This window comes from Geodermatophilus sp. CPCC 206100 (assembly GCF_048569675.1).
Taxonomy (GTDB): domain Bacteria; phylum Actinomycetota; class Actinomycetes; order Mycobacteriales; family Geodermatophilaceae; genus Geodermatophilus.
The window spans coordinates 1-56,951 of sequence record NZ_JAQISV010000016.1; the positions used below are offsets into that span (position 1 = coordinate 1).

Here is a 56,951-nt window from a genome sequence, read left to right on the forward strand (position 1 = left end):
CCCCGTGAAGTCCGCGGCGCGGACCCCCCGCCGGCGGCCGAGGTCGGCGGCCGCGCCCGCGTCCCCCGCCGGCTGGGCGGCCAGCTCGGCCGCGCGCTGCCGCGCCGCGCCGCGCCGGCGCAGCTCGGGTGGGTCGACGTCCCGGACGTCGGCACCCAGCACCCGGCGGGCCCCGGGGTCGCGCAGCAGCAGCCGGTCGCCGACCCGCAGCGGCAGCGGCGCGGCCAGCCGCAGCCGCACCGCCGTCCCCTCCAGGGGGCGCAGCCGGGCGCTGACCGCGGCGGAGCCGATGTGCACGACGACCTCGGCCGGGAGCCGGTCCTCCGGCTCCCGGCCGAGCGTGACGTCGACGTCGGTGGCGGTGCGGAAGGCGCCGGGGGTGAGCAGGGCGTCGCCCCGGGCGAGGTCCTCGACGGCGACGCCGCGCAGGTTCAGCGCCACCCGGGCGGTGGCCTCCGCCCGCTCCACCGGCCGGCCCAGCGACTGCACGCCGCGCACCACGACCTCGCGGTCCCCGAGGCGCAGCCGGTTCCCGGGGGTGACGGCGCCGGCGGCGAGCGTGCCGGTGACCACGGTCCCGGCGCCCGTGATGGGGAAGGCGCGGTCGATCCAGAGGCGGACCGGGGCGTCGCGGTCGGGGGCGGGCAGGCCGGCCAGCAGGGCGTCGAGCGCCGCGGCCACCTCGGGCACGCCGGCGCCGGTGGCGGCGCTGACCGCCACCGCGGGCACCTCCCCCATCGACGTCGCGGCCAGCCGGTGGCGGGCGTCGGCCAGCACGGGGGCGGGGTCGGCGAGGTCGGCCTTGGTCACCGCAAGTAGCCCCGAGCGCACCCCGAGGGCGTCCAGGACGGCGACGTGCTCGGCGGTCTGCGCCGACCACCCGTCGTCCGCGGCGACCACCACGAGCGCGGCGGGCACCGAGCCGACGCCGGCCAGCATGTTGCCGATGAAACGCTCGTGACCGGGGACGTCGACGACGGCGAGCCGGCGTCCCGAGGGCAGGGTCGTCCAGGCGAAGCCGAGGTCGATGGTGAGCCCGCGGCGGCGCTCCTCCTCCCACCGGTCGGGCTCCATGCCGGTGAGGGCGCGCACGAGGGTCGACTTGCCGTGGTCGACGTGCCCGGCGGTGGCGATGACGTCCATGGCGCTCACGCCACCTCCCCCGCGACGGCCAGCACCGCGGCGGCCAGCGCGTCGTCCGCGGCGGCGGGCAGGCTGCGGAGGTCCAGCAGCGTGCGGTCGCCGGCGACGTACCCCACGACGGGCGGGCTGCCGGCACGCAGCGCCTCGGCGTACCCGGCGGGCAGGGCGACGGCGGCGCTGGGCAGCGGGTGCTCGGGTGCTCCTCCCCCGCCCACCCGGGCCTCGGAGTCGACGGCTTCGGCGTCGATCCCGCCGGCGGTCAGCCGGGCGGCCAGCGCCTCGGCCCGCCGGCGCAGGACCGCCGCGTCGGCGGCGAGCATCTGCTGCACCGGCGGCAGCGGGCCGCGCAGCGTCGCCTCCAGCGCGGCCAGGGTGGTCTTGTCGACCCGCAGCGCCCGGTAGAGGGGGTGGCGGCGCAGCCGCTGCACGAGGGCGGCCCGGCCGAGGACCAGCCCCGCCTGGGGTCCGCCGAGCAGCTTGTCGCCGCTGGCCAGCACGAGGTCGGCGCCGTCGGCGAGGGTGGTCTGCAGGTCCGGCTCCTCGGGGAGGACCGGGTGCGGCCGCAGCAGCCCGGACCCGACGTCGGCCACGAGCGGCACGCCGCGGCCGGCCAACGCACCCGCCAGCTCGGCCACCGGCACCGCCCGGGTGAAGCCGCGGACCACGAAGTTGGACGGGTGCACCTTGAGCACCGCCCCGGTGCTGTCGCCGACGGCCGCCAGGTAGTCGTCGAGGGTCACGCGGTTGGTCGTCCCCACCTCGCGGAGCCGCGCGCCGGTGGCCGCGAGCAGCTCGGGGATGCGGAAGCCGTCGCCGATCTCGACCAGCTCGCCGCGGGCCAGGACGAGCTCCCCGCCGAGGGCGGTCGCCACCAGGGCGAGCGCCGCGGCGCAGTTGTTGACCACGATCGCCGCCTCGGCCGCGGGGACGGCAGCGAGCAGGGCCGAGATCGCGGCCTCCCCGCGGGGCCCGCGGCGGCCGGTGGACAGGTCGAGCTCGACGTCGGTGGTGCCGCTGGCGGCCGTGACCGCCTCGACGGCGGCCGGCGACAGCGGAGCGCGCCCCAGGTTGGTGTGCACCAGCACGCCGGTGGCGTTGAGCACCGGCCGCAGGCTGCCGGGAGTCGGGGGGAGGCCGGCCAGGACGGCAGCCACCGCCGCGCCGGGTGCCACCGCGCCCGCGCGGACCTGCTGCTGGACCTCCTGGACGGCGGCCTTCACCAGCTCGCGGCCCAGCCTCTCGGCCGCGGCGGCGAGGGCGGGCTCGGCGAGCAGCGTGTCGGTGCGCGGCACCTGCCGCCGCGGGTCGGCGCTCATCGACTGCGGAGCGTATGCGCCGGGCGGGCCGATCGACCGGGCAGTACGGACGTGTGGCGGAGGCGGACGGGAATCGAACCCGCCTGACCGAGATGCTCGGCCACGTCGGCTTTAGAGGCCGCGGGGGCCACCAGGCGCCCTGACGCCTCCGCCGGGCACCCTACGTCCCGGGAATGTCGGTGCCCAGTGCCACCCTCGCAGTGTGAGCCGCACCGACCCCCGCAGCGCCGCTCCCCTGCCGCCGGTCACCCTGACGCCGGAGGAGGCAGCGGCGGTCGCCGTCGCCCTCGCCGCGCAGCCGGAGGGCCCCTACGCCGACGCCGGCCGGGGCGCCCTGGAGAAGGTCCTGGACGCCCTCGAGCCCGATCCACGCCGGCGCGCCCAGCTGCTGGCCGCGAGCCTGTGGGTCAGCGCCGAGGCCGGCTCCGCCGAGCGGGTCCGCGCGGCGCTGGAGCGCGCGGTCGAGTCGCGCCGCGTCGTGGTGCTCCGCTACCGCGACGGCACGGGCCGGGCGTCGCGGCGCGAGGTGGAGCCCCAGCTGCTGACCCGCACCGCCGACCACTGGTTCCTCGTCGCCTGGTGCCGGGAGCGGCAGGCGCCGCGGTGGTTCCGGGCCGACCGCATCGAGGGTCTGGACCTCACCGGCGAGACCGCGCCGGGGCGCGACCCGGGCGACGTGGGGGTCCCCCCGTCGCCCGGTCACCCCGCGGGGCGGGCGCTGCGCCGTCCGCCGGCTGCCGATCCGGTTCCCGCCGCCCGGCCCGGCCGGGAGCGTCCGCGGCTCGTCGTCCTCCCGGGCGGCCGGCCCTAGCGGCCACCTGCCTCACTCCCCGGCGCAGATCTCGGCCATCTCCGCGAGGTAGTCGGCCAGCGGTTCCAGCCCCGCGGCGGCCCGCCGCTCGTCGACCGCGGCCTCGTCGGCGATCGGGGTCGCCGGCGCCGGGCCGCCGGGACCGCACCCGACCTGGGTGCCGTAGAGCTGCGGCCGGCCGGCCCCGACCGCGACCCGGTCCTCCAGGTAGGCGAGGTTGCCCGGCGACGCCTGGCCGGCGGCGACGACCGGACGGAGCAGCTCCAGCGCCCGCCGCTGGAGCGCGGGGTCCTGGTCGGAGTGCTGGGCGATGAGCCACGCCGCGTCCTCGCCGTCCTCCCCGACGAGGTCGAACGTCGGCCAGCCGTGCTCGTCGAGGATCGCGGCCAGCCGGGTGGTGCGCGGGTCGTCGCCCTCCAGGTCGGCGCCGCCGGTGCGGCCGCTCTGGTCGCGCTCGGCCATCGCGAGGAGCTCGTCGTGCAGGGCCTGGTCGAACAGCGGCGAGCGCGGCGGCCCGCTCGCGGGAGGAGCCGGCGTCGGGCTCGCGGTCGCGGCGGGCGCCGCGGCGTCCGGCGACGAGCAGGCGGCCAGCAGCACCAGCAGGACGGCGAGCAGCGACCTGGACATCGACGGGCTCCTCCCGGGGGCGCCCATGCTGGCGGCCGGCCGGCCGGACGTCGAGAGGGCCGCGACCTGCGGCGGGACTACGGTCGGGCCGTGACCACCGCACCCACCCGCATCCGGCTCACCCAGTACGCCCACGGCGGGGGCTGTGCCTGCAAGATCCCGCCCGGCGAGCTCGAGCAGGTGGTCGCGGGGCTGACGGCCACCGGCCCGCGCGACCCGGCCGCCGAGCTGGTGGTCGGGCTGGACGACGGCGACGACGCGGCCGTGGTGCGCATCGCCGGCGGGCAGGGCCTGGTGCTCACCACGGACTTCTTCACCCCGGTGGTGGACGACGCGCACACCTTCGGCCGGATCGCCGCGGCCAACGCCCTCTCCGACGTCTACGCGATGGGCGGCACCCCGGTCGTCGCGGTGAACCTGCTCGGCTGGCCGCGGGACGTGCTGCCGGCCGAGCTCGCCGCCGAGGTGTTGCGCGGCGGCCTGGAGGTGGCCCAGGAGGCCGGCTGCCACGTCGGCGGCGGGCACTCGATCGACGACCCCGAGCCGAAGTACGGGATGGCGGTGACCGGCGTCGTCGACGTCGACCGGATGATCACCAACTCCGCCGCCGTCGCCGGGACGCCGCTGTCGCTGACCAAGCCGCTGGGCGTCGGGGTGCTCAACAGCCGGATGAAGGCGACCGGCGAGGTGTCGGAGGAGGCGGTGGCCTCGATGACCGCGCTCAACCGGGACGCCGGCCGGGCCGCCGTCGGCGCCGGCATCCGCGCCGGGACCGACGTCACCGGTTTCGGCCTGCTGGGGCACCTCTACAAGATGGCGCGGGCCAGCGGGGTCACCGCGGTCGTCGACGCCGCCGCCGTCCCCTACCTCGCCGGTGCGCGGGAGGCGCTGGCCGCCGGGTACGTCTCGGGCGGCACGCGGCGCAACCTGGACTGGGTGCGCCCGCACGCGGACCTGTCGGCGGTCCCGGAGGACGAGGCGCTGCTGCTGGCCGACGCGCAGACCTCCGGCGGGCTCCTGCTCGGCGGCGAGGTGCCCGGCGCCCCGGTGATCGGCGAGTTCGTGCCGCGCGGGGAGTTCACGGTCGTCGTCCGGTAGCGATCACGCCGGACGTGACCGGCGTCGCAGGTGGGGGGCGGCTCCGTTAGCGTCCGGGGCATGCTCGCTGCCTTCGTCTCGACGCCTGCTCCGAAGGACCCGCTCTCCGTGCTCGAGATCGGCGAACGCCCCGAGCCGGAGGTCCCGGACGGCTGGACGACGGTGCAGGTGAAGGCGGCCTCCCTCAACCACCACGACCTGTTCAGCCTGCGCGGGGTGGGCCTGCCGCAGGAGCGGATGCCGATGATCCTGGGCACCGACGCCGCGGGCCTGGACGAGGACGGCAACGAGGTCGTCGTGCACGGCGTCGTCGTCAGCCCCGGCTGGACCGGCGACGAGACGCTGGACCCCAAGCGGACGCTGTTCTCCGAGCTCCACCAGGGCACGATGGCCGAGCGGGTCGCCGTCCCCCGGCGGAACCTGGTGCCCAAGCCGACCGAGCTGTCCTTCGCCGAAGCCGCCTGCCTGCCGACCGCCTGGCTGACCGCCTACCGGATGCTGTTCGTCAAGTCCGGGCTGCGGCCGGGCGCGACCGTGCTCGTGCAGGGCGCCAGCGGCGGCGTCGCCACCGCGCTGGTGTCGCTGGGCCGGGCGGCCGGCTTCCGCATGTGGGTCACCGGGCGCAGCGAGGAGAAGCGGCAGGCCGCCCTCGCCCTCGGCGCGGACCAGGCCTTCGAGACCGGGGCGCGGCTACCCGAGCGGGTGGACGGCGTCATGGAGACCGTCGGCGAGGCGACCTGGAGCCACAGCGTGAAGTCGCTGCGTCCGGGCGGCGTCATCGTCATCTCCGGCGCCACGACCGGGTTCAACCCCGGCGCCGAGCTGAACCGGGTGTTCTTCACGCAGCTGTCGGTCGTCGGGTCGACGATGGGCACCCGCGCGGAGCTGGAGTCGCTGGTGCAGTTGTGCCGGGTCACCGGCGTCCGCCCGGTGATCGACGTCGAGCTCCCGCTGACCAAGGCCGGCGAGGGCTTCGAGCGCATGGAGCAGGGCAGGACCGCCGGAAAGATCGTCTTCACGCTGTGACCCCCGTCGAGCGGGTGGTCGCCGCGCTCCGCGCCGCCGAGGTACCGGCGGAGGTGCGGCGCTTCGAGGTGCCGGTGCCGACCGCGGCCGCCGCGGCGGAGGCGCTCGGCTGCGCGGTCGGGGCCATCGCCAACAGCCTGGTGTTCGACGCCGACGGCGACCCCCTGCTCGTGCTCGCCAGCGGCGGGCACCGCGTGGACACCGGCGAGGTCGCGGCACTGGTCGGCGCGTCCCGGGTCCGCCGGGCGAGCCGGGAGTTCGTCGCCGCGGCGACCGGCCAGGAGGTCGGCGGGGTCGCCCCCACCGGCCACCCGGCCCCGCTGCGGACCGTCGTCGACGTCGACCTCGCCGTCCACCCGCTGGTGTGGGCCGGCGGCGGTGACCACTTCACGATGTTCTCCGTGACCTATCCCGACCTGGTGCGGCTGACCGGCGGCGTCGAGGCCACCGTCGCTTGAGCGGCACCGAGAGAGGAGCCGAGGTGATCGCCCGCACGTGGCGGGGCTGGGTCCGCACCGAGGACCGTGACGCCTACGTCGACTACATCCAGCAGACCGGCATCGCGCACTACCGGTCCACCCCCGGCAACGTGGCCGCCCACATGCTCACCCGCGACCTCGGCGACGGGCGCACCGAGGTGGTCACCCTCAGCTTCTGGACGTCGCTGGACGCGGTGCGCGGGTTCGCCGGCGACGACGTCGAGGTCGCCCGCTTCTACCCCGAGGACGACCGCTACCTCCTCGACCGGGAGGTCACCGTCACCCACTTCGAGGTCCACGAAGAGGGCTGAGCCACCCCTGTCCGTCAAACTGGGTTGACATCGCCGGTCGGGTCAACTTATGTTGACCGCATGGCGGACCCAGCACAGGTGGCCTCCGCTGCCAGCAGCCGGGACCCGTCGGTCGGCCTCACCGCCGTCCGCGCGCTCCGCACCCTGGTCGAGCGGCTCGAGGGCCTGCAGGTGGACAACGCCCGCGAGCAGGGGTGGACGTGGGAGCAGATCGCCCAGCTCCTCGGCGTCACCCGGCAAGCGGTGCACAAGAAGTACGCGCGCGGCCGCGGGCCGCTCCGGCGGAAGGACTGACCATGTTCGAACGGTTCACACCCCGCGCCCGCGAGGTCGTCGTCGGCGCCCAGACCGAGGCCCGCGAGCTGCGGCACGGTCGGATCGGCACCGAGCACCTGCTGCTGGCGCTGACCCGGCCGTCGGACACGCCCACGGCGCGGGTCCTGGCCCGGCACGGGCTCACGCACGCCGTCGTCGTCGAGGCCGTGCGGACACTGACCGGCGCCGAGGACCTCGACGCCGCCGCGCTCACCACGCTCGGCATCGACCTCGACGCCGTCCGGGAGGCGGTGGAGGCGTCCTTCGGTCCCGGGGCCCTGGACGCCCCCGAGCGCCGGGCCCGCGGGGACGCCGGCCACATCCCGTTCAGCCCGCGGGCGAAGAAGGTGCTCGAGCTGGCGCTGCGCGAGGCGATCGCGCTCAAGTCGCGGTCGATCACCGAGGTGCACCTCGCGCTCGGGCTGCTGCGGGAGGGTCAGGGGCTGGCGATGAAGGTGCTGCACGACCGCGGGATCGACGCGGTCGACCTGCGCAGCGATCTGGTCACCACCCTCGGCGACTGACGAGCGGGCGGCCCGGGCGTTGCCGGACGCCCGGACCGCGGGGACGCCGGGCCGCCCGCGGCGGTCAGACGCCCGCGGCGGTGCGCGCGGCGATCCTCGCGGCGATCTTGTCGCGGGTCCGCAGTGGCAGGTGCGCCACCGCGGGGGCGATCTCGGGCAGGCGGTGCTTCTCGGTGGTGTAGGCCCGGAACACCTGGCCGACGGTGATCCCGTGGTCGGGGCGGTGCACGACCTCGACGGGGTCGCCGGCGCCGACGTCCCCGGTCTCGAGCACCCGCAGGTAGGCCCCGCTGGCGCCGCGGGCGGTGAACCGCTTGACCAGCCGGGGCACGCCCCAGAACCGCTCGAAGTTGGCGCACGGGATGCGGCAGTCGGTCACCTCGAGCAGCGTGGTCCCGACCCGCCAGCGCTCGCCGAGCACGGCGCCGGTCAGGTCCAGGCCCGTCGTCCGCAGGTTCTCGCCGAACCGGCCGGCAGGGAGCTCCCGGCCGAGCTCGGCGGACCACCAGTCGGCGTCCTCCTGGGCGTAGGCGTACACCGCCTGGCCCTCGCCGCCGTGGTAGCGGCGGTTGACCTGGACGTCGCCGTCGAGGCCGAGCCGGCCGACGGCGACCCGGCCGGTCACCGGCCGCTTGTCGATGCCGCTGCGGTTGGGCCGGCGGTCGGGCAGGGGCAGCAGGTCGGAGCCGGAGACGCAGACCGCCTCGACGCGGCCGCTCACTTCTTGGAGGCGGTGGACTCGTTGGTGGACAGCGCGGCGACGAAGGCCTCCTGGGGGACCTCGACCCGGCCCACCATCTTCATCCGCTTCTTGCCCTCCTTCTGCTTCTCCAGCAGCTTCCGCTTGCGGGTGATGTCACCGCCGTAGCACTTGGCGAGGACGTCCTTGCGGATGGCGCGGACGGTCTCCCGGGCGATGACCCGCGACCCGACGGCGGCCTGGATGGGCACCTCGAACTGCTGCCGCGGGATGAGCTCGCGCAGCTTGCCGGCCATCATCACGCCGTAGCTGTAGGCCTTGTCCTTGTGCACGATCGCGCTGAACGCGTCGACCGCCTCGCCCTGCAGCAGGATGTCCACCTTCACCAGCGAGGACTCCTGCTCGCCGGCCTCGGAATAGTCGAGAGAGGCGTAGCCGCGGGTGCGCGACTTCAGCGCGTCGAAGAAGTCGAAGATGATCTCGCCGAGCGGCAGCGTGTAGCGGAGCTCCACCCGGGACTCGCTCAGGTAGTCCATGCCGCCGAGCTGGCCGCGCCGGCTCTGGCACAGTTCCATGATCGCGCCGGTGTAGTCGCTGGGCGCGATGACCGTGGCGCTGACGACCGGCTCGAAGACCTTGTCGATCTTGCCCTCGGGCCAGTCGCTGGGGTTGGTGACGGTGATCTCCGAGCCGTCCTCCATGACCACCCGGTAGACGACGTTCGGCGCGGTGGAGATGAGGCTGATGCCGGCCTCGCGCTCCAGCCGCTCGCGGACGATCTCCAGGTGCAGCAGGCCGAGGAAGCCGACGCGGAAACCGAAGCCGAGCGCGGCGGAGGTCTCCGGCTCGTAGACCAGCGCGGCGTCGTTGAGCAGCAGCTTGTCCAGCGCCTCGCGCAGCAGCGGGTACTCGCTGCCGTCGATCGGGTAGAGGCCGGAGTAGACCATCGGCTTGGGGTCGCGGTAGCCGCCGATCGACTCGGTGGCCGGCTTGTGCAGCAGGGTCACGGTGTCGCCGACCCGGGACTGGCGGACGTCCTTCACCCCGGTGATGAAGTAGCCGACCTCGCCGACGCCGAGGCTCTCGACCGGCTTGGGCTCCGGGGAGATGACGCCGATCTCGAGCAGCTCGTGGGTCGCGCCGGTCGACATCATCTTGATCCGGTCGCGGGCGGCGATCCGGCCGTCGACGACGCGCACGTAGGTGATCACGCCGCGGTAGATGTCGTAGACGCTGTCGAAGATCATCGCCCGGGCCGGACCCTCGGCGCGCCCGGTCGGCGCCGGGATCTGGGTGACGATCTGGTCGAGCAGCTCGGGCACGCCCTCGCCGGTCTTGCCGCTGACCCGCAGGACGGTGTCGGCGTCGCAGCCGATGATGTGCGCGATCTCCGCGGCGTACTTCTCCGGCTGCGCGGCCGGGAGGTCGATCTTGTTGAGCACCGGGATGATCGTGAGGTCGTTCTCCATGGCCAGGTAGAGGTTGGCCAGGGTCTGGGCCTCGATGCCCTGCGCGGCGTCGACGAGGAGGACGGCCCCCTCGCAGGCGGCCAGCGACCGGGACACCTCGTAGGTGAAGTCGACGTGGCCCGGGGTGTCGATCATGTCGAGGACGAACTCGGAGCCGGCCTGCTCGCCGGTCGACGGCGTCCACGGCAGGCGCACGTTCTGGGCCTTGATGGTGATGCCGCGCTCGCGCTCGATGTCCATGCGGTCGAGGTACTGCGCGCGCATCTGCCGCGCCTCGATGACCCCGGTCACCTCGAGCATCCGGTCGGCCAGCGTCGACTTGCCGTGGTCGATGTGGGCGATGATGCAGAAGTTCCGGATGCGGGCGGGGTCGGTGTAGGCGGGAGTCGTCACAGTGCCCCCATCGTCCCACGACCGGCCGCGTCGGCCACCGATTGCGTGGGGTGGCGCCGGCAGACCCGCGGGTTGGGGTCGTGCGGCCGACGCTGGTATCTTGGCAGACCGGTCCGCTGACGCTCGCCGTCCGGACGCACTGTCCAGAAGTACTCCCTCCCGAGAGACACCCGAGGCTCACGCGTGGCGAACATCAAGTCCCAGATGAAGCGGATCAAGACCAACGAGAAGGCGCGTCAGCGCAACGTTGCCGTCAAGTCCGCCCTCAAGACGGCGGTCCGGCGCTTCCGCACCGCTGCCGACGCCGGGGACGCCGCGGCCGCGACCGCCGCCCTGCAGACCGCCAGCAAGGCGCTGGACAAGGCCGCGAGCAAGGGCATCATCCACAAGAACCAGGCCGCCAACCGCAAGTCCGGCATGGCCAAGCAGGTCGCCAAGCTCGACGCCTGACGCTCCGCTCCGCGTAGAGCCCCCTCCCCGCCCGGGACGGGGGCTCTTCGTGTCTCCGGAGCCGGTCCGGTCAGCGCCGGCCGCGGCCGCTCTCGGCGCGGATGTCGACGATCCGCCGCACGGCCCGCTCCAGCGCGTGGTCGGCGCTCGCCGCCGCCCCCTTGACGTCGGCGTTGAGCTCCGCGGCCACGCCGATCGCCTGCTGCAGCCCCTCGATGCTCCAGCCGCGGGCCTGGGCCTGCGCCTTCTTCACCTTCCAGGGCGGCATCTTCAGGGTGCGGGCCAGGTCGCCGGGGTTGGCGCTGCGGACCGAGGAGACCCGCGCCGCGGTCCGGACGCCGTCGGCGATCGCGTCGGCGATGAGCACGTGGGCCACCCCCCGCTGCAGCGCCCAGCGCAGCATCTCCAGGGAGCCCCTGCGGTCGCCGACGAGGACCCGCTCCGCGACCGTGAAGCCCGTGACCTCCGCCTGGCCGCGGTGGAACCGGGCGACGGCGTCGGCGTCGACGGTGCCGCCGAAGTCCGAGACCAGCTGGCGGGCGGCCGACGACAGCTGCCGCAGGTCCGCCCCGATCGCCTCGACCAGGGACGAGGCCCCGTCCGGGGTGATCCGGCCGCCGGCCGAGCGCACCTCGTTGCGCACGAAGGCGATGCGGTCCCCTACGGAGCTGACCTTCGGGCAGTCGTCGACCGCCGCCCCGGCCGCGGTGAGGGCCTTGATCAGGGCCTCGTTGCGCTTGCCGCCGTGGTGCACGACGACCAGCGTCAGGTCCGGGTCGGGGTCCTTCGCGTAGCCGGTGATGGCGTCGCACAGCGCTCCGGCCGCCTCGTGCACGCCGGTGACGACGACCAGCCGGTGCGCCCCGAACAGCGAGGGGGCGAGGACGTCGGCGAGCTGACCGACCGGGAGGCCCTGGGCCGGTAGCTCGTGCAGCTCCGCGTCGGGGTGGCGCTCGAGCACCGCCACTCGCACCGCCGAGACCGCGCGGGACCGCAGCAACTCCTCCTCGCCCACCACGGCGCGCAGGCGGGAGGTGGGGGCCGGGGGTGCTGCTGCCACACCGGCATGGTGTCACGCCGCTGCGACGGTCCCGGCGTCCCGCGCGGACCGCGCCGGCGGACGCCGCCCGGACCTCCGGCGCGGAGCTTGCGCCCGAGGTGGCCCTGGCGCCGTCCGACGCCGTCGTGGCGGCGTCCCTCCCCCGGGCGGCGATCCCCCACGACCCCCGGTCCCCGGTCACCGCGAGGTCGCCCTCCACGTCCGTGCGGTGCACGCGGATGCCCTCCTGCGCCAACCAGGACAGCACCCGCGGGGTCGGGTGGCCGTAGGTGTTGTCCGCTCCCACCGTCACCACCGCGACCCGCGCGCCGGTGGCGGCGAGGAAGCCGCGGTCGGCGTCGGCACTGCCGTGGTGCGGGACCTTGAGCACGTCGGCCCGCAGGTCCACGCCGTCGGCCACCAGGCGCGCCTCCGCCTCGGCGCCGAGGTCCCCGGTGAGGAGGACCCGCACGCCGCGCTGGGTGAGGCGGACGACCAGCGACAGGTCGTTGGCCGCGGCCGCGGCGGTCGCCCGCTCGGGCGCGGGCGCCAGCACGTCCAGTGTCGCGGTGCCGACGGTGCGACGGTCCCCCGGCACGAGGACCTCCCGCTCGGCTCGCGCCCGTCGCACCTGGGTGTCCAGGCGGGCCGCGCGGTCCTCGCCGGGGGACAGCGTGCCCGTCGCGACCACGCCCACCTCGCGCCCGGCCAGGGCCCCGGCGAGGCCCCCGGCGTGGTCGGCGTCGAGGTGGGTGACCAGCACCAGCGGCAACCGGTCGATGCCCAGCCGGTCCAGGCAGCGGTCGACCGCACCGACGTCCGGCCCGGCGTCCACCAGCACCGCCTCACCGGGTCCGGTGGGCACCACGAGGGCGTCCCCCTGGCCGACGTCGCACGCCACCAGCACGGTGCGGTCCGGTGGCCACCCGCGCGCCCACTGGCGCAGCGGCCAGCCGAGGACGATCACCCCCACCAGCGCGGCCAGCGCCAGCGGCCGGGCGCGGGGGAACCGCCACAGCAGCCACCCGGCGGCCAGCAGCAGCACGGTGAGGAAGACGGCTCCGCGGGTGCCGGCCGGCCATCCGGTCGCACCGTCGGGGAGGGCGGCGGCTCGCTGGGCCACGACCACCAGCCACCTGGTCGGCCACCCGGCCAGCCACACCAGCGCGTCCCCCACCGGTGGGGCCACGGTCCCGGTCAGGGCCGCGAGGAGGCCGAGGATCGTCGCCGGCGGCACGGCCGGGGCGGCGAGCAGGTTGGCCGGCAGCGACACCGGGCTGACCAGGCCGGACAGGCCGGCGACCAGCGGCGCGGTGGCCACCCCGGCGGCCGCGGCCACCGCCACGGCGTCGGCCGCCAGCCGGGGCCAGCCACCCACCCGCAGCCGCCGGGACCAGCCCGGCGCGAGGAGCACGATGGCGGCGGTGGCCGCGACCGAGAGGGCGAAGCCGGCGTCCCGCGCCAGCGCGGGATCGAGCAGCAGGAGGACGGCCACGGCACCCCCCAGCGCGGGCACCGCCGCCCGGGAGCGGCCGGTGGCCAGGGCCAGCAGGGTGACCGCACCCATCGCCGCCGCCCGGACCACGCTGGCGCTGGGCCGGGCGAGCAGGACGAAGCCGGCCAGGGCCACGACGGCGACCAGCGCCTGGACGCGCCGGTCCACCACCCGCCGGCGCAGCGGGACGAGGACACCGGCCAGCACGATCGCCACGTTGGCGCCGGAGACGGCGGTGAGGTGCGCGAGACCGGCCCGGCGGAACTCCTCCACGAGGACGGGGTCCATCGCCCGGGTGTCCCCGACGACCAGGCCGGGCAGCAGGCCGCCGGCGTCGGGGCCGAGCACCCGCTGAGCCGAGTCGGACAGCGCGTTCCGCAATCCCCCGGCCGCGCGCTGCACCCACGGGGGCCGCCCCAGCAGGTCCGGCGGGGACCGCGCCGACAGCCGGGCCACCAACCCCTCCGCCGCGTCGCCCGGGGAGACGGCGGCCCGCACCCGCACCTCCTGGCCGGGGAGCAGCCCGAGCCACTCGTCCGCGGGCCCGAACAGGAGCACGTCGTCGTCCAGGCGGATGCGGTCGGCACCGTCGTCGAGCCGGGTGACGGTGGCCTCGACCACCGCCCGGGACGGACCGGCGCCGCGCACGAGCACCGGGTCGCCGGACAGCTCGAGGTCCAGCCGCACCGTTGCGCGGTCCTCGGCCACGGCGGCGAGGGGCGAGGCCTCGCGGGCCGCCGTCCGCAGCGCTGCCGTGGCACAGGTGACCGCCAGCGCCGCGAGCACGCCCAGCAGCACGACCGTCCGGGCCGATCCCCGCCGCCGCGCCACCGCTGCGGCGGCCACCGTCGCCAGACCGGCGGCGACGACCAAGCCGGCCACGGGGACGAGGGGCGCCGCGAGCGTGCCGACCCAGACGGTCGCCGCGGCGGGGGTCAGCCGCAGGTCCAGCCACGCCCAGCGCGGAGCGGGACCGCTCACACCCGCACCAGCTCGGCCAGTTCGGCGAACGTGGCCGGCCCGATCCCGGGGACGTCGTCCAGCTGCTCGACGCTGCGGAAAGGCCCCTGCTGCTCCCGGTGGTCGACGATCCGCTGCGCGAGCACGGGGCCGATGCCGGGCAGCGCGTCCAGGTCCGCGGCCGTGGCCGCGTTGAGGTCGACCGGGCCGGGACCACCCCCCGGTCCGGCCGCCGCGCCGGTGGCTGCCGGTGCTCCCGGCACCCCCACCGCGATCTGCTGGCCGTCGGCCACCACCGCGGCGAGGTTCACCGTGGCGGGGTCCGCCTCGGGCAGCAGGCCGCCCGAGGCGGCGACGGCGTCGGCGACCCGCGCCCCCTCCGGGAGCGTGACCAACCCGGGCCGGGCCACGAGCCCGACCACGGAGACGACGACGGTGGCCGACGCGTCCGCCGCCACGGATGCGGCCGCCGGTGGACTCTCCGACGGGACGGCGGCTGTCGTGGTCTCCGGCGGAAGGGGCGGGGCGAGCTCGACCTGCGGCCGGCTGGCCCAGGTGACGATCGCGACCAGCAGCGCCGCGATGCCCCCGACGACCCACAGGGACCACGCGCCCCGGCGGCCCGGATCCAGCCGCACCGCGCTGCCGGGCGTGCGGTGGCGCCCGATGCCGTCCGGGAGCCCGGCACCGTCCTCGTCCTCCTCGTCGGCTCGCGTGCTCCCGCCGACCGGCGGTCCGCCCGGGTCGACGGGGGCGTCGTCGGGCACCCAGCCCGGCGTCCGGCCGCCCTCGTCGAGCAGCGCCCGCAGCCGGGCGCGGATCAGGTCGGCGTCGTCGCTGCGGCGGGAGGAGAGGCGCACCCGGCGGACGGTAGGCAGTCGCCCCGGCACCTGGCAGGCGCCGCGGAGGACTGTGGACAGCGGTCCCGGCTGTGGACGGCGAACCGGCCTGCGGGGCCCCGGCCGGGCACGCTGCCCCGGTGCCGAACGCCTGCCGCTCAGCCCGCTCCCGGGTCCCCCGCCTCGTTGCCGCCCTGCTCCGCCGCGCGGTCGCCGGGTTCGTCCGCCGGCACGCCGCTGGCCGGCGCCACGACGAGTCCCGCGGCGCCCGGGCCCACGTGCGCGCCGATCGCGGCGCCGAGCTCGCTGACGTAGAGCTCCCGGAGGTCCGGGATCCGGTCACGGAGGTCGGCCGCCAGCCGCTCCGCGCGCTCGGGTGCGACCAGGTGGTGGACGGCCACCGACACCGGGTCGCCGCCGGCGGCGTCCACGGCCCGCTGCACCAGGCGGGCCAGCGCGCGGGCCGACGTGCGCACCTTCTCCAGCGGCACGACCCGGCCGTCGACGACGTGCAGCACCGGCTTGACGGCCAGGGCGGTGCCGATCATCGAGGCGGCCGACCCGATGCGCCCGCCGCGGCGCAGGTGCTCGAGGGTGTCGACGACGAACGTGGTGCGGGTGCCCGCGGCCGTGTCCCGGGCCGCCGCGGCGACGCGGTCGGCGTCCGCTCCCGCCTCGGCTGCGCGAGCGGCAGCGAGCACCGCGAAGCCGTTGCCCATCGCCGCCGAGCGGGAGTCGACGACGGTGACGATGTGCTCACCGACCTGAGCGGCCGCCAGCCGGGCCGCGTCCACGGTGCCCGACAGCTCGGCGGACAGGTGGACGGAGACGATGCGGTCGGCGCCGGCCTCGAGCCGGCGCCGGTAGGCGGCGACGAAGTCACCGGGGGTGGGCCGGGAGGTCGACACCTTCTGGCCCCGGACGGACAGGGCGCGGGCCACGTCGGCCGGCCCGATGTCCTGCCCCTCCCGCCCGGACCGGCCGGCCATGACGACGTACAGCGGGACCACCGAGACCGCGTACCGCTCGACCAGCGGAGGGGGCAGGTAGGCCGTGGAGTCGGTGACCACGGCGACGGACATCGGGCGAGGCTAACCCGCGGAGGCGGTCCGGGGCGGCTCGCTCCGGAGGGGAGCCCCCCGATCGGGAGCCACGGGAACGGTCGTCAGGCGACCGCGTCGGCGTCCTGGACCGGCGCGCCGTCGACGACCGCCGTCGCGGCACCCTCCTCCGGACTGGCTCCGGCTCCGGGGGCGCCCACCGTCCCGACCGCGCGCGCCCCGGCGGCAACGGTCGGCGCGGCGCTGTTGTGCCGGATCAGCCGCCAGCGGTCGCGCTGGACGGCGAGCTCGCTCCACGCGCAGTTCGCGAGCGGCCCGAGCACCCGGCGGTGCTCCGGCCCCAGTCCGAGCAGCTCCTCCATGAGCCGCGCGGAGGTACCGCCGTGGGTCACCACGACCGCGAGCGGCGCCGTCGGCAGGTCGAGGAGCGCGGCGAGGGCACGCCGCGGGACCTCCGCGGGGTTCTCGTCGCCGCGACCGCGCACGGGCCGGCCCGCGAGCCAGTCCGCGTACTGCTCGGGGTGGCGCTCGGCCACCTCCTCGCGGGTCAGCCCCTCCCACGAGCCCAGCCCCGTCTCCCGCAGCCGGGGGTCCAGCCGCAGGGGGACGCCGAGCCGCCCGGTGAGGGCGGCGGCGGTCTCGGAGGCCCGGACGAGGTCGCTGGAGACGACGACCGTGCCCTCCGGGAGCTGCCCCCCGTCGGCCAGGTGCCGGGCGGCGCAGGCGGCCTGCCGGCACCCCTCCTCGTCGAGCGGGGGGTCGAGCTGACCCTGGAAGCGCCCGGCGGCGTTCCACTCCGTCCGCCCGTGCCGCCAGAGCAGCAGGCGGGAGACCGGCAGGTGCGGAACCGGCCGGCTCACCGGCCGGCCGCGCCCGGGGCGGAGGGGTCGGTGTCGTCCTCCGCCGGGACGCTCCCGTCGTCGGCGGGCTCCGGGGCCAGCGGTGTCGGGTCGGCGCTCATCGGGTCGACGTCATCGGCCGAGAGCGTCCCCCGGCTGCCGGACGAGCCGGCGCCGGGCGAACCGGCGTCGGACGAACCGGCGTCGGACGAACCGGCGTCGGACGAACCCGCGCCGAGACCTCCGGCGTCGGGCGAACCGGCGTCCGGCGAACCAGCCTCGGGCGACCCGCCCGCGGGCGGCGCGGCCCGGTCGACGAACGGGATCACCGGGCAGTCCTTCCACAGCCGCTCGAGGGCGTAGTAGGCGCGCTCCTCGGCGTGCTGGACGTGCACCACGACGTCCACGAAGTCCAGGAGCACCCAGCGCGACTCGGCCACGCCCTCGCGCCGCACCGGCTTCACCCCGTGCTGCCGCAGGCGCTCTTCGACCTCGTCGACGATCGCCTGCACCTGGCGCTCGTTGGGCGCCGCCGCCAGCACGAAGGCGTCGGTGATCGCCAGCCGCTCGCTCACGTCGACGATCGAGACGTTGGTCGCGAGCTTGTCGGCGGCCGCCTGGGCGGCCAGCAGTGCGGTCTCCCGTGCCTCGGGCGAGGCGGTCATCGGGGTACCTCCTGGAGGTGGGGGGACGAGGGGTCGGGAGGCTGCTGCCCCGGCGGCGGCGCCGGGGGTCGGTCATCGCCAGGACGGTCGCCGGACGGCGGAGCGGCGCCGTTGCCGTCGGCCCGCTCGCGCGCCGCCGGCCGGGCGTCGGCGCGGGAGCGGTAGAGGCCGCGCTTCTCGATGTACTGCACGACGCCGTCGGGGACGAGGTACCAGACCGGCATGCCGCGGGCGACGCGCTCGCGGCAGTCGCTGGAGCTGATGGCCAGCGCGGGCACCTCGACCAGGCTGACCGTCCCCTCCGGCAGGTGCGCGGCACCGAGGTCGAAGCCGGGCCGGGTGACCCCGATGAAGTGCGCCAGCTGGAAGCAGCGGTCGCTGTCGCGCCAGCTCAGGATCTGGGAGAGGGCGTCGGCGCCGGTGATGAAGAAGAGCTGGTCGTCGGGGCGCTGGCGCTGGAGGTCGCCGAGCGTGTCGATCGTGTAGGTCTGCCCGCCGCGGTCGATGTCGACCCGGCTGACGGAGAACCGCGGGTTGGAGGCGGTGGCGATGACCGTCATGAGGTAGCGGTCCTCGGTCGGGCTGACCTCCCGGTGGCTCTTCTGCCACGGCTGGCCGGTCGGCACGAAGACGACCTCGTCCAAGCCGAAGAGCACCGCGACCTCACTGGCCGCCACCAGGTGCCCGTGGTGGATGGGATCGAACGTCCCACCCATCACCCCGATCCGCCGTCCTGCCACCGACCGAGCCTAACCGGGCCCCCGGACACCGGCCCGCGTGGACCGGATCGCGGTCAGAGGGTGGTGACGAAGTCGGCGAGCTGCGCGGCGGTGCGGCACTCGACCATGTCGATGACCTCGCCGTAGCGGTCGGCGGCCGAGTCGCCGCTCCCCCACAACCGGCGGGGCTCGGGGTTGAGCCAGTGCGCCGACCGGGCCCGCCGGACCAGCCCGGCCAGCACCGGCAACCCCGGCGGCCGGTGGTTGGTGCGCCCGTCCCCCAGCACCAGCAGCGAGGTCTTCGGGCCGACCGCCGCCGGCCAGCGCTCGGCGAAGACCGCCAACGCGGTGCCGTAGTCGCTGTGCCCGTCGAACCCGACGACGTCGGCCTCCCGGCCGATCCGCGCGACGGCGTCCACGACGTCGGCACCCGGCCGGAAGAACCGGGTCACCTCGTCGGTCGAGTCGACGAAGGCGAAGGCCCGCACGCCGGAGAAGTGCTCGCGCAGGGCCTGGGTCAGCATCAGCGTGAAGTGGCTGAAGCCGGCCACCGAGCCGCTCACGTCGCACAGCACGACCAGCTCCGGCTTGTGCACCTTCCGCGGCCGGTGGTGGGTCACCACCGGCACGCCCCCGGTCCCCAGCGACGCTCGGATGGTCTTGCGGAAGTCGAGCCGGCCCTCGCGGCCCAGCCGCCGCCGAGCGGACAGCCGCACGGCGAGCCGGCGGGCCAGCGGTGCCACGGTGCGCCGCAGCTCGGCGAGGTCCGCGGCCTGCGCGCGCAGGAAGTCCACCTGGTCGGCCAGCGGGCGGACGGCGTGCTTCGCGACCGCGTCCCGCCCCCGCTCGGCCGCCGCCCGCCGCCGCACCTCGGCCTCCACCGCCGCCCGGAACGCCGCCAGCCGCTCACGCACCGCCTGCCGCGCCACCTGCTCGGCCAGCCCGCCGCGCTCGCCGTCGCCCAGCAGGCCGGCCACCAGCTGCGCGACGAGGGTGTCCGGCGACAGCGCGCGCATCACCCGGTAGCCGAAGAAGGACTGCCCGGACGGCGACGGCGTCGCGCGGCCCAGCCGGTCCACGGCCTCCCGGGCGAACCGCCGCAGCGCCTCCTCGTCGCCGTCGAGCAGCAGCCGTGCCAGCCGGTCGCGCAGCAGCCCGGCCAGGTCGACGCCGCCGTCGGGGAGGTCGAGCGTCGCCCCGACCGGCCCGTCGCCGTCCGGATCGGCGTCCGGTTCGCCCGCCGGCCGGTCGCCCAGGGGCCACCACAGGTCGAACAGCACGTCGTAGGCCGGCCGCTGCGCGGCGCGCTGCAGCAGGACCGCGGCCAGCCCGTGGCGCAGCTGCTCGCGGTCCAGCAGGTCCACGACCGTGAGGATCTCCGCGGCGTCCACGGCCTGGCTGATCCCGACCGGGATGCCGGCGCCCCGCACGGCCCGGACGAACCCGTCCAGGTGCCCCGCGAGCCCGCCGTGCCCGAACGGCCCGTCGCGCCCGGCCGGCCCACCGGCCCCGGCCGCCGACATCAGTTCAGCCGCAGCTCGGCCGCGGCCCGCTCCTGGTCGCTGGCGTGCTTGAGCACGACGCCCAGGGTGGACCGCACCGCCGTCTCGTCGAGCGTGTCCAGCCCCAGCTCGAGCAGCGTCTGCGCCCAGTCGAGGGTCTCCGAGATCGACGGTGACTTCTTCAGCTCCAGCGCCCGCAGCGCCCGGATCGTGCGGACCAGCTGCTCGGCCAGGCCCGGCGCGAGATCGGGCACCCGGGAGAGCACGATCTCCCGCTCCCGCTCGGCCGACGGGTAGTCGAGCGCCAGGAAGAGGCAGCGCCGCTTGAGCGCCTCCGACAGCTCCCGGGTGGCGTTCGAGGTGAGCACGACCATCGGCCGCCGGGCCGCGGTGACGGTGCCCAGCTCGGGGATGGTCACCTGGAAGTCCGAGAGCACCTCGAGCAGCAGCCCCTCCACCTCGACGTCGGCCTTGTCGGTCTCGTCGACGAGCAGCACGGTCGGCTCGGTGCGCCGGATGGCGGTGAGCAGCGGCCGGGAGAGCAGGAACTCCTCCCCGAAGATGTCGTCGTGGACGGTGTCCCAGTCGGCGCCGTCGCTGCCCTGCGCCGCCTGGATGCGCAGCAACTGCTTCTTGTAGTTCCACTCGTACAGCGCCCGCGCCTCGTCCAGGCCCTCGTAGCACTGCAGCCGGATCAGCTCCGACCCGGTCGCGGCCGCGAGCGCCTTGGCCAGCTCGGTCTTGCCGGTCCCGGCCGGCCCCTCGACCAGGAGCGGCTTGCCCAGCCGGTCGGCGAGGAAGACCGTCGTCGCGATCGCGGCGTCGGGCAGGTACCCGGCGGTGGCCAGCCGCTTGCCGACGTCGGCGACCGAGGAGAAGTGCGGCGACTGCGACAGGGGGCGGGGCATGCGGCTCCTGGCCGGGGCGGTGGGGTGGGTGGGCGCTCGGGGTGGCGTCAGGCGCGGGTGTGGCCGCTGCCCGTCACGACGTAGGTGGTGGAGGTCAGCTCCGGCAGGCCCAGCGGCCCGCGGGCGTGCAGCTTCTGCGTCGAGATGCCGATCTCGGCGCCGAACCCGAACTCCCCGCCGTCGGTGAACCGGGTCGAGGCGTTGACCAGCACGGCGGCGGCGTCCACGCCGGCGGTGAAGTCGGCGATGGCCCGCGCCGAGTCGGCGACGATCGCCTCGGAGTGCCCGCTCCCCCACCGCTCGATGTGGTCGAGGGCGGCCGGCAGGTCGTCGACGACGCGGACCGCCATGTCCATCGACAGGTACTCGGTCGCCCAGTCCTCGTCGGTGGCGGGGACGACGGCGTCGTGCGCGGCCCGCGCCGCGGCGTCCCCGTGCAGGGTCACCCCGGCGTCCACCAGCGCCGACAGCAGGCGCGGCAGGAACGGGACGTCGCGGTGCACCAGCAGCGTCTCGGCGGAGTTGCAGACGCTCACCCGGTGGGTCTTGGCGTTGAGGACGATCGCCTCGGCCGTGCCCGGGTCGGCCGACGCGTCCACGTACACGTGGCAGTTGCCCTCGCCGGTCTCGATGACCGGCACCCGCGCCTCGCGGACCACGCGCTGGATCAGCGACGCCCCGCCGCGCGGGATGACGACGTCCACCAGGCCGCGGGCACCGAGCAGCTCGCCCACCGACTCCCGCTCGGCCGGCAGCAGCTCGATCGACCCCTCCGGCAGCCCCGCCTTCGCCGCCGCCTCGGTGAGGACGGCGACCAGTGCGGTGTTGGTGCGGAAGGCGGACGCCGAGCCGCGCAGCAGCGCCGCGTTGCCGCTCTTGAGGCACAGGCCCGCGGCGTCCACGGTGACGTTCGGCCGCGCCTCGTAGACGATGCCGACCACCCCGAGCGGCACCCGCACCTGGCGCAGCTGCAGCCCGTTGGCCAGCGTCGACCCGCGGACGACGTCCCCCACCGGGTCGGGCAGGGCCACCAGCTGGCGGAGCGCGTCGGCCACCCCGGCCACCCGCGCGGGGTCCAGCCGCAGCCGGTCGAGGATCGCCGCGGGCGTGCCGGCGGCCGCGGCCGCCTCGAGGTCGGCGGCGTTGGCGGCGAGCACCTCGTCGGTGCGCTCGACCAGCGCGTCGGCCATCGCGCGCAGCGCGGCGTCCTTGGTGTCGGTGGGGAGGGTGCGCAGCACCCGGGCGGCGGCGCGGGCACGCAGTGCCGCGGCGCCGATCAGCGGCAGGCCGGAGACGTCGGACACGCCCGCGAGGGTACGCGTGCGGCCGCGCCGGACCCGGTGCCCCGACCCCGGGATGCTGTGCGAGAATGATTCTCATGAACGTTCCGACTCGCAGCACCCTGCTCGCCGCCGCCTCGGCCACCTCCCTGCTGCTGGCCGGCTGCGGCGACGACGGCGGCGCTGCGGCCGGGAGCGCCGGCGGGGACGGCCCCACCGTGGTCGCGGGCTTCTACCCGCTGCAGTGGGCCACCGAGCGCGTCGGGGGCGACCGGGTCACGGTCTCCTCGCTGACCCCCGCGGGCGCGGAACCGCACGACCTCGAGCTCACGCCGCGCGACGTCGCCGCCGTCGTCGACGCCGACCTGCTCGTCTACCTCGAGGGGTTCCAGCCGGCCCTGGACGACACCGCCGCGAACGAGGCCGCCGACACCGCGTGGGACGCCGGCCAGGCCGCCGACCTCTCGCTGACGATCGAGGAGCACGGCCACGAGGGCGAGGGCGAGGCCGAGGAGGAGCAGGCCGAGGAGGAGCAGGCCGAGGAGGAGCAGGCCGAGAAGGAGCACGCCGAGGAGGACGGGGAGGGCGGGGAGTCCGTCGACCCGCACTTCTGGCTGGACCCGACCCGGCTGGCCGCCGTCGGCGAGGCCCTGGCCGACCGGCTCGCCGATCTCGACCCCGACGGCGCGGACACCTACCGGCAGAACGCCGCCGCCCTGGGCAGCGACCTGGCGGCCCTGGACGCCGAGATGGCGGCGGGCCTCGCGACCTGCGCCGTGGACACCCTGGTCACCGGCCACGACGCCTTCGGCTACCTGGCCGACCGGTACGGTCTCGAGGTGGTCGGCATCAGCGGGCTGAGCCCGTCGCAGGAGCCGGACCCGTCGCAACTGGCCGAGATCTCCACGCTCGTGCGCGAGCGCGGCGTCACCACCGTCTACACCGAGACGCTCGTCGACCCCGCCGTCGCCGAGACCGTCGCCGAGGAGGCCGGCGTGCAGACCGCCGTCCTGGACCCGCTGGAGGGCCTGACCGACGAGTCGGCCGGCAGCGACTACCTCGAGGTCATGCGGGCCAACCTGGCCACCCTGCAGGCGGGGCAGTCCTGCTCGTGACCCCCGACGCGCCGGCCCTGCGCCTCCGGGACGCCAGCATCGGCTACGGGGACGTCGCCGTCGTGCGGGGCGTGGACCTGACCGTGACGCACGGGGAGGCGGTCGCCGTCCTGGGCTCGAACGGGTCGGGCAAGACCACCCTGGCGCGGGGCCTGCTGGGCCTGGCCGCGGTGCTCGACGGCGAGGTCACGGTGCTCGGCGCACCGGTCGGCCGGCTGCGGGAGCGCGGCCGGGTCGGCTACGTCCCGCAGCGGCACACGGTGAGCGGCGCCGTCCCGGCCACCGTCCGCGAGGTGGTGTCCGTCGGCCGGCTGGCCCGGCTCGGGCTGCTGCGCAGGCTGCGCCCGGCCGACCGGGCGGCCGTCGCCGACGCGGTGGCCGCCGTGGGCCTGGCCGACCGGCTGGGCGACCCGGTGGCCTCGCTGTCCGGCGGACAGCAGCGGCGGGTGCTGGTCGCCCGCGCGCTGGCCGCCGAGCCGGAGCTGCTGATCATGGACGAGCCGACCGCCGGCGTCGACGCCGCCAGCCAGGACGCTCTGGCCGCCGTCCTCGCGGGCGTCTCCGCCGCGGGCGCGACGCTGCTGGTCGTGACGCACGAGACCGCCCCGCTGGCCGGCGTCCTCACCCGCGCGGTGGTCGTCGACCACGGCCGGATCAGCTACGACGGCCCGCTCGCCGGCGCCCAGTCCGACGTCGACGGCGGGCACCACCACCCCGAGGACGCCGGCCGGCCCCCGGCGAAGGGCTACCGCCTCGACCAGCCGCGGGTCACGAGCGACGGAGGACGCTGAGGTGGAGATCCTCGAGTACGGCTTCATGCAGCGGGCGCTGCTGGCCTCCCTGATGGTGGGCCTGGTCGCGCCCGCGGTCGGCGTCTTCCTCGTGCAGCGCCGACTCGCCCTGCTGGGCGACGGCCTGGGCCACGTCGCGCTGACCGGCGTGGCGATCGGCGTCCTCACCTCGACCGCACCGGTCGGCACGGCGCTGGTGGCCGCGGTCCTCGGCGCCGTCCTCATCGAGCTGGTCCGGGCCCGCGGGCGCACCAGCGGGGACGTCGCGCTCGCCGTGCTGTTCTACGGCGGCATCGCCGGTGGCGTGGTGCTGCTGAGCCTGGCGCCCCGCGGCCAGGCGACCGACCTCGAGGCCTACCTGTTCGGGGCCATCACCACGACCAGCACCGCGGACGTCGCCGTCTTCGCCGCCATCACCGTCGTCGTCCTCGCCGTGGTCTGGCTGCTGGGCCAGCGGCTGTACGCGGTCAGCGACGACGAGGAGTACGCCCGCGCGGTGGGCCTGCCGGTGCTGGCGCTCAACATGGTGCTGGCCGCGCTGGTCGCCTCGACGGTCGTGCTGTCGATGCGGGTCGTGGGCCTGCTCCTGATCAGCGCGCTGATGATCGTGCCGAGCGCGGTCGCGCAGCTGCTCGGCCGCAGCTTCCGGCAGACGGTGTACCTCGCCTGCGGCATCGGCCTCGTGGTGAGCGTGGCGGGGACGAGCACCTCCTACTACACCGGCACGCCGTCGGGCGGCACCATCGTGCTGCTGGCGATCGCGCTGTTCCTCGCGGTCTCCGCGCTGGTCGCCGTCCGCGAGGCCACCGCGCGGCGCCGGCACCAGCGGCGGGGCGAGGTGCACGCCGCCCACCCGCACGAGCACGGCGAGGGCTGCGGGCACCCGGCGGTGCCGCACGGCGACCACGTCGACTACGACCACGACGGGCACCTGCACGCCGCGCACCGCACGGGCACCGGGGTCCACTACGACGAGCACGGCGAGCCCGCGGCCCGGACGGGGAGCCGGCCGTGACCCGCCCGGAGCCGGCGGAGACGCCGCGCCGGCAGACCCGCCAGCGCAGCGCCGTCCTCGCGCTGCTGGAGGAGCAGGACGGCTTCCGCACCGCCCAGGACCTGCACGCCCTGCTCCGCGAGCGGAGCGAGTCGGTGGGCCTGGCGACGGTCTACCGGGCGCTGCAGGCCCTGGTGGACGACGGCCTGGTCGACGTCCTCCGCAGCACCGACGGCGAGGCGTCCTACCGGCGCTGCTCGGCGGTGCACCACCACCACCTGGTCTGCCGCTCGTGCGGGCGCACGGTGGAGGTGGCCGACCCGCCGGTCGAACGGTGGGCCGCCCGCGTCGCGGCCGAGCACGGCTTCGCCGAGGTCCAGCACCAGGTGGAGGTCTTCGGGACCTGCCCCGCCTGCACCGCCGCCGGCTGACCGTCAGCGGAACGGGTCGGTGATCTCGCGCAGCCGCTCCAGCGCCGCCCGCAGCTGGGCGGTGGCCCGCTCCCCGAGGTGGGCGGCCCACTCGGCCTCGACCTCGGCCTCCACCCGGCGGGCCACCTGCACGACCGCGGTGCCGCGCTCGGCCACCTGCACCAGCCGCGCCCGCCCGTCGGTCGGGTCGGGCACGCGGCGGACGTAGCCGGCCCGCTCCAGCTGGTCGACGAGGTGACCGGCGGTCTGCTTGGTCACCAGCGCCTGCTCGGCGAGGTCGGTCAGCCGCGTGCCGTCCGGGCCGATCCGCGCCGCGATGCGCCCCTGGGCGACGGTGATGTCGTCGAACCCGGCGGCGGCCAGGGCGGCCAGGACCCGGCTCTCCATCGCCCGGTGCGGGTAGAAGCACAGCAGCCCCAGGTTCTGGTGCCCGTCCGGTTCCACGCGACCCCTTGACGTTGGTCAGACGTTCTGACGAAAATGGTCAGAGCATCGTACCAATGGGGAGGCCCCGTGGACGTCGACGAGGTGTGGCGGACCATCGACACGGAGCGCGCCGGCCTGGCCGACCTGCTCGAGGACCTCTCCCCCGCCGAGTGGGAGACGCCGTCCCTGTGCGGCGCCTGGCGGGTCGGGGACGTCGCCACCCACCTCACCCATGCGCACATGGGGCTCCGGGACGCGCTCGGCGCCGCACTCCGGGCACGGGGCAGCTTCGACCGGATGATCCGGGACGCCGCGCTGGGCGCACCGCTGCCGCCGGCCGAGTGCGCCCGTCGGCTGCGCGCGATGGTGGGCTCGCGCCGCACGGCACCGTTCCTCACGCCGATGGAGCCGCTCATCGACGTCCTCGTGCACGGCCAGGACATCACGATCCCGCTGGGCCGGACCCGGCCGGTGCCGCCCGCCGCGGCCGCCGCGGCCGCGACGCGGGTCTGGGAGACGAGCTTCCCCTTCTGGGCCCGGCGCCGGCTGCGGGGCCTGCGGCTGACCGCGACCGACGCCGACTGGTCGGTGGGCGAGGGCGCACCCGTGGAGGGCCCGGTCGCCGCGCTCCTGCTGCTGGTCACCGGCCGCGACGCCGGGCTGGACCAGTTGACCGGCGACGGCGCGGACCAGCTCGCGGCGGCACGCGGCCGCCGCGACGGGCAGGCGAGGAGGACGCCATGACGTGGGGCGTGGTCATCGACGTGCCGGCACCGGTGGAGGTCTACGACGCCGTCCACGCCGCGCTGCTGGAACGGACCGGCGGAGCCGTCGACGGCCTGCTGGTGCACGTGGCCCGGGCGACCGCGGCCGGCTTCTCGGTGCTGGAGGTCTGGGAGTCCCGGGAGGCGGCCGAGCACTACGAGCGCGAGGTGGTCGGCCCCCTGGTGGCCGGGGTCCCCGGCGGTCCGCCGCCGGCCGGCGCGGGCGGTCGCACCGAGTTCGAGGTCCGCGGGCTGGTGCTGCCGCGGGCCGGCGTCGCGGTCTGAGCGGCCGCCGTCCGAGCCGACGCCTCAGACCCGCTCGCGCAGGGCTCGCAGGGCTGCCTTGCGCGCCTCACCGGCCAGCCGGTCGAGGAAGACCCGGCCGTCGAGGTGGTCGACCTCGTGCTGCAGCGCGCGGCCCATCAGCCCCGTGCCGGCCAGCCGGCGGGGCTCCCCGTGGACGTCGAAGCCCTCCACCACCGCGGACATCGCCCGCACCGTGGGCGCCCAGATGCCGGGGATGGACAGGCAGCCCTCGTCGCCGTCCTGAGTGTCGGCGGACAGCTCGACGATCCGCGGGTTGACCAGGGACTGGATGACGCCGTCGATGTTGAGCGCGAACACCCGCGCGCTGACGCCGATCTGCGGCGCGGCCAGCCCGGCCCGGCCGGGGTGGTCGACGGTCTCCTCCAGGTCGCGGACCAGCGCGGCCAGCTCCCGGTCGAAGGCGCGCACCTCGTCGGCCGGGGTGCGCAGGACCGGGTCTCCCAGCTCGCGGATCGATCGGATCGTCACGCCGAGCAGTCTCTCAGCCGCGCGCGGCCGCCCCAACGGGCCGGGGGCCGACCAGGACCATCTCGTCGCGGTGCACGACCTCGCGGCGGTACTCGGGGTCCAGCTCGGTGCTCTTGCGCCCGAACAGCGCCGGCAGCTCCCGCGCGTCGTAGGCGACCAGCCCTCGGGCCACGACCACGCCGTCCGGGCCGACCAGCTCGACCGGGTCGTCGGCGAGGAAGTCACCGGTGGCCCCGGTGATGCCGGCGGCCAGCAGCGAGGCGTTGCGCTCGCGCACCGCCCGCACCGCGCCCGCGTCGAGCAGCAGGCGCCCCCGCGGGCGGCTGGCGTAGCGCAGCCAGAACTGGCGGGCGCCGGGACGTCGTCCGGCGACGGCGAACAGGGTCCCCGCCCGCTCCCCGGCCAGGGCCGCCGCGGCCTGCGCGGTGGAGGTGACCACGACCGGCACGCCGGCGTGCGCGGCGATCATCGCCGCCTCCACCTTGGTGGCCATGCCGCCGGTCCCCACGCCGTTGCGGCGGGCCGAGCCCAGGGTGACCGCGGCGAGGTCGGCCGGCCCGCGGACGGTGTCGATCAGCTGCGCCGGCCCCGACCGCGGGTCGCCGTCGTACACGCCGTCGACGTCGGAGAGCAGCAGCAGCGCGTCGGCCTGGGCCACGTGGGCGACCAGCGCCGCCAGCCGGTCGTTGTCGCCGAAGCGGATCTCCTCGGTGGCCACGGTGTCGTTCTCGTTGACGATCGGCAGCACGCCGAGGGAGAGCAGCCGCTCCACGGTGCGGTGGGCGTTGCGGTAGTGGCTGCGCCGGGTGAGGTCGTCGGCGGTGAGCAGCACCTGCCCCACCGTCACGCCGTGGCCGGCGAACGCGTCGGCGTAGGTCTGCACGAGCCGCAGCTGCCCGACGCTGGCCGCAGCCTGGGCGGTGGCGAGGTCGCGCGGCCGGCCGTCGATGCCGAGCGGGGCCAGCCCGGCGGCGATCGCGCCGGAGGAGACCAGCACCACCTCCCGCCCCTGCGCCCGTGCCGCCCCGAGGACGTCGACCAGCGCGGTCAGCCGGGCGGCGTCCAGGCCACCGGGGAGGGTGGTCAGGGAGGAGGACCCGACCTTGACCACGACGCGGCGGGCGCCGGCGATCTCCGGGCGGACGGTCACGGCTGGTCCTGCCCGTCCTCCGGGATGTCCTCGTCGGTCCAGGTCTCGGTCAGCTCGTAGGGCACCCGGCGGGCCTTCTTGGCGGCCAGCCGCTCCTCGGCCCGCACCCGGTGCGGAGCGTCGATGCGCGCGTCGGTGCCGCGACCGCCGAGGCCGGCGGTCTCCTCGACGGTGAGCGTGCCGGCCGGCAGGGTCGGCACCCAGTCGAAGGTGACGTCGCCGATGGTGACCGCGTCGCCCGGGCGGGCGCCGGCCTTGGCCAGCTGCTCCTCGACGCCGAGCCGGTTGAGCCGGTCGGCGAGGAAGCCGACGGCCTCGTCGTTGGTGAAGTCGGTCTGGCGCACCCAGCGCTCGGGCTTGACGCCGCGGACGACGAACGCCCGCTCGTCGTCCCCGCCCTCGCCGGCCGGGTCGCGCTCGACGGTGAAGCCGCTGTCGTCGACCGCCCGCGGGGTCAGCGTGATGCGGACCGGCTCGACCTCGGGCAGCGCCGCGCGGTGCTCCTCCACCGCGGCGGCCAGCGCGAAGCCCAGCTCGCGCAGCCCCTCCCCCGTCGCCGCGCTCACCGGGAAGACCTGCAGCCCGCGCTCCTCCAGAGTCGCCCGGACCAGGTCGACCAGGTCGCGGCCGTCCGGGACGTCGATCTTGTTGAGGACGGCCATCCCCAGCCGGCCCACCAGGTCCTCGCGGTACTCGGCGAGCTCGTGCTGGAGCGCCTCGATGTCGCTCTCGGGGTCCCGGCCGGGCTCCATCGTCGCCATGTCGACCACGTGCACCAGGACCGCGCAGCGCTCGATGTGGCGGAGGAACTCCAGCCCGAGGCCCTTGCCCTCGGAGGCGCCCGGGATCAGGCCCGGGACGTCGGCCATCGTGAAGGAGACGTCGCCGGAGCGGACCACGCCGAGGTTGGGCACCAGCGTGGTGAACGGGTAGTCGGCGATCTTGGGCCGCGCGGCGGACATGGCCGCGATCAGCGAGGACTTGCCGGCCGAGGGGAACCCGACCAGGCCGACGTCGGCGATGCTCTTCAGCTCGATGACGGCGTCCAGCGCCTCACCCGGCTCGCCCAGCAGCGCGAAGCCGGGCGCCTTGCGGCGGGTGTTGGCCAGCGCGGCGTTGCCGAGCCCGCCCTTGCCACCGGCGGCCAGGACGACGCGGGTGCCGGCGCCCACGAGGTCGGCGATGACCCGGCCGTCGGGGGTGCTGACGACGGTGCCGGCGGGAACGCGCAGCACGCGGTCCTCACCCCGGGCACCGTGCCGGTTGCTGCCCTCGCCCGGGCGGCCGTTGCCGGCCTTCTGGTGCGGGCGGTGGTGGAAGTCCAGCAGGGTGTGCACGCTGGGGTCGACCTCGAGGACGACGTCCCCGCCGTTGCCGCCGTTGCCGCCGTCGGGACCCCCGAGGGGCTTGAACTTCTCGCGGTGGATCGAGGCGACACCGTGACCGCCGTTGCCGGCGGCGACGTGCACGACCACGCGGTCGACGAATGCGGCCATGTCAGTTCTCAGTCCTCAGATGCCACGAGCGCACGGGCCGGCGGCCCGTGCGCTCGTCGCTGTGGATGTGCTGTGGCCCCCTGCAGGGACCCGCCGCGAGCTAGCGAGTGGCGGGGGGCAGGGGGTCCTTCATCAGGCCTCGACGGCGGAGATGGAGACGGTCTTGCGACCGCGCCGGGTGCCGAAGGTGACCGCACCGGGCTCGAGCGCGAACAGCGTGTCGTCGCCGCCGCGGCCGACGCCCAGGCCCGGGTGGAAGTGGGTACCGCGCTGGCGCACGATGATCTCCCCGGCCTTCACGACCTGGCCGCCGAAGCGCTTGACGCCCAGGCGCTGCGCGTTCGAGTCGCGGCCGTTGCGGGAGGACGAGGCGCCCTTCTTGTGTGCCATGTCGGCGTCAGCCCTTCGTGATGTCGCGGACCACGACGTCGGTGAGGGGCTGACGGTGCCCCTGACGCTTGTGGTAGCCGGTCTTGTTCTTGAACTTGTGGATGCGGATCTTCGGGCCCTTGCCGTGGCCGACGATCTCGCCGGTGACGGTCACGCCCGCCAGCGTCTGCGCGTCGCTGGTGACGGTGTCGCCGTCGACCAGGAGCAGGGCCGGGAGGGTGACGGAGTCGCCCGCCTCACCCACGAGACGGTTGACCGTGAACCGGTCGCCCACGGCCACCTTGTGCTGCCGGCCACCGGCCTTCACGACTGCGTACACCACTGAACTCCTCGATCGCTTCTCGCTGTCCTGCGTGCACCCCGGCGTCGGGCGCCGGGTGCTGGACGGGCTGCCCGCCTGCCAGGGGACACCGAGCGGTGCCCGGCCCGTGGCGGTGCAACCCGACCAGCGTACCCGAGCGGACGGGACGGGGTCGAACCGGCCGGAGGACCCCGCCCGGGGCCGTCAGGAGGCCGGCGGCCCGGCCGGACGGCTGGCGGACCGGCGCCGACGGGGGCGGGTGACCGGCGCCACGACGGCACCGGCGTCCGCGGCGGCCGGGTCGGCCGGGTCGGCCGCCTCGTCCTCGTCGGCCGGCGCGTCCACCGGACCCGGGTCGTCGGGGCCGGCGCCGGCGGGGACGTCCTCGTCCTCCACCGACGGGGCCCGGCGCACCGGCTCCAGCGGCGGGACGACGGTCACCGACGACTCGATCGGCGCCGGCGCGGCGGCCACCACCGGCTCGGCCGGGGTCCGCTCGACCGGCGTCGGCTCGGCCGCGACGGGCTCGGCGGCAACCGGCTCGACCGGGGTCGGCTCCCCGGCCGGGGTCGCCTCGACGGCGACGGGTTCCGCGGCAACCGGCTCGGCGGCAACCGGCTCGGCCGCGACGGTCTCGGCGGCAACCGGCTCGGCCGCGACCGGCGCGGAGGCCACGTCGGGGGTGACCGCGTCGGGCTGGTCGAGCTCGGCGTCGGCGACCGCGACCCCGTCCGGCAGGGCACCACCGGTGGCGGGGCCCTCCGGCACGGCGTCGTCGAGCACGCCGGCCAGCACGGCGGCGTCCTCGGCGGCCCGCTCCTCGCCGGCCTGGCCGCGGTTGCGCCGGCCGCGGTTGCGACGTCCGCCGGAGCGCCCGCTCTCGCCCTCGGCGTCCGCACCGCCCGGGGTGGGCTCCTCGGTCGCCACCGGCGCGCTCGGCTGCGGCTCGGCCTCCTGCTGCTGCCCGTTGTCCCGGCCCCGGTCGCGCCCCTGCTCGCGGCGGCCGTTGCCGCCGGAGCCGCCCGCCCCCGAACCGCCGCTGCCCGAGCCGCCCGCGCCGTTGCCGCCGCCGCTGCGGCGCCGCTCGTCGACCGGGTCGGTGTTCACGAGGACCCCGCGGCCGCGGCAGTGCTCGCACGGCTCGGAGAAGACCTCCAGCAGGCCCTGGCCGACCCGCTTGCGGGTCATCTGCACCAGCCCCAGCGACGTCACCTCGGCGACCTGGTGCTTGGTGCGGTCCCGGCCCAGGCACTCGGTGAGCCGCCGCAGCACGAGGTCGCGGTTGCTCTCCAGCACCATGTCGATGAAGTCGATGACGATGATGCCGCCGATGTCGCGCAACCGGAGCTGGCGGACGATCTCCTCGGCCGCCTCCATGTTGTTGCGGGTCACCGTCTGCTCGAGGTTGCCGCCGGAGCCGGTGAACTTGCCGGTGTTGACGTCGACGACGGTCATCGCCTCGGTGCGGTCGATGACCAGCGAGCCGCCCGAGGGCAGCCACACCTTGCGGTCGAGCGCCTTGGCCAGCTGCTCGTCGATCCGCAGGTCGCGGAAGACGTCGCCCTCGCCGGTGAAGCGGGTCAGCCGGCCGGTGAGCTCCGGCGACACGTGGGCGACGTAGGCCTCGACGGTGTCCCAGGCGTCGTCGCCCTGGACGACGAGCTCCTTGAAGTCCTCGTTGAAGACGTCGCGGATGACCCGGATGGCGAGGTCCGGCTCGCCGTAGAGCAGCGACGGCGCGCTCGAGGAGGTCTCGGCCTTCTTCTGGATGACGTCCCACTGCGCCTGCAGGCGGGCGACGTCGCGGGTCAGCTCCTCCTCCGACGCGCCCTCGGCGGCGGTGCGGATGATCACGCCGGCGTCCTCGGGGACGATCTTCTTGAGGATGTCCTTGAGCCGCTGCCGCTCGGTGTCGGGCAGCTTGCGGCTGATGCCGGTCATGGAGCCGCCCGGCACGTAGACGAGGAACCGCCCCGGCAGGTTGATCTGCTGGGTGAGGCGGGCGCCCTTGTGGCCGATCGGGTCCTTGGTGACCTGCACCAGGACCTTGTCGCCGGACTTCATCGCCGTCTCGATGGAGCGCTGCTTGCCCGAGAGCCCGGCGGCGTCCCAGTTGACCTCACCGGCGTACAGGACGGCGTTGCGGCCCTTGCCGATGTCGACGAACGCCGCCTCCATGCTGGGCAGCACGTTCTGCACGCGGCCGAGGTAGACGTTGCCGGCGAAGGACGTCGCCTGCGCCTGGGTCACGTAGTGCTCGACCAGCACGTCGTCCTCGAGGACGGCGATCTGCGTGCGCTCGCCCCGCTGGCGGATGACCATCGCCCGGTCCACCGACTCGCGGCGGGCGAGGAACTCGGCCTCGGTGAGGATCGGCGCGCGCCGCCGCCCGGTGTCCCGGCCGTCCCGGCGGCGCTGCCGCTTGGCCTCCAGCCGGGTGGAGCCGGCGACGCCGCGGACGTCGTCGTCGCTGGTGGTGCGGCCGTTGCGGCCGGCCCGCTCCGGGCGGTCGTCGTCGGCCTCGGCGACCGCGGCGTCGCCGCCGTCGCTGCTGCCCCGGCGGGGCCGCCGGCGACCGCGGGGGGTGCTGGAGGCGCCCTCGTCCTCGCCGCCGGCCGCCGCGTCCTCGGCGGTGTCGGTGTCCTCGTCGTCCTCGTCGGCGTCGGCGCGGTCCTCGGCACCGTCCTCGACGGCCGTCTCGTCCGCCGGCTCGTCGTCGTCCTCGTTCTCGGCGGTGTCCTCACCGCTGCGGCCCCGGCCCCGGCCGCGGCGGCCGCGGCGGCGACGGCGGCTGCCGGCCGCGCCCTCGTCGCGGTCCTCGGCCTCCTCGGCCTCCTCGGCCGTCTCGTCGGCGGGCTCGTCCTCGTCGCCGGCCTCGCCGTCGCCGACCACGGGACCGTCACCGGCTCCGGGACCGTCCTCGGCCGCGCCCCGGCGGCGCGAGCGGCTGCGGCGGGTGCGTGGCGCCGGCGCCTCGTCGTCGAGGTCCTCGGCCGGCTCGGTGTCCGGCTCCTCGGCGACGGGGGACTCGGCCGCCGCCCGGCGGCTGCGCCGGCGCGGGGCGGGCGGCGCCTCGGGCTCGGCGGGGGCCACGAAGCTGACGAAGGCCGGGAGGGCCGGGGCCACGGGCGGGGGCGCCACGTAGGACCCGGGGTCGGCCGCGCCCGCCGGGCGGGTCGCCCGCCGGCGGGGCCGGGCGATGACCGCCGTGGGCTCGGGGGAGCTGAACTGGGCGCCGAACGGGGAGACGGGGGCGTCCTCGTGCTCCGGGTCCTCGGGGACGTCCTCGGGCGCCTCGTCCTCCCGCGCCTGGTCCTCCCCGCTCTCGGCCGCCTCGGCCTCCAGGTCCTCCTGGACGTCCTCGGGCTGGACCGCCGGGTCCGGGAACCCGGGCGGGGGGTGCTCCTCCAGCACCGGCGTGGTGCCGTCGGCGGGGGTGGTCTCGTCGATCTGGTCGGCCACGAGGGCTCGCCTCCTGTGCGGTGCTCCCGGGCGCCGATCCAGCCGGACTGGCGACCGCGCAGGAGCACGGGTTGGGCGGATCGGGCGGCCGCGCCGGGTTTCGGCGGCAGTGCCCGACTCGCGAAGTCTGTGGGCCGGCCTCCGCGCGGCGGTTGCCGCGGCCGGGAGCCGGGTGGTGCAGGTCTTCGGTGGTGCGAGATCTCGGGGTGCGTCGCGTCTGGCAGCCGCGCCGCTCGACGCCGCGGGGCACCCGCCCCACCGATCAGACCGCCGCGTGCTCCCCCTGGCAGCGGGTGCGCGCCGCACGGTCGGGACCGAGCGGGTCGATGACGCCCCCGCTGTCGTCGAGCCGGCCCTGCGCCTCACGCACGGCCCGAGGGGGCGACGGCGGGCGCAGGTCGGCGACGGCAGCCAGGGCGGCCACCACGTCGTCGGGTCGAACGGCGGGCGTCACCTGCCGGACGACCATGGTCAGTATGGCACAACCTGCTGTGCCCGCCGCCGCAGCCGAGACCACCGGGTCCCGCGCGTCGACGTCCCGCAGGCCGTTCTTGGTGCGCTTGGCGACGGTCACCTCGTCCCTGGCCAGGAAGGCCGCGACGGCCGCCGCGAGTTCGCCGGGCTCGACCCCCGGGAACTCGACCCGCCACACCGTGGCGTCGATGCGGTCGGCCAGCGAGCCGCCGCCCTCGGCGGCCTCGACGCACTCCAGGACGTCGACGCCGGCGGGCAGCGACTCGTCGAGCGCGGCGCGCACCGCCTCCGGGTCGCAGCGCTCCGCCAGTCCGATCTCGAGGTACTCGGCCTCGCTGGCCGCACCGGTGGGCGCCGCCCCCACGTAGGAGATCTTCGGGTGCGGGCTGAACCCGGCCGAGAACGCCATCGGCACCCGGGCGCGGCGCAGCGCGCGCTCCAGGGCGCGGGCCAGGTCGCGGTGCGAGGCGAAGCGCAGCGGGCCGCGCTTGGCGTAGCGGAGCCGCAGCCGCTGGACGGTCGGTGGCGGGGGCGGCCCCTCGGGCTGGCGGGCCATCAGCGGCCGACGACGGTCAGCGGCAGCAGGCTGCGCCCGGTGGGGCCGATCTGGATCTCGGTGCCGTTGGTCGGGCAGACGCCGCAGTCGTAGCAGGGGGTCCACCGGCAGTCGGCGACCTCCTCCTCGGACAGCGCCTCCTGCCAGTCGTCCCACAGCCACTCCTTGTCCAGCCCGGAGTCCAGGTGGTCCCAGGGCAGGACCTCGTCCTGGGTGCGCTCGCGGGTGGTGAACCAGTCGAGGTCCACCCCGAGCGGCGCCAGCTCCGCGGCGGCCGCGGCGACCCAGCGGTCGTAGGAGAAGTGCTCGCTCCAGCCGTCGAACCGGCCGCCGTCGCGCCACACCCGTTCGATGACCCGGCCGACGCGGCGGTCGCCGCGCGACAGCAGGCCCTCGATCACGCCGGGCTTGCCGTCGTGGTAGCGCAGGCCGATGGAGCGGCCGATCCGGCGGTCGGCGTTGATGGCCTGCCGCAGCACCCGCAGCCGGGAGTCGATCGTCTCGGCGCTGGCCTGGCCGGCCCACTGGAACGGCGTGTGCGGCTTGGGCACGAACCCGCCGATGGAGACGGTGCAGCGGATGTCCTTGCGGCCGCTGGCCTCCCGGCCGGCGCGGATCACCTCCACCGCCAGGTCGGCGATCTCCAGCACGTCCTGGTCGGTCTCGGTCGGCAGACCGCACATGAAGTAGAGCTTCACCTGCTGCCAGCCGTTGGCGTAGGCGGTGGTGACGGTGCGGACCAGGTCCTCCTTGGACACCGTCTTGTTGATCACCCGGCGGATCCGCTCGCTGCCGCCCTCGGGGGCGAAGGTGAGCCCGGAACGCCGGCCGTTGCGGGACAGCTCGTTGGCCAGGGTGACGTTGAAGGCGTCGACCCGCGTGGAGGGCAGGGACAGGCCGGTGTTGGTGCCCTGGTAGCGGTCGGCGAGCTCGGTGGCCAGCTGGCCGATCTCGGAGTGGTCGGCGCTGGACAGCGACAGCAGGCCGACCTCCTCGTAGCCGGTCGCGCGCAGCCCCTGGTCGACCATCGAGCCGATGCCGGTGATGGTCCGCTCGCGCACCGGGCGGGTGATCATCCCGGCCTGGCAGAACCGGCAGCCTCGGGTGCAGCCCCGGAAGATCTCCACGCTCATGCGCTCGTGGACGCTCTCGGCCAGCGGCACCAGCGGCGTCTTCGGGTAGGGCCACTCGTCGAGGTCCATGACGGTGCGCTTGCCGACCCGCGCCGGGACGTCGTCCCGCGTCCGGGTCACCGCCGCGATGGCGCCGTCCGGGCCGTAGGAGACCGCGTAGAAGCGCGGCACGTAGACGCCGTCCACCCGGGCGAGGCGGGCCAGCAGCTCGACCCGGCCACCGGGCCGACCCTGCTCCTTCCAGGCCCGGACGACGTCGGTGACGTCGCCGACGACCTGCTCCCCGTCCCCGAGGACGGCGCAGTCGACGAAGTCGGCGATCGGCTCGGGGTTGAACGCCGCGTGCCCGCCGGCCACCACCACCGGGTGGCTCTCGTCGCGGTCGGCGGCGTGCACCGGGACGCCGGCGAGGTCGAGCGCCTCGAGCAGGTTGGTGTAGCCCAGCTCGGTGGCGAAGCTGACGCCGAGCACGTCGAAGTCGCCGACCGCCCGGTGGGAGTCGACGGTGAACTGCGGGACGCCGTGCTCGCGCATGAGCCCCGCGAGGTCGGGCCACACCGCGTAGGTGCGCTCGGCGAGGGCGTCGGGCCGCTCGTTGAGCACCTCGTAGAGGATCATGAGGCCCTGGTTGGGCAGCCCCACCTCGTAGGCGTCGGGGTACATCAGCGCCCAGTGGACGGCGACGTCGTCCCACGCCTTGACCTGCGCGTTGAGCTCACCGCCGACGTACTGGATCGGCTTCTGCACCTGCGCGAGGAGCGGTTCGAGACGGGGGTAGAGCGTGGCACCAGTCATGACCCGTCCAGGGTAGCCGCCGCCCCGCGGGCCTCCGAGGGCCCAGCCGCGACGAGATCGCCGATCTCGCACGCTTCCGGGCGCGGATCCGTGCGAGATCGGCGATCTCGGCGGAAAGGGGGGCGGCTCTCAGCCCAGGTCGGGGAAGAACAGCGCGATCTCGCGGGCGGCGGACTCGTCGGAGTCCGAGCCGTGGACGATGTTGTTCTGCACCTCGAGGGCGAAGTCGCCGCGGATGGTGCCGGGCGCGGCCTTCACCGGGTCGGTCGCGCCGGCCAGCGCGCGGAAGGCCTCGACGGCCCGGGGACCCTCGACGACCAGGGCCAGCAGCGGGCCGCCGGTGATGAACTCGACCAGCGAGCCGAAGAAGGGCCTCTCGCGGTGCTCGCCGTAGTGCTCCTCGGCGAGCTCGCGGGTCAGCGTGCGCAGCTCGGCGGCGACCAGGCGCAGGCCCTTGGCCTCCAGGCGCGAGATCACCTCGCCGACCAGGCCGCGGGCGACGCCGTCGGGCTTGACGAGGACGAGGGTGCGGGCGGGGGTGGCTTCAGACACGAGCGCGGAGCCTACGCGGCGGGGTCGCCGCCCTCCCGGGGCGCGGGGTCGTGGAACGGCGAGCCCAGCAGTTCCTTGCGGATCTGGAGCAGGTAGAGCCAGATCAGCACGAAGACACCGGCGACGATCCACATGACGTTGTCGAGCAGGCCGGTGGCCAGCAGCGGCACCTGCAGCGCCGTGCCGATCACCACCCCGTGCGGACGGCGCTGGAGCCCGCCGGCCAGGACGAGCACGATCGCGAGGACCAGCAGCAGGGTCAGCCGGGTCCCGGTCAGGCCATCGCCGCTCTGCGCGATGCCCCGTGGCACGAAGAGGACGGCGATGCCCTCCAGGACCAGGATCGCCGCGGCCGCGCCACCGAGCGCCCGGGCCGCCCGCGGCGGGTCGACGGCGGTCACGACGCCTCCTCGCTGACGCTCGTCGACGCCGTGCCGCGAGGTGCTCTGTCCCTGCGTGACCTCGCAAGCTCGGTCACGACGACCTCCCGCCCAGGATGGTGCGGGCCTCCCCCGCGGTGACCACGCTGCCGGTCACCAGCACGCCCGAGCCACTGAGGGCGTCGTCCGGACCGGCCTCGGCCAGCTCGATCGCCTCGGTCAGGGCCTCCGGCAGCCGCGGCGAGACGCTGACCCGGTCGGCGCCGAAGACGTCGACCGCGAGGGCGCCCAGCTCGTCGGCGGGGATCGCCCGCGGCGAGCTGTTCTGGGTGACGACGAGCTCCGCGCAGACGTCCTCGAGCACGGCGAGCATGCCGCTCACGTCCTTGCCGTGGACCGCCCCGACCACCCCGACCAGCCGGGTGAAGTCGAAGGACTCGCGGATCGCCTCGACGGTCGCCGTCATGCCGGCGGGGTTGTGCGCGGCGTCGACCAGCACGGTGGGGCTGGTGCGCACCCGCTCCAGCCGGCCGGGTGAGCGGACGGCGGCGAACGCGGCGCGCACCGTCTCGACGTCGATCGGCCCGGTGGCCGCCCCGGCGCCCAGGAACGCCTCGACCGCGGCCAGCGCGGTGGCCGCGTTCTGGGCCTGGTGCGCACCGAACAGCGGCAGGAACAGGTCGTCGTACTCGCCGCCCAGGCCCTGCAGCCGCAGCTGCTGCCCGCCGACGGCGACCTTCCGCTCGAGGACGCCGAACTCGGTGCCCTCGCGGGCGACGACGGCCTCCACCTCCACCGCGCGCCGGACCAGCGCGTCGAGCGCGCCGGGCTGCTGGGCGGCCAGCACCGCGATCGAGTCGGGCTTGATGATCCCGGCCTTCTCGCCGGCGATCGTGGGGACGTCGGCCCCGAGGTACTCGGCGTGGTCGAGCGCGACCGGGGTGACGACGGCGACGCGCGCGTCCACGACGTTGGTCGCGTCCCAGGTGCCGCCCATCCCGACCTCGATCACCGCGACGTCCACCGGGGCCTCGGCGAACGTCGCGTAGGCCATGCCGACCATGACCTCGAAGAAGCTCATCGGGGTGTCGCCGGCGCCGTCGACCATCTGCACGTAGGGCGCGATGTCGGCGTGGGTCTCCACGAACCGCTCCGCGCTGACCGGCTCGCCGTCGAGCACGATCCGCTCCCGCACCGACTGCAGGTGCGGGCTGGTGAACCGGCCCACCCGCAGCCCGAAGCCGCGCAGCAGTTCGTCCACCATCCGCGCCGTCGTCGTCTTGCCGTTCGTGCCGGCGACCTGCACGACGGGGTACGCCCGGTGTGGGGCACCCAGCAGGTCGACGAGGGCGGAGATGCGGCTCAACGACGGCTGGGGACGGCTCTCCGGCCAGCGCGCGAGCAGCTCCTCTTCCACCCGGGCGAGGTCACCGGTGCTGCTGCTGCTCATCCTCCCCAGGATGCCAGTCGACCGGTTCCTAGGATTGGGGCCATGGTTCCCGACATCGCGACCCCCGACACCCCTGCGCCGGGAGCCTCCGTCGGCGTACCGGACAAGCCGTCCCTGGACGGGCTGGAGGACAAGTGGTCGGCCCGCTGGGCCGACGAGGACACCTACGCCTTCGACCGGGCCACGGCGCTGGCCGCGCCCCGGGAGCAGACGTACTCGATCGACACCCCGCCGCCCACCGCCAGCGGCTCGCTGCACGTGGGCCACGTCTTCAGCTACACCCACACCGACTTCGTCGCCCGCTACCAGCGCATGCGGGGCCGGCACGTCTTCTACCCGATGGGCTGGGACGACAACGGCCTGCCGACCGAGCGCCGGGTGCAGAACTACTACGGGGTCCGCTGCGACCCGTCGCTGCCCTACGAGGCCGGCTTCGAGCCGCCCGCCAAGCCGGGCAAGGACCAGCAGCCGGTCTCCCGCCGCAACTTCGTCGAGCTGTGCATGCGGCTGACCGAGGAGGACGAGCGCGCGTTCGAGCAGCTGTGGCGGCGGGTGGGGCTGTCGGTGGACTGGTCCAACGTCTACCGGACCATCTCGGAGAGCTCCCGGGCCACCGCCCAGCGGATGTTCCTGCACAACCTGGCCCGCGGGGAGGCCTACGCGCAGGAGGCGCCGACCCTCTGGGACGTCACCTTCCGGACCGCGGTCGCCCAGGCCGAGCTGGAGGACCGGGAGCGCCCGGGCGCCTACCACCGGATCTCCTTCGCCGGCCCGTCCGGCCCGGTCTTCATCGAGACCACCCGGCCCGAGTTGCTGCCCGCCTGCGTCGCCCTGGTCGCCCACCCCGACGACGAGCGCTACCAGCCGCTGTTCGGGTCCACGGTGCGGACGCCGGTGTTCGACGTCGAGGTCCCGGTCGTGGCGCACCGCCTCGCCGAGCCGGACAAGGGCTCGGGCATCGCGATGATCTGCACCTTCGGTGACCTCAACGACGTCACGTGGTGGCGGGAGCTGCAGCTGCCGACCCGCGCGGTCATCGGCTGGGACGGCCGGCTGGTCGCCGACCCGCCGCCCGGCCTCTCCTCGGACGGCGCGGCCTCGGCCTACGCCGAGCTGGCCGGGAAGACCGCGCACGCGGCGCGCGAGCGGATGGTCGAGCTGCTGCGCGACTCCGGGGACCTGCACGGCGACCCGAAGCCGATCACCCACCCGGTCAAGTTCTTCGAGAAGGGCGACCGGCCGCTGGAGATCGTCACCACGCGGCAGTGGTACATCCGCAACGGCGGCCGGGACGCCGACCTGCGCGACGCCCTCGTCGCCCGCGGCCGGGAGATCACCTGGGTGCCCGAGCACATGCGGCACCGCTACGACAATTGGGTGGAGGGGCTCAACGGCGACTGGCTGATCAGCCGCCAGCGGTTCTTCGGCGTCCCCTTCCCGGTCTGGTACCGGCTCGACGAGGCCGGCGAGCCCGACCACTCCGCCCCGCTGCTCGCGCCGGAGTCGGCGCTGCCGGTGGACCCCGCCTCCGACGTGCCCGACGGCTACACCGAGGACCAGCGCGGCAAGCCCGGCGGCTTCATCGGCGACCCCGACGTCATGGACACCTGGGCGACGTCGTCGCTGTCCCCGCAGGTGGCCTCGGGCTGGGACACCGACCCGGAGCTGTTCGCGCACGTCTTCCCGATGGACCTGCGCCCGCAGGCGCACGACATCATCCGGACCTGGCTGTTCTCGACCGTGGTGCGCTCGCACTACGAGTTCGGGACCGTGCCGTGGACGCACGCGGCGATCTCCGGCTTCGTCGTCGACCCGGACCGCAAGAAGATGTCCAAGTCGAAGGGCAACGTCGTCACGCCGATCGACGTCCTGCAGCGCTACGGCACCGACGCCGTCCGCTGGCGCGCCGCGGGCGCGCGGCCGGGCGCGGACTCGCCGTTCGACGAGGCGCAGATGAAGGTCGGCCGGCGGCTGGCCATCAAGATCCTCAACGTCGGCAAGTTCGTGCTCGGGCTGGGCGCCACCTCCGCGGCGTCGGTCGACGAGGTCACCGAGCCGATCGACCTCGGGCTGCTGGCCGGCCTGGCCGCCGTGGTGCGCGAGGCCACCGCGGCGATGGAGGCCTACAACTACACGCGGGCGCTCGAGGTGTCCGAGGCGTTCTTCTGGACGTTCTGCGACGACTACGTGGAGCTGGTGAAGTCCCGCGCCTACGGCTCGGACGACGCCGCGCGCTCGGCGCAGGCCACGCTGGCGCTGGCGCTGGCGGTGCAGCTGCGGCTGTTCGCTCCGGTGCTGCCGTTCGTCACCGAGGAGGTCTGGTCATGGTGGCAGTCGGGCTCCGTGCACCGCGCCGCGTGGCCGTCGGAGGCGGAGCTGCCGGCCGGCGGGGACCCGGCCGTGGTGTCGGTGGTCGCCGCGGCGCTGGCGGGGGTCCGCAAGGCCAAGTCCGACGCCAAGCAGTCGATGCGGGCCGACGTCGCCTCGGCGACGGTCACCGCCCCGGCCGAGCAGGTGCCGCTGGTCGAGGCGGCCCGCCGCGACCTGGTGGAGGCCGGCCGGATCGCGGCGCTGGAGGTCGTCCCCGGTGAGGGCCCGCTCTCGGTGGACGTCGTCCTCGCCGAACCCGCCCCGGAGAGCTGAGCGTGTGCGCTGAGGCCCGGTTCTGAGCGCCGGAACCGGGCCTCAGCGCACTCCGTCGAGGCCGAACAGGCGACGGCGAGCGGCGTGGACCGAGCGGATGTCGCGGCGGCAGTCCTCGGGCTCGGAGGTCATGCGCCGGTAGCCGAATCGCAGGGTCTGCCAGCCGACGGTCGCCAGCAGGGCGTCGCGCCGGATGTCGCGCTCGCGTTGCTGGCGCGAGCCGTGCCAGGCGGCGCCGTCCATCTCGACGGCGAGCAGCACCTCCTCGCAGGCGGCGTCCAGCAGGAACCGCTGCCCGGCGACCTCGATCGGCCGCTGCAGGGTGAAGGCCGGCATCCCGGGGCCCCGGAGGACGTGCAGGCACCCCCAGATCTCCAGCTCGCTGCGGCAGCCCTCGGCGAGCAGGCGGAGCAGCTCGACCAGGGCCGCCCGTCCGGGGAGGCAGGGTCGTCGCCCGACCTCCTGCAGCACGTCCCGCGGCGAGCACAGCCGGGTCCGCACGGCGTCGATGGCGGCGGCCCGGAGCTCCGCCTGCTGGAGCCCGCCCGGCCGTCCCCAGCAGTCGACCAGCGCCCGCTGCACGCTGGTCACCGGCAGTCCGTCGACCCGCCGGACGCAGTCCTCGAGTTCGCGGGTGCGGTGCAGGACGACGCCGTCGGTCCCGCGCCCGCTGCGGTGGTGCGCCACGGTGACGTGGACGGCGCTCCCCGGCGGCAGCAGCCCCCACAGGGCCAGCGCGGACCGGTGACTGGCCACGCCTCCGCACGCCCGGACAGCGGCCTCCACCCGGACCCGCCAGTCCCTGGTTGCCGCCGGCAGCGCGTACACCCCGGGCTGGAGGCGCTGCAGCCGTCCGCCGGCCACCCAGCCGGCCACGGTCTTGCGGTCCACCCGGGCGGTCAGCGCCTTCCACGTCGTCCAGCCCTCGGGTCCGACGAGGACCGGCAGGTCGTGGGTCACGGTGGGAGCCTGGCCAGCCGGGGCGCGGCGGGGACCGCCACGGACCGATCTGTGGACGACGCCGCACCGGAGTGGGTGCGCTGGCGCCCGGTTCCGGCCGCCGGAACCGGGCCTGAGCGCACGCGCTGGCTCGGGGCCACCACGCGCGACGGCCCGCCTCCCTGCAGGGAGGCGGGCCGTCGGTCAGGCGGGGGTGGTGCTCAGGCGCTCTTCTCGCGGGGCGCGCGAGCGGGCTTGCGCGGCACGATCGTCGGGTTGACGTGCTCCAGCACGACCTCCTTGGTGATCACCACGGACGCGACGTCGTCCCGGCTGGGGACGTCGTACATCACCGACTGGAGGACCTCCTCCATGATCGCCCGCAGGCCACGCGCGCCGGTGCCCCGCAGGACGGCCTGGTCGGCGATGGACTCGAGCGCGTCGTCGGTGAACTCCAGGTCCACCCCGTCGAGCTCGAACAGCCGCCGGTACTGGCGCACCAGGGCGTTCTTCGGCTCGGTCAGGATGTTGATCAGCGCCTCGCGGTCGAGCTTCTCGACGCTGGTGATGACCGGGAGCCGGCCGATGAACTCGGGGATCATCCCGAACTTCAGCAGGTCCTCGGGCATGACCTCGGCGAAGGTGTTCGCCTCGTCGATCTCCTTCTTGCTGCGGATCTCCGAGCCGAAGCCGATGCCCTGCTTGCCGGCCCGCTGCTCGATGATCTTCTCCAGCCCGGCGAAGGCGCCGCCCACGATGAACAGCACGTTCGTCGTGTCGATCTGGATGAACTCCTGGTGCGGGTGCTTGCGCCCGCCCTGCGGCGGCACCGACGCCGTCGTGCCCTCGAGGATCTTCAGCAGCGCCTGCTGCACGCCCTCGCCGGAGACGTCCCGGGTGATCGACGGGTTCTCGCTCTTGCGGGCGATCTTGTCGACCTCGTCGATGTAGATGATGCCGGTCTCGGCCCGCTTCACGTCGTAGTCGGCGGCCTGGATCAGCTTGAGCAGGATGTTCTCGACGTCCTCACCGACGTAGCCGGCCTCGGTGAGGGCGGTCGCGTCGGCGATGGCGAACGGGACGTTGAGCATCCGGGCCAGGGTCTGCGCCAGGTGGGTCTTGCCGCACCCGGTGGGGCCCATCAGCAGGATGTTGGACTTGGCCAGCTCGACCGAGTCGTCCCGGCCCCCGGCACCGCCGGCCTGCACCCGCTTGTAGTGGTTGTAGACCGCCACGGAGAGCGCACGCTTGGCCTTGTCCTGGCCGATCACGTACTGCTCGAGGAAGTCGTGGATCTCCTTGGGCTTCGGCAGCTCGTCGAACTTGAGGTCCGACGACTCCGAGAGCTCTTCCTCGATGATCTCGTTGCAGAGGTCGATGCACTCGTCGCAGATGTAGACCCCGGGGCCAGCGATGAGCTTCTTGACCTGCTTCTGGCTCTTGCCGCAGAACGAGCACTTGAGCAGGTCACCGCTCTCACCGATTCGTGCCACCTGCTGACCTCCACCTCGGGGAATCAGGCCCTGGTCCCAGGTACCTGCGTGTGAACTGGTGCCCTGTTCGTACATCGGCCCCGCACTCCGCGAGGCTCTCCTCCCGGCACTCTCAGCCGGGGATCGGGCGCTCGCCGACCGTACCTGGCGGCACCTGCGCCGGAGGGCGATGACTCGCCCGCCGGGTCGATGCCGGACCACATGCGTCCCGCGTCCCCCGACGGTACGGGTCGAGGGCGCGACACGCGCCCCCTCGACCCGTCCCGATCGCCATCAGCCGGGGAGTGCGTTGAGCTTCCGGCTCTGGATGACCTCGTCGACGATCCCGTAGGCCTTGCACTCCTGCGCGGTCAGGATCTTGTCGCGCTCGATGTCGAGGCGGACCTGCTCCACGGTCTGCCCGGTGTGCCGGGCGAGGATCTCCTCCATCTGCGACCGCACCCGCTGGATCTCCGCGGCGTGGATCTCCAGGTCCGAGACCTGGCCGCCGGACTCGCCCGACGGCTGGTGGATGAGCACCCGGGAGTACGGCAGCGCCAGGCGCTTGCCCGGCGTGCCGGCGGCCAGCAGGACGGCGGCAGCCGAGGCGGCCTGGCCCATGCAGACGGTCTGGATGTCGGGCCGGACGAACATCATCGTGTCGTAGATCGCCATCAGCGAGGTGAACGAGCCACCCGGGGAGTTGATGTAGATCGTGATGTCGCGGTCCGGGTCGGCCGACTCGAGCGTGATGAGCTGGGCCATCACGTCGTTGGCCGACGCGTCGTCGATCTGCACCCCGAGGAAGATGATGCGCTCCTCGAAGAGCTTGTTGTAGGGGTTGGACTCCTTCATGCCGTAGCTCGTGCGCTCCACGAAGGAGGGCAGGATGTAGCGGCTGGAGGGCATCTGGAAGCTCATGTGGTGTCCCTCCGGACTCAGTTGTCGGTGACCGGGTTGGCGCTGTCGGTCATGGCTGCCCGGCTGACCACGTGGTCCACGAAGCCGTACTCGAGGGCCTCGGCCGCGGTGAACCAGCGGTCGCGGTCGGAGTCCTTCTCGATCTGCTCGACGCTCTGGCCGGTGTGGAACGACTGCAGTTCGTTGAGCTCGCGCTTGGTCCGGCGGAACAGGTCGGCCTGGATGGCGATGTCGGAGGCGGTGCCGCCGACACCGGCCGAGGGCTGGTGCATCATGATCCGCGCGTGCGGCAGGGCGTAGCGCTTGCCCTTCGTGCCGGCGGTCAGCAGGAACTGGCCCATCGAGGCGGCCAGGCCCATGCCGTAGGTGGCCACGTCGCAGTCGATGAACTGCATGGTGTCGTAGATGGCCATGCCGGCCGTCACGGAGCCACCGGGCGAGTTGATGTAGAGGTGGATGTCCTGCTTGGGGTCCTCAGCGGACAGCAGGAGCATCTGCGCGGCGAGCTGGTTGGCGATGACGTCGTCGACCTGGCTGCCCAGGAAGATGATGCGCTCGCGGAGCAGGCGCTCGTAGACCGAGTCGTTGAGGTTCATCCCCCCGGCAGCGGCACGCATGAACGGCGCGCTTCCCGGGTTCGGGTTGGTGCTCACGGGTGCGGTGACCTCCGTAGGACTGTCGTGCAGTCGGTCTCGGTGGGTGGGGCTGGGTGGTGCGGTCCGGGGACGGGTCCTGCGGGTCCCCGGGGAGAGCGCCAACGTCTGCGTCGACCCTAACGCGCAGTCGCTGGGGAGCAGTCCCGGCGCGGGGGGTGTTCGCCGTGGGCGCAGCGGGGTCCGTCGCGGGCCCGGGACGGACGACGCCGCCCCTCCCCGGTGGGGTGGGACGGCGTCGTCGTGGCGCGGCTCCGTCCAGGGCACCGCGGCGAGCCTGCGAGCCGCGGGGAGGACGGGGTCCTTCTGAGGTCCGCTCTCAGCTCTTGGCGTCGCCGGCTTCGGCGGCGGCGGGCTCCTCGGCAGCGACGTCGTCGGCCGCGACCTCGTCGGTGGCGTCCTCGGCGGGCGTCGGCGCCTCGTCGGTGGCGTCGTCGTCGTCAGCGGACTCGGCCGGGGCCTGGACCGTCCTCGGGCGCATGGCCTCCAGGTCGACGACGTTGCCGGAGGCGTCGGTGATCGTCGTCTGCTCGAGCAGCTGGGCCAGGGTCTTGGTGCGGCGGACGTCGGCGACGAACTCGGCGATGTTGCCGCCCTGCTGCAGCTGCTGGGCGTACTGCTCCGGGGCCATCCGGTTGCGCTGCGCCTGCGCCATGATCTGCGCCGAGAGGTCGTCGTTGTCGACGGTGACCTCACGGGAGTCGGCGATCGCGTCGAGGATGAACTGGGTGCGCACCGCCTCCTCGATGCTCTTGCGCTGGTCGGCCTCGTAGGCCTCGCGGCCGCCCTCGACCCCGGACATCGACAGGAAGGTGTCCCAGTCCATCCCGGCCTGCTGGAGCTCGTTCTGCATGGCGTTGTTGCGCCACTCGATCTCGCGCTCGACCAGGTTCTCGGGGATCGGCACCTCGACGCTCTCGAGCAGGTGCTCGACCAGCTTGTCGCGGGCCTGCGCACCCTGCTGCAGGACCTTGGTGCGGGCCAGCCGGGTGCGGACGTCCTCGCGCAGCTCCTCGAGGGTGTCGAACTCGCTGGCGGTGGAGGCGAAGTCGTCGTCGAGCTCGGGCAGCTCCTTGGTCTTCACCGAGCGGACGGTGACCGTGACCTGCGCCGTCTCGCCGGCGTTGGGGCCCTGCAGCAGCGCCGTCTCGAAGGTGGCCGACTCGTCGGCGGACAGCCCGCGCAGGGCGTCGTCGAGGCCCTCCATGAGGTTGCCGGAGCCGACCTCGTAGGACATGCCGCTGGTCGTGCCGTCCTCGAGCACCTCGCCGTCGAGCTTCGCCTCGAGGTCGATGGAGACGAAGTCGCCGTCCTCGACCGCGCGCTCGACGGCGGTCAGCATGGCGAAGCGCTCGCGCATGACGGTGACCTGCTGGTCGATCTCCTCGTCGGTGACCTCGACGTCGTCGACGGTCACGGCGAGCTCGTCGAGGGAGGGCACCTCGACCTTGGGGGCGACGTCGACCTCGGCGGTGAAGGCGAGGGTGTCGTTGTCCTCGAGGCGGGTGACCTCGATGTCGGGCTGGCCCAGGACGCGGACCTGGTTCTCCCGCACGACCTCGGAGTAGACCTCCGGGATGGCGTGCTGGATGACCTGCTCGAGCACCACGGGGCGACCGACGCGGGTGTCGATGACCCGGTTGGGCACCTTGCCGGGGCGGAAGCCGGGCACGCGCACCTGCTTGCCGAGCTCCTTGTAGACCTCACCGAAGGCGTGGTCCAGGTCCCCCCACGGCACCTCGATCGCCATCCGGACCCGCGTGGGGCCCAGTTCCTCGATGGTGCTCTTCACAGCGGCAGTGCTCCTCGATCGACAGACGGGGATGGGCGCCGGAGCCGGATTGCGACGGCGCCGGGTCGACCCACGAGTCTAGAGACACGCGGGAGATGGTCGGGGTGGCGGGATTTGAACCCACGGCCCCCCGCTCCCAAAGCGGGTGCGCTACCAAGCTGCGCCACACCCCGTGGCCGCCCCGAGTCTAGGTGGGCCGCGCGCACGGCGGTGCCGGTGCGGTCCATCCGCCGCCCGCACCGTCGTCGGCGCCGGTGGGGCGGGCCGCACCGCCGGCGCCGGCGATCGGCGATCCTGGCCGGGCCGGCGGCCGACCGTGCCGTGTGCCAGCCCAGCGAGGAGCTCCCCGTGCGCCGCACCCCTCCGCTCGTCGCCGTCGTCGTCCTGGGACTGGCCGTCCCGGCATGCGGCACCGACGTGCCCGAGCCGACCGTCGCCGGCGCGCCCGGTCAGGAACTCGACGCCACCACCATCCCCGAGCTGCAGGAGCGCATGACGGCCGGCGAGTTGACCGCCGTCGAGCTGGCCGAGACCTACCTCGGGCGCATCGAGGTCCTCGACGACGACCTGGGCGCGGTCCTGCGGGTCAACCAGGACGCCCTGGCCGACGCCGAGGAGAGCGACCGGGTGCGCGCGGTGTCCGGCCCCCGCAGCGCGATGGAGGGCATCCCGGTGCTGCTCAAGGACAACATCGACACCGCCGGTCTCCCCACCACCGCCGGGTCGCGCGCCCTGCTGGGCAGCGAGCCGGACGACGCGACCATCACCCGCCGGCTGCGCGCGGCCGGCGCCGTGCTGATCGGCAAGGCCAACCTCTCCGAGTGGGCGTACTTCCGCAGCGGAGCCGGCACCAGCGGTTGGAGCGCGGTCGGCGGGCAGACGGACAACCCGTACGTGCTCGACCGCAACCCCTGCGGCTCCTCCAGCGGCTCGGCGGTCGGCGTCGCGGCGAGCCTGGCGCAGGTCGCCGTCGGTACCGAGACCGACGGGTCGATCGTCTGCCCGGCCGCGACCACGGGTGTCGTCGGGCTCAAGCCGACGCTGGGCCTGGTCAGCCGGGACGGCATCGTGCCGATCTCGGCCGAGCAGGACACCGCCGGGCCGATCGCGCGGCACGTCGTGGACGCGGCGATCCTGCTGTCGGTCCTGGCCGGGTCCGACCCCGCCGACCCCGCCACCGCCCAGATCCCAGCCGAGCTCGACGGCGACTTCCCCGGCCTGGAGCCGGCGGCGCTGGAGGGCGCGCGGATCGGGGTGTGGAGGTTGACCACGGGTCAGTCCGAGGCAGTCGACGACGGCACCGAGGCCGTCTACGAGCGCGCGGTGAAGGAGCTGGAGGCCGCCGGGGCGACCACGGTGGACGTCCGGCTGCCCTACCAACGGGAGATCGCCGAGGGGGCGACACCGGCGCTCCTGGCCGAGTTCCACCGCGACGTCGACGCCTACCTGGCGGCCACTCCCGGGGACCACCCGGCCGACCTGGCTGGGCTGGTGGAGTTCAACGACCAGGACGGGGCGGAGTTGGAGCACTTCGGGCAGGAGCTCTTCGAGCAGGCGCTGGCGGCCCCGGTGCCGGCGGAGGACCCGGCGGTCGCCGAGCTGCGGGCGACGATCCGCGACCTCGCCCGCCGCTCGGTGGACGAGGTGCTCGCCCAGGGGCCGGGCGCGGAGGACGACCTCGACGCGATCGTCGGCCTCACCGGGACCCCGGCCTGGATCACCCGCTACGTCGACGAGGACGGTGCCGGGGACGAGTTCGTGTACAGCACCTCGACCCCTGCTGCGGTGGCCGGCTACCCCAGCGTCACGGTGCCGGCCGGGTTCGCCGGGCCGGAGGAGGCGCTGCCGGTCGGGATCTCCTTCATCGGGACCCGCTGGCGCGACGCCGACCTGCTCGACCTCGCGGCCGCGTTCGAGGCCGCGCACCCCGCCCGCCGCCCACCGGAGTTCCTGCCGACCGTCGGCTGAGCCCAGGTCCGCGGACGCCGGCCGGAACTGCGATTCGCGCGGCCGCGCCGGCTGGCTGTCAGGCAGGGACGGCAGCCGGCGGTCCGGCGGGGGTCAGCCCACCGGACGCGGGCGTAGGCGGCCTGCAGCTCGCGGGCCCGGCTCGGCGGAGTCGTCGTCCGCCGAGGGCAGCGAGTTGTTCGTGGTGGCGCTGGCGCTGCTGCAGTCGGGGCGGGCTGATGAGGCGGCGGCGGTGAAGGCCACGCATGACGGGTTCCGGCCTTGGCCGATGCAGTGGGACCGGCTGTCGCTGACCTGCTGCAGGCGCGGATCGCGGCCGAGCTGGCCGAAGCGGGAGCGCTGCCCGACCCCGGGATCGCTGCTGCCGCGGCCGACCGACTGGTCCCCCGCGATGCTCGGCTGGTACTGCAGGGCGGGATCGGTGCGATCGACCCGACCGCGCTGTATCTGGGGCGGGCCAGGCGGCGGCAGGAGGCGTTGCTGCTGCGGAGACGCAGCTGCGGCAGGGGGTCGAGGTGAGCGAGCGGCTGGGATTGCGGCCGTCGCTGGCGCAGGGGCTGCTGGCGCTGGCACGGCTGCACGCGGGCCGGGGCGACTGGGCGGCAGCTGGTGCGGAGGCGGGCCGGGCGCGGGCGCTCGCCGAGGACGTCGGTAGGCGGCTGGTGACGCGGGACGCCGGGCGGCTGGCGGAGCGCTGAGACGGGGCCGCTACGCTGGGCAGGCACCTCTGCGGGTGTAGCTCAATGGTAGAGCCCCAGCCTTCCAAGCTGGCCATGCCGGTTCGATCCCGGTCACCCGCTCCACGCATCATCCCAGGTCAACCTGCCTGTGAGGCCTTCCGGAGAAGGTCTGGAGGACCCTCCGGATGGCCCGTTTCAGGCCCCTGGAGCCCTCCTGCTCTCCGCTCTATTGGTCACGGATCGGTCGCGCCGAAGGGCGTGATACGACCAAATGGAGGCCCGTGCAAGTCAGCGTCGTGAGTCGGCCGAGCGCCGAGGCCTGCAGCGAGTCGTCAGGGACATCCAGTGCGGCCCCGCGGAACAGGCTCTCCCAGAGACACTCGGGTCGTGGCACGCACCCTGGCTTGAATCAGCAAGCACCGCCGCTGCGTGCGCAACCACGAGACCCTGCTATGTCCCGCCGGCTGACCCGGTGATCGAGTCTTAGAGGCGCGTTCTCAGACGCGGGCAATATGCGTCCCATGCACAAGCAATCTCGATGAGGACACGTCGTGACGGCGTTCGCGGACACTTGTTCAAGTGCTCGGCGAGTCACCACCAGCTGATCTCGGAGCGCGTGAACGATGGGCCCGCGACCGCTTCGTCCACGAGCGGAAGGGCTGGGCCACATGAGCGGGTTGTCTCGGCGGGAGTTCCTGGAATACGGGGCGGTGGCACTGCTGGGGGCCGGGCTGGGCCGTGGTTTGACCGGGTACGACCCTGCTGCTGAGAGCAGTGACAGAACCGGGCGCCTCATCGTCATCGGCGACGGGTCGACCGCCGACACAGGTCCCCAGCCGCACCAGCCGGTGCCCGAGCGACTGGAGCCAGGACAGACGCCGCCGCAGTTCGTCGTCTTCTCCTGGGACGGAGCAGCCAACCTCGAGACCGGACTGTTCCCGCGGTTCCGCTCGCTGGCGGCCGAGTACGGCGCGGCGATGACCTTCTTCCTCAGCGGCATCTACGCCCTGCCGTCCGAACACCGGATGCAGTACGCCCCGCCACGGCATCCGGTGGGCGCCTCGGACATCACCTTCCTGTCCACCGCCGAGGTCGTCGCCACCATGAGCGAGGTCCGCGCCGCCTGGCTGGACGGTCACGAGATCGGCACCCACTTCAACGGGCACTTCTGCGGGGACAACGGGGTCTCGCTGTGGACGCCGGCCGACTGGGCCGAGGAGATCGCCCAAGCCAAGCGGTTCGTGCAGACCTGGAAGACCACCACCGGGCTGACCGGCCGACCCGATGTGGCGCCGCTCCCCTTCGACTACGAGCGCGAGCTCATCGGCGGCCGCACCCCCTGCCTGCAGGGCCAGGAGGGGCTGCTGCCCACCGCCGCTGCCCTGGGCTGGAAGTACGACGCCAGCTCACCCGGTGGAGTACAGGTCTGGCCCGACCAGCGGTTGGGCTTGTGGGACTTCCCACTGCAGGCTGTGCCGTTCCCCGATGCCCCCGCAGGTAAGGCCCGCCACGTCCTGGCGATGGACTACAACATCATGTACAAGCAGACCGACGGCGATACGGACGGCGACCCGGGTATGTACCCGACCTGGCGCGCCCAGGCCCGCGACGCCTATCTCGCGGGCTTCGATCGCGCCTACACCACCAACCGGGCGCCGCTGTTCATCGGCAACCACTTCGAGCAGTGGAACGGCGGCATCTACATGGACGCCGTCGAAGACGCCCTGCGCCAGATGGCCGAACAGCCTGACGTCCGCCTGGTGTCCTTCCGCCAACTCGTCGCCTGGTTGGAAGCCCAGGACCCGACCACGCTCGCCCGGCTACGCACACTCTCGCCGGGTCAACCACCTCCCGACGGATGGCGCACCTTCCTGGCGCCCTGATCATGGCTGTGGTGTCCCTCAGGGCCACGACGCCGCGTAGAGACTCGTGCGGGCGGCGTCACACAAGGGGGCCGGATTCGAACCTGGTGCCCGTGGGTCACAGCTGGGTCACGCGTGGGCCTCCGGACAGCGAACGAGCAGCTGATCAGCCCGGACGAGTTGGCGTGTCCCGCCTTCCACGCTGGCCATGCAGGTTCGATCCCGGTCACCCGCTCCACGCGTTGCCGCTTCTCATTCCGGAGTCCGACGCCGAGACGCCCGAGTGCAGTGATGGTCCCCGTGTCCAGACGGTCGGCAGCCAGCACTCACTCCCGGGTCGGGGGTACCCAGACGCCGCGGTCGACCATCAGCTCGATCTGCTTCTCGATGACCTGTTCACGGAACTCCGCGTGGCTGAAGGGTGCGCGGTCGGCGTAGAGGTTCGGCGGGTACACGGTGTCCTGGTAGACGAGCCGGTACATCTCCGTCCGGAGGTCCTTCGCCCAGTTGTCCCACTGGGCGTGGGTCCGGAAGTGCCGAAGAGCTCCGATGTCGATGGTGCCCGCGACATAGGAGGAGCCCGCCCCGTAGAGGTGTTGACCGACGATCCTGCCCTTGTAGTCGATGACCATCGAACGACCGCCGAAGGTGTCGATCGGGTCCTGCGACTCCGGATGCAGGTAGTAGGTCGCCAGGTTCGGCGCGACGACGTAGAAGTTGTTGTCCAGTGCCCGCGCCCGACTCTGGATCTCGAAGAACTCGTTGCCGGTGTGCGGATGCGGATACGACGCCCGGTAGACGACCTCGGCGCCGTTCATCGCCAGCCCGCGCGCGTTCTCCGGATAGGAGCCCTCGTTGGCCATCAGAACGCCCAGCCGGCCGATCTCGGTGTCGGCCACCGGGAAGAAGGCGTCGAGCGTCAGCCCGTAGAGCTCCACCCAACGATCCCAGACGTCGTGCGGGGTCATCGAGTGCTCCACCGGGTAGAGCGTCGTCAGCTTGTGGTGTCTGAGGACGATCTCGCCCTGTCGGTCGAGCACGAACCCGACGTTGAAGAACCGGTCCGGGAAGGCCTCGTGCCGAGCCTTGGCCTGGGCCATCACGAAGGTGTCGTAGCTGCGGGCCAGGTCTCCGAGGAAGTCGGTCTCCGGACCCGGGATGTCGATGGCACAGTCACGAGCGAACGTCGCGTGGTCGAGATCGAGCACCTCGTCGTTGAACGCCTGCAACGCGCCCTCGGGGATCGCCACGAGCCGCACCGGTAGGTCCAGGCTCGACAACCAGGACGCGGCCTTGAACAGCTGCGCGATGTGTTCCAGGTTCCGGCCGATGTCGCCGCGCGAGCGGATGCCACGCACCGTGGGGATCAGGCCGACGGCGGTGTACGGCTCCGGCATCCCGGGAGTGTGGCACCGGACCGGCACGTGGAGGCGATGCCGCGACACCTCGTGTGCACCCTCTTCGTCGACGCGATGGGCCCCGACCGCTCCCGGCCTTCCGGCGGCACGGTCCTTCGTGGCGGTGGAGGAAGAGGCGGCCCCTCCTCCACCGCCGCGCGGCTCAGCGGCTGCCGCCCCCGATCATCGGGTCGTCGCCGCCGTCGCGGTCGCGGTCGGTCATGCCGGTCTCGACGCCCTCGGTGGACGGCGTGGCTGAGTAGCCCTCCGGCTCCGACGCCTCGATGAGCACGTCCTGTCGGACCTGATCCGCCGGCGGCTGCGGCACGACAGCGACCTCCTGCTCCTGCTGCGGCTGCCCGGTGTCCTGGTCGCTCTTCGACGCGGCGGCGGCAGCGCCGGCCGCTGCGGCGACGCCTGCGACGGCGGCCGCCGCACCGGCGACGACGGTCGTCGCGGACACTCCGGCCTTGCCGCTGTCCCCCCGGGTCACCCCCGCCGTCTCCACGCCGGGGGTCCCGACGTCGAGTCCCTCGTTGACCGACCCTCGCCACGCCCCGGTGGCGTAGCCCTCGCTCTCGATGAGCTCCTTGAACCGCTGCAGGTCCGACGTCACCTGCCGCTCCACGATGCCGAGCTTGTCGCCGACCTGTTCCACGACGCCCTCGGGCTCGTACTCCAGCGTCAGGTGGACGAGCGTCGATGACGCGCCCACCGGCTCGAACCGGACCGCCCCCGCGTTGGTCGCCCCCTCCGTGGCCGCCCAGGCGATCTTCTGGTCGGGGACCTGCTCGAGGATGGCGGCCTCCCACTCGCGCCGCACACCGGCGATCTCCGCCGTCCAGTGCAGGCGCTGGTCGTCGTGCTGGTGGACCTCCTTGACGCCGCCCATGAAGTGCGGGAAGTCCTCGAACTGGGTCCACTGGTTGTAGGCCTGGTTCACCGGTACGTCGACCTGGATCGACTTCTCCACCTTGGTGGTCATCGCTTCCTCCCTCGTCACAGGACACCGCTGGACAGCGCCCTCCGGCGCTACCCGTGCTCTCGCCAGGCGATGCACGTCACAGCCGCCTCGTAGCCGGCGAGCTCGTGGAGGCGCTGCGCGGTGACCGAGCGGCCACCGCCGACCGCGGCTCGCCCGCCGGAGTCCGGACCGACGCAGCGTGTGAGAACGTGGGGACCCGCCCCTGCGCGGGGTGTCTCGCCATCCCCGCGTCCGGGATGCAGCAGGCGCCGGCGTCAACATGCGGAGGCGACGTGCCGCGTTCGACCACCCCGCTCCTCCGGACGGTCACCTGGCTGACGCTGGTCCTGGGTGCCGGGTACGCCGTCCTGCTCGTGCCGGGCGTCCGGCCGACGCCCGGCTACGTGGAGGCCATCGACTGGTGGCTCAACATGACCGTCGACGGCCTCGTCATCGTCGTGCTCGGCCTGCGCGTGCTGGCCGATCCGCGAGGTCGCGCGGCCTGGACCTGCATGACCCTCGGGCTGGTGGCCGCGTTCGCGGGGAGCACCGCCTACTTCGCCCACTACCGGCACCTGGACCCGATCCCGCAGACCTCGTGGGCCGACGCGGGCTGGCTCCTGTTCTACCTGCTGCTCGCCGTGGGACTGGTCCTGCGGCTGCGCGGCCGGGCCCGCAGGATGGCGTTCAGCCTCTCGCTCGACGGCCTGATCGCCGGCCTGACCGTCGCAGCCCTCGCGGAGAACTACGTCGACGACGCGGAGATCACGTTCGACGGCGACCGCGCCGCCACCCTGCTCACCGCCTACCCGATCGCCGACCTGCTCCTCCTCGCCGTGGCGGTCGCCGCCCTCGCCATGCTCGGCCGCGGCGGTGGCCTGTCCTGGTGGCTGCTCGGGGCGTCGTTCGTGACCTTCTTCGTCACCGACGCGATCTACGCGAACCTCGTGGAGAACGACGCCTACGTCAGTGGCCACCCGGTCGACCTCGGCTGGCTCCTGGCCCGCCTGCTGCTCGCGGGCGCAGCGCTCGCCTCGTTGCACCGGACGGAGTTCCGGACCGTGGACCTCGAGGGCGTCAGCGTGCTGGTCCTGCCCGGCGTCTGCGGCCTCGCCGTCCTCGGGATGCTCTTCCACGGCAGCCAGACCGGGACCGAACCCCTCGCCGCCGTCCTCGCCGTGTGTGCCGGCGTGCTCATGGTGGGCCGCACGGCGCTGACCTTCCGGGAGCTGCGGGCGCTCACCGAGGCCCGCGAGCGCGCCCTGAGCGAACGCCTCGTCGAGGCCCAGGACGACGAGCGTGCCCGCATCGCCGCCGACGTCCACGACGACTCCGTCCAGGCGCTCGCGGCCGTCGACCTGCGTCTCGGCGCCCTCCGGAACCGGCTCCGCGGCAGCGCGCCGGACGAGGTCGCGGCGGTGGAGGTCGCGCTGGACACCGTCAACGCGGCCGCCGTCCGGCTGCGCCACCTGCTGTTCGAGCTGGAGACGCCGGTCCTGGACGCGACGCTGGCCGAGGGCCTGCGCGACGCGGCCGCGCAGGTCTTCGACGAGTCCGGGGTGAGCTGGTCCGTCGAGGAACGGGGGCGCTCCCCCCTCCCGCAGCAGGTGCGGGTGTCGGCCTACCGGATCGCCCGCGAGGCCATGGTCAACGCCCGCAAGCACGCGGCGGCGAGTCGCGTCGTCGTCACCGTCGACGCCACGGACGGCGGCGTGCAGGTGCACGTGGTGGACGACGGCCGGGGAACGGCCGGAGCGGCGTCCGTCCGGCCAGCGGGGCGCCGGCACTCGGGCGTGGTCGCCATGCGCGACCGCGCCGCGGCGTCGGGTGGTTGGTGGCGGTCCGAACCCGGCCCGGGCGGCGCCGGGACCGACGTGTCGTTCTCCCTCCCGGTCCCCGGCTGGGAGGCACCGGCCGGGCCGGTCGGGAGCGCCGCGCTAACCGGCGAGCACCCGGCGGAGGACGTCGGGCGCGCCGGGGACCATCACGACGAGGTGACCCCACAGGCACTGGCGCAGCAGCATCGGGAGGTCGCCGGACGCCGTCCCCTTGAGCAGGTAGGCCGACGCGCCCGCCGCGAGGACGCCCGTCCAGGTCGCGGTGTCGGCCTGCGCTGAGAACCCCGCGACGACCGGCCGGTGCGGCAGCGCGACCAGCCGCCGCACCATGTCCGGTCCGCCCCCGGGCATCCGGACGTCGGTCAGGACGAGGGCGGGGCGGTGCTCGCCGGCAGCCG

The 56,951-nt window shown here is 74.7% G+C and carries 52 protein-coding genes, 3 tRNA genes and 2 pseudogenes (1 of these 57 running past the window's edge); 20 read left to right on the forward strand and 37 right to left on the reverse strand.

Annotation, left to right across the window (positions count from 1 at the left end; all coding sequences use genetic code 11):
- The 3 genes from selB to PGN05_RS09250 all read right to left on the reverse strand — a co-directional run.
- The coding region (gene selB / locus PGN05_RS09240; RefSeq protein WP_419752358.1) for a selenocysteine-specific translation elongation factor at positions 1 to 1,143 on the reverse strand (1,143 nt) is incomplete at its 3' end.
- Between the two features lie 5 nt (positions 1,144 to 1,148).
- Positions 1,149 to 2,459, reverse strand: a complete 1,311-nt coding sequence (selA, locus tag PGN05_RS09245) for an L-seryl-tRNA(Sec) selenium transferase (RefSeq protein WP_419752240.1) — start codon at positions 2,457 to 2,459, stop codon at positions 1,149 to 1,151.
- Between the two features lie 54 nt (positions 2,460 to 2,513).
- Positions 2,514 to 2,609: transfer RNA gene (locus PGN05_RS09250), tRNA-OTHER, on the reverse strand.
- 52 nt (positions 2,610 to 2,661) lie between these two features.
- Here PGN05_RS09250 and PGN05_RS09255 point away from each other — a divergent pair.
- Positions 2,662 to 3,270, forward strand: coding sequence for a helix-turn-helix transcriptional regulator (locus PGN05_RS09255; RefSeq protein WP_419752241.1), 609 nt, complete (start codon positions 2,662 to 2,664; stop codon positions 3,268 to 3,270).
- Between the two features lie 12 nt (positions 3,271 to 3,282).
- On the opposite strand, the gene PGN05_RS09260 is transcribed toward PGN05_RS09255, so the two are convergent.
- Positions 3,283 to 3,897: a DUF6624 domain-containing protein gene (locus tag PGN05_RS09260; RefSeq protein WP_419752242.1), complete on the reverse strand. Its 615-nt coding sequence runs from the start codon at positions 3,895 to 3,897 to the stop codon at positions 3,283 to 3,285.
- Between the two features lie 90 nt (positions 3,898 to 3,987).
- On the opposite strand from PGN05_RS09260, the gene selD reads away from it, so the two are divergent.
- Genes selD through PGN05_RS09290 form a run of 6 tightly spaced genes read left to right on the forward strand, consistent with a single transcriptional unit; the run spans position 3,988 to position 7,650 of the window.
- A complete protein-coding gene (selD, locus tag PGN05_RS09265; protein WP_419752243.1) occupies positions 3,988 to 4,995 on the forward strand; it encodes a selenide, water dikinase SelD in 1,008 nt (335 codons plus the stop codon).
- Positions 4,996 to 5,055: 60 nt separating this feature from the next.
- Positions 5,056 to 6,021 carry a zinc-binding dehydrogenase gene (locus tag PGN05_RS09270; RefSeq protein WP_419752244.1) on the forward strand — a complete coding sequence of 322 codons (966 nt, stop codon included), beginning with the start codon at positions 5,056 to 5,058 and terminating at the stop codon, positions 6,019 to 6,021.
- The gene (locus PGN05_RS09275) at positions 6,018 to 6,479 is read left to right on the forward strand and encodes a YbaK/EbsC family protein (protein ID WP_419752245.1); all 462 of its coding nucleotides are present in this window, start codon (positions 6,018 to 6,020) and stop codon (positions 6,477 to 6,479) included. The genes PGN05_RS09270 and PGN05_RS09275 overlap by 4 nt, the downstream gene beginning before the upstream one ends.
- A gap of 23 nt (positions 6,480 to 6,502) precedes the next feature.
- A complete protein-coding gene (locus PGN05_RS09280) occupies positions 6,503 to 6,811 on the forward strand; it encodes a hypothetical protein (RefSeq protein ID WP_419752246.1) in 309 nt (102 codons plus the stop codon).
- 60 nt (positions 6,812 to 6,871) lie between these two features.
- On the forward strand, positions 6,872 to 7,105 hold the full coding sequence (locus PGN05_RS09285; RefSeq protein ID WP_419752247.1) for a helix-turn-helix domain-containing protein: 234 nt from the start codon (positions 6,872 to 6,874) through the stop codon (positions 7,103 to 7,105).
- Positions 7,106 to 7,107: 2 nt separating this feature from the next.
- A complete protein-coding gene (locus PGN05_RS09290; RefSeq protein ID WP_419752248.1) occupies positions 7,108 to 7,650 on the forward strand; it encodes a Clp protease N-terminal domain-containing protein in 543 nt (180 codons plus the stop codon).
- Between the two features lie 64 nt (positions 7,651 to 7,714).
- On the opposite strand, the gene PGN05_RS09295 is transcribed toward PGN05_RS09290, so the two are convergent.
- Both PGN05_RS09295 and lepA read right to left on the reverse strand, forming a co-directional pair.
- The gene (locus PGN05_RS09295) at positions 7,715 to 8,371 is read right to left on the reverse strand and encodes an MOSC domain-containing protein (RefSeq protein WP_419752249.1); all 657 of its coding nucleotides are present in this window, start codon (positions 8,369 to 8,371) and stop codon (positions 7,715 to 7,717) included.
- Entirely contained in the window at positions 8,368 to 10,212 is a 1,845-nt protein-coding gene (lepA, locus tag PGN05_RS09300) for a translation elongation factor 4 (RefSeq protein ID WP_419752250.1), read from the reverse strand. The genes PGN05_RS09295 and lepA overlap by 4 nt, the downstream gene beginning before the upstream one ends.
- A 183-nt stretch (positions 10,213 to 10,395) precedes the next feature.
- Between lepA and rpsT the strand changes: the two genes are divergently transcribed.
- Positions 10,396 to 10,662 carry a 30S ribosomal protein S20 gene (rpsT, locus tag PGN05_RS09305; RefSeq protein ID WP_419752251.1) on the forward strand — a complete coding sequence of 89 codons (267 nt, stop codon included), beginning with the start codon at positions 10,396 to 10,398 and terminating at the stop codon, positions 10,660 to 10,662.
- A gap of 70 nt (positions 10,663 to 10,732) precedes the next feature.
- On the opposite strand, the gene holA is transcribed toward rpsT, so the two are convergent.
- The 10 genes and pseudogenes from holA to PGN05_RS09355 all read right to left on the reverse strand — a co-directional run bounded on the left by holA (position 10,733) and on the right by PGN05_RS09355 (position 21,993).
- Entirely contained in the window at positions 10,733 to 11,722 is a 990-nt protein-coding gene (gene holA, locus PGN05_RS09310) for a DNA polymerase III subunit delta (protein WP_419752252.1), read from the reverse strand.
- 340 nt (positions 11,723 to 12,062) lie between these two features.
- Positions 12,063 to 14,177: pseudogene (locus PGN05_RS09315) on the reverse strand (ComEC/Rec2 family competence protein); the annotation flags it as partial.
- On the reverse strand, positions 14,174 to 15,016 hold the full coding sequence (locus tag PGN05_RS09320; protein WP_419752253.1) for a helix-hairpin-helix domain-containing protein: 843 nt from the start codon (positions 15,014 to 15,016) through the stop codon (positions 14,174 to 14,176). The pseudogene PGN05_RS09315 and the gene PGN05_RS09320, both read right to left, overlap by 4 nt.
- Positions 15,017 to 15,153: 137 nt before the next feature.
- Positions 15,154 to 16,077: a DegV family protein gene (locus PGN05_RS09325; RefSeq protein ID WP_419752254.1), complete on the reverse strand. Its 924-nt coding sequence runs from the start codon at positions 16,075 to 16,077 to the stop codon at positions 15,154 to 15,156.
- An 83-nt stretch (positions 16,078 to 16,160) separates the two neighbouring features.
- Entirely contained in the window at positions 16,161 to 16,916 is a 756-nt protein-coding gene (locus tag PGN05_RS09330) for a histidine phosphatase family protein (RefSeq protein WP_419752255.1), read from the reverse strand.
- A complete protein-coding gene (rsfS, locus tag PGN05_RS09335) occupies positions 16,913 to 17,560 on the reverse strand; it encodes a ribosome silencing factor (protein ID WP_419752256.1) in 648 nt (215 codons plus the stop codon). Before rsfS ends, PGN05_RS09330 begins: the two co-directional genes overlap by 4 nt.
- The gene (gene nadD, locus PGN05_RS09340; RefSeq protein WP_419752257.1) at positions 17,557 to 18,300 is read right to left on the reverse strand and encodes a nicotinate-nucleotide adenylyltransferase; all 744 of its coding nucleotides are present in this window, start codon (positions 18,298 to 18,300) and stop codon (positions 17,557 to 17,559) included. Before nadD ends, rsfS begins: the two co-directional genes overlap by 4 nt.
- A gap of 53 nt (positions 18,301 to 18,353) precedes the next feature.
- Positions 18,354 to 19,802, reverse strand: coding sequence for a vWA domain-containing protein (locus PGN05_RS09345; protein ID WP_419752258.1), 1,449 nt, complete (start codon positions 19,800 to 19,802; stop codon positions 18,354 to 18,356).
- Positions 19,802 to 20,689: an AAA family ATPase gene (locus PGN05_RS09350; protein ID WP_419752259.1), complete on the reverse strand. Its 888-nt coding sequence runs from the start codon at positions 20,687 to 20,689 to the stop codon at positions 19,802 to 19,804. The genes PGN05_RS09345 and PGN05_RS09350 overlap by 1 nt, the downstream gene beginning before the upstream one ends.
- A gap of 47 nt (positions 20,690 to 20,736) precedes the next feature.
- Complete coding sequence (locus tag PGN05_RS09355; RefSeq protein ID WP_419752260.1) at positions 20,737 to 21,993, reverse strand: glutamate-5-semialdehyde dehydrogenase; 1,257 nt, start codon at positions 21,991 to 21,993, stop codon at positions 20,737 to 20,739.
- A gap of 74 nt (positions 21,994 to 22,067) precedes the next feature.
- Between PGN05_RS09355 and PGN05_RS09360 the strand changes: the two genes are divergently transcribed.
- The 4 genes from PGN05_RS09360 to PGN05_RS09375 are packed head-to-tail and all read left to right on the forward strand — an operon-like array spanning position 22,068 to position 25,300.
- Positions 22,068 to 23,084 (forward strand): metal ABC transporter substrate-binding protein, encoded by a 1,017-nt coding sequence (locus PGN05_RS09360; protein ID WP_419752261.1) that lies wholly within the window; start codon positions 22,068 to 22,070, stop codon positions 23,082 to 23,084.
- Entirely contained in the window at positions 23,081 to 23,875 is a 795-nt protein-coding gene (locus PGN05_RS09365) for a metal ABC transporter ATP-binding protein (RefSeq protein WP_419752262.1), read from the forward strand. Before PGN05_RS09360 ends, PGN05_RS09365 begins: the two co-directional genes overlap by 4 nt.
- Before the next feature lies 1 nt (position 23,876).
- The gene (locus tag PGN05_RS09370; RefSeq protein ID WP_419752263.1) at positions 23,877 to 24,890 is read left to right on the forward strand and encodes an iron chelate uptake ABC transporter family permease subunit; all 1,014 of its coding nucleotides are present in this window, start codon (positions 23,877 to 23,879) and stop codon (positions 24,888 to 24,890) included.
- A complete protein-coding gene (locus PGN05_RS09375) occupies positions 24,887 to 25,300 on the forward strand; it encodes a Fur family transcriptional regulator (RefSeq protein WP_419752264.1) in 414 nt (137 codons plus the stop codon). The genes PGN05_RS09370 and PGN05_RS09375 overlap by 4 nt, the downstream gene beginning before the upstream one ends.
- 3 nt (positions 25,301 to 25,303) lie before the next feature.
- On the opposite strand, the gene PGN05_RS09380 is transcribed toward PGN05_RS09375, so the two are convergent.
- Positions 25,304 to 25,744, reverse strand: a complete 441-nt coding sequence (locus tag PGN05_RS09380; RefSeq protein ID WP_419752265.1) for a MarR family winged helix-turn-helix transcriptional regulator — start codon at positions 25,742 to 25,744, stop codon at positions 25,304 to 25,306.
- A 69-nt stretch (positions 25,745 to 25,813) separates the two neighbouring features.
- Between PGN05_RS09380 and PGN05_RS09385 the strand changes: the two genes are divergently transcribed.
- A complete protein-coding gene (locus PGN05_RS09385; protein WP_419752266.1) occupies positions 25,814 to 26,470 on the forward strand; it encodes a maleylpyruvate isomerase family mycothiol-dependent enzyme in 657 nt (218 codons plus the stop codon).
- Positions 26,467 to 26,775 (forward strand): hypothetical protein, encoded by a 309-nt coding sequence (locus tag PGN05_RS09390; protein ID WP_419752267.1) that lies wholly within the window; start codon positions 26,467 to 26,469, stop codon positions 26,773 to 26,775. Before PGN05_RS09385 ends, PGN05_RS09390 begins: the two co-directional genes overlap by 4 nt.
- Before the next feature lie 24 nt (positions 26,776 to 26,799).
- Here the strand turns inward: PGN05_RS09390 and def are convergent, their stop codons facing one another.
- From def to PGN05_RS09445, 11 genes are all read right to left on the reverse strand, one after another.
- Complete coding sequence (def, locus tag PGN05_RS09395; protein WP_419752268.1) at positions 26,800 to 27,285, reverse strand: peptide deformylase; 486 nt, start codon at positions 27,283 to 27,285, stop codon at positions 26,800 to 26,802.
- 13 nt (positions 27,286 to 27,298) lie between these two features.
- Positions 27,299 to 28,435: a glutamate 5-kinase gene (gene proB, locus PGN05_RS09400; protein ID WP_419752269.1), complete on the reverse strand. Its 1,137-nt coding sequence runs from the start codon at positions 28,433 to 28,435 to the stop codon at positions 27,299 to 27,301.
- Positions 28,432 to 29,931 (reverse strand): GTPase ObgE, encoded by a 1,500-nt coding sequence (gene obgE, locus PGN05_RS09405; protein WP_419752270.1) that lies wholly within the window; start codon positions 29,929 to 29,931, stop codon positions 28,432 to 28,434. Before obgE ends, proB begins: the two co-directional genes overlap by 4 nt.
- Before the next feature lie 132 nt (positions 29,932 to 30,063).
- Positions 30,064 to 30,321, reverse strand: a complete 258-nt coding sequence (gene rpmA, locus PGN05_RS09410; RefSeq protein ID WP_135095116.1) for a 50S ribosomal protein L27 — start codon at positions 30,319 to 30,321, stop codon at positions 30,064 to 30,066.
- A gap of 7 nt (positions 30,322 to 30,328) precedes the next feature.
- Positions 30,329 to 30,640, reverse strand: a complete 312-nt coding sequence (gene rplU, locus PGN05_RS09415; RefSeq protein ID WP_419752271.1) for a 50S ribosomal protein L21 — start codon at positions 30,638 to 30,640, stop codon at positions 30,329 to 30,331.
- Between the two features lie 186 nt (positions 30,641 to 30,826).
- On the reverse strand, positions 30,827 to 34,084 hold the full coding sequence (locus tag PGN05_RS09420; protein WP_419752272.1) for an Rne/Rng family ribonuclease: 3,258 nt from the start codon (positions 34,082 to 34,084) through the stop codon (positions 30,827 to 30,829).
- A 262-nt stretch (positions 34,085 to 34,346) separates the two neighbouring features.
- The gene (locus tag PGN05_RS09425) at positions 34,347 to 35,114 is read right to left on the reverse strand and encodes a TIGR03936 family radical SAM-associated protein (RefSeq protein ID WP_419752273.1); all 768 of its coding nucleotides are present in this window, start codon (positions 35,112 to 35,114) and stop codon (positions 34,347 to 34,349) included.
- Positions 35,114 to 37,042 (reverse strand): TIGR03960 family B12-binding radical SAM protein, encoded by a 1,929-nt coding sequence (locus PGN05_RS09430; RefSeq protein WP_419752274.1) that lies wholly within the window; start codon positions 37,040 to 37,042, stop codon positions 35,114 to 35,116. Before PGN05_RS09430 ends, PGN05_RS09425 begins: the two co-directional genes overlap by 1 nt.
- A gap of 129 nt (positions 37,043 to 37,171) precedes the next feature.
- The gene (ndk, locus tag PGN05_RS09435; protein ID WP_419752275.1) at positions 37,172 to 37,594 is read right to left on the reverse strand and encodes a nucleoside-diphosphate kinase; all 423 of its coding nucleotides are present in this window, start codon (positions 37,592 to 37,594) and stop codon (positions 37,172 to 37,174) included.
- 11 nt (positions 37,595 to 37,605) lie between these two features.
- Positions 37,606 to 37,995 carry a DUF4233 domain-containing protein gene (locus tag PGN05_RS09440; protein ID WP_419752276.1) on the reverse strand — a complete coding sequence of 130 codons (390 nt, stop codon included), beginning with the start codon at positions 37,993 to 37,995 and terminating at the stop codon, positions 37,606 to 37,608.
- 73 nt (positions 37,996 to 38,068) lie between these two features.
- Complete coding sequence (locus tag PGN05_RS09445; RefSeq protein ID WP_419752277.1) at positions 38,069 to 39,424, reverse strand: bifunctional folylpolyglutamate synthase/dihydrofolate synthase; 1,356 nt, start codon at positions 39,422 to 39,424, stop codon at positions 38,069 to 38,071.
- 42 nt (positions 39,425 to 39,466) lie between these two features.
- Between PGN05_RS09445 and valS the strand changes: the two genes are divergently transcribed.
- Positions 39,467 to 42,067, forward strand: coding sequence for a valine--tRNA ligase (gene valS / locus PGN05_RS09450; RefSeq protein WP_419752278.1), 2,601 nt, complete (start codon positions 39,467 to 39,469; stop codon positions 42,065 to 42,067).
- 42 nt (positions 42,068 to 42,109) lie between these two features.
- Here the strand turns inward: valS and PGN05_RS09455 are convergent, their stop codons facing one another.
- The 6 genes from PGN05_RS09455 to PGN05_RS09480 form a co-directional block, all read right to left on the reverse strand.
- Positions 42,110 to 43,027, reverse strand: a complete 918-nt coding sequence (locus PGN05_RS09455; RefSeq protein ID WP_419752279.1) for a DUF559 domain-containing protein — start codon at positions 43,025 to 43,027, stop codon at positions 42,110 to 42,112.
- A 200-nt stretch (positions 43,028 to 43,227) separates the two neighbouring features.
- Positions 43,228 to 44,499 (reverse strand): ATP-dependent Clp protease ATP-binding subunit ClpX, encoded by a 1,272-nt coding sequence (gene clpX / locus PGN05_RS09460; RefSeq protein WP_419752280.1) that lies wholly within the window; start codon positions 44,497 to 44,499, stop codon positions 43,228 to 43,230.
- Between the two features lie 273 nt (positions 44,500 to 44,772).
- Positions 44,773 to 45,399, reverse strand: coding sequence for an ATP-dependent Clp protease proteolytic subunit (locus PGN05_RS09465; protein WP_419752281.1), 627 nt, complete (start codon positions 45,397 to 45,399; stop codon positions 44,773 to 44,775).
- A gap of 17 nt (positions 45,400 to 45,416) precedes the next feature.
- Positions 45,417 to 46,016, reverse strand: coding sequence for an ATP-dependent Clp protease proteolytic subunit (locus PGN05_RS09470; protein WP_419752359.1), 600 nt, complete (start codon positions 46,014 to 46,016; stop codon positions 45,417 to 45,419).
- Between the two features lie 355 nt (positions 46,017 to 46,371).
- Positions 46,372 to 47,844 (reverse strand): trigger factor, encoded by a 1,473-nt coding sequence (tig, locus tag PGN05_RS09475; protein ID WP_419752282.1) that lies wholly within the window; start codon positions 47,842 to 47,844, stop codon positions 46,372 to 46,374.
- 96 nt (positions 47,845 to 47,940) lie between these two features.
- Positions 47,941 to 48,017: transfer RNA gene (locus PGN05_RS09480), tRNA-Pro, on the reverse strand.
- A 175-nt stretch (positions 48,018 to 48,192) separates the two neighbouring features.
- On the opposite strand from PGN05_RS09480, the gene PGN05_RS09485 reads away from it, so the two are divergent.
- The 4 genes from PGN05_RS09485 to PGN05_RS09500 all read left to right on the forward strand — a co-directional run bounded on the left by PGN05_RS09485 (position 48,193) and on the right by PGN05_RS09500 (position 52,375).
- Positions 48,193 to 49,812, forward strand: a complete 1,620-nt coding sequence (locus PGN05_RS09485) for an amidase (RefSeq protein WP_419752283.1) — start codon at positions 48,193 to 48,195, stop codon at positions 49,810 to 49,812.
- Between the two features lie 515 nt (positions 49,813 to 50,327).
- The gene (locus tag PGN05_RS09490) at positions 50,328 to 50,510 is read left to right on the forward strand and encodes a hypothetical protein (RefSeq protein ID WP_419752284.1); all 183 of its coding nucleotides are present in this window, start codon (positions 50,328 to 50,330) and stop codon (positions 50,508 to 50,510) included.
- A 31-nt stretch (positions 50,511 to 50,541) separates the two neighbouring features.
- A tRNA-Gly gene (locus tag PGN05_RS09495) sits at positions 50,542 to 50,615 on the forward strand.
- Positions 50,616 to 51,340: 725 nt separating this feature from the next.
- Positions 51,341 to 52,375 carry a hypothetical protein gene (locus PGN05_RS09500; protein WP_419752285.1) on the forward strand — a complete coding sequence of 345 codons (1,035 nt, stop codon included), beginning with the start codon at positions 51,341 to 51,343 and terminating at the stop codon, positions 52,373 to 52,375.
- A gap of 305 nt (positions 52,376 to 52,680) precedes the next feature.
- On the opposite strand, the gene PGN05_RS09505 is transcribed toward PGN05_RS09500, so the two are convergent.
- On the reverse strand, positions 52,681 to 53,751 hold the full coding sequence (locus PGN05_RS09505; protein WP_419752286.1) for a nitrilase-related carbon-nitrogen hydrolase: 1,071 nt from the start codon (positions 53,749 to 53,751) through the stop codon (positions 52,681 to 52,683).
- A 163-nt stretch (positions 53,752 to 53,914) separates the two neighbouring features.
- A complete protein-coding gene (locus PGN05_RS09510; protein ID WP_419752287.1) occupies positions 53,915 to 54,736 on the reverse strand; it encodes an SRPBCC family protein in 822 nt (273 codons plus the stop codon).
- 1,175 nt (positions 54,737 to 55,911) lie between these two features.
- On the opposite strand from PGN05_RS09510, the pseudogene PGN05_RS09515 reads away from it, so the two are divergent.
- Positions 55,912 to 56,601: pseudogene (locus PGN05_RS09515) on the forward strand (sensor histidine kinase); the annotation flags it as partial.
- A gap of 51 nt (positions 56,602 to 56,652) precedes the next feature.
- Here the strand turns inward: PGN05_RS09515 and PGN05_RS09520 are convergent.
- Positions 56,653 to 56,951 carry the 3' portion of a response regulator gene (locus PGN05_RS09520; RefSeq protein ID WP_419752288.1) on the reverse strand. 142 nt of this gene lie beyond the right edge of the window, so only the last 299 of its 441 coding nucleotides appear in the window; its start codon lies off the right edge, out of view; the stop codon is at positions 56,653 to 56,655.

Bases quoted from the DNA above. Each gene is read 5' to 3' on its own strand.
- PGN05_RS09270 (WP_419752244.1), top strand. From the start codon at position 5,056: ATGCTCGCTGCCTTCGTCTCGACGCCTGCTCCGAAGGACCCGCTCTCC.
- PGN05_RS09445 (WP_419752277.1), bottom strand. From the start codon at position 39,424: ATGAGCAGCAGCAGCACCGGTGACCTCGCCCGGGTGGAAGAGGAGCTG.
- PGN05_RS09345 (WP_419752258.1), bottom strand. From the start codon at position 19,802: ATGTCGGCGGCCGGGGCCGGTGGGCCGGCCGGGCGCGACGGGCCGTTC.
- rsfS (WP_419752256.1), bottom strand. From the start codon at position 17,560: ATGACCGCCTCGCCCGAGGCACGGGAGACCGCACTGCTGGCCGCCCAG.
- PGN05_RS09425 (WP_419752273.1), bottom strand. From the start codon at position 35,114: ATGGCCCGCCAGCCCGAGGGGCCGCCCCCGCCACCGACCGTCCAGCGG.
- PGN05_RS09350 (WP_419752259.1), bottom strand. From the start codon at position 20,689: ATGCCCCGCCCCCTGTCGCAGTCGCCGCACTTCTCCTCGGTCGCCGAC.
- obgE (WP_419752270.1), bottom strand. From the start codon at position 29,931: ATGGCCGCATTCGTCGACCGCGTGGTCGTGCACGTCGCCGCCGGCAAC.
- PGN05_RS09360 (WP_419752261.1), top strand. From the start codon at position 22,068: ATGAACGTTCCGACTCGCAGCACCCTGCTCGCCGCCGCCTCGGCCACC.
- valS (WP_419752278.1), top strand. From the start codon at position 39,467: ATGGTTCCCGACATCGCGACCCCCGACACCCCTGCGCCGGGAGCCTCC.
- PGN05_RS09325 (WP_419752254.1), bottom strand. From the start codon at position 16,077: ATGTCCGTCGCCGTGGTCACCGACTCCACGGCCTACCTGCCCCCTCCG.
- PGN05_RS09290 (WP_419752248.1), top strand. From the start codon at position 7,108: ATGTTCGAACGGTTCACACCCCGCGCCCGCGAGGTCGTCGTCGGCGCC.
- PGN05_RS09285 (WP_419752247.1), top strand. From the start codon at position 6,872: ATGGCGGACCCAGCACAGGTGGCCTCCGCTGCCAGCAGCCGGGACCCG.
- PGN05_RS09470 (WP_419752359.1), bottom strand. From the start codon at position 46,016: ATGCGTGCCGCTGCCGGGGGGATGAACCTCAACGACTCGGTCTACGAG.
- PGN05_RS09430 (WP_419752274.1), bottom strand. From the start codon at position 37,042: ATGACTGGTGCCACGCTCTACCCCCGTCTCGAACCGCTCCTCGCGCAG.
- PGN05_RS09465 (WP_419752281.1), bottom strand. From the start codon at position 45,399: ATGAGCTTCCAGATGCCCTCCAGCCGCTACATCCTGCCCTCCTTCGTG.
- PGN05_RS09505 (WP_419752286.1), bottom strand. From the start codon at position 53,751: ATGCCGGAGCCGTACACCGCCGTCGGCCTGATCCCCACGGTGCGTGGC.
- PGN05_RS09510 (WP_419752287.1), bottom strand. From the start codon at position 54,736: ATGACCACCAAGGTGGAGAAGTCGATCCAGGTCGACGTACCGGTGAAC.
- rpmA (WP_135095116.1), bottom strand. From the start codon at position 30,321: ATGGCACACAAGAAGGGCGCCTCGTCCTCCCGCAACGGCCGCGACTCG.
- PGN05_RS09390 (WP_419752267.1), top strand. From the start codon at position 26,467: ATGACGTGGGGCGTGGTCATCGACGTGCCGGCACCGGTGGAGGTCTAC.
- selA (WP_419752240.1), bottom strand. From the start codon at position 2,459: ATGAGCGCCGACCCGCGGCGGCAGGTGCCGCGCACCGACACGCTGCTC.
- PGN05_RS09260 (WP_419752242.1), bottom strand. From the start codon at position 3,897: ATGTCCAGGTCGCTGCTCGCCGTCCTGCTGGTGCTGCTGGCCGCCTGC.